At 39.5% G+C, this 57671-nt stretch carries 41 protein-coding genes, 1 tRNA gene and 1 CRISPR repeat array (1 of these 43 running past the window's edge); of the genes, 22 read left to right on the plus strand and 20 right to left on the minus strand.

The features are described from left to right. Nucleotides 1–91 precede the first annotated feature (91 nt). Nucleotides 92–1969, minus strand: a complete 1878-nt coding sequence (locus tag BQ7314_RS04170; RefSeq protein WP_174482454.1) for a diguanylate cyclase domain-containing protein — start codon at nt 1967–1969, stop codon at nt 92–94. After that, on the minus strand, nt 1966–2304 hold the full coding sequence (locus tag BQ7314_RS04175; RefSeq protein ID WP_174482455.1) for a hypothetical protein: 339 nt from the start codon (nt 2302–2304) through the stop codon (nt 1966–1968). Before BQ7314_RS04175 ends, BQ7314_RS04170 begins: the two co-directional genes overlap by 4 nt. A gap of 554 nt (nt 2305–2858) precedes the next feature. On the opposite strand from BQ7314_RS04175, the gene clpB reads away from it, so the two are divergent. The 3 genes from clpB to BQ7314_RS04190 all read left to right on the plus strand — a co-directional run bounded on the left by clpB (nt 2859) and on the right by BQ7314_RS04190 (nt 7147). After that, on the plus strand, nt 2859–5435 hold the full coding sequence (gene clpB / locus BQ7314_RS04180; protein ID WP_174482456.1) for an ATP-dependent chaperone ClpB: 2577 nt from the start codon (nt 2859–2861) through the stop codon (nt 5433–5435). 368 nt (nt 5436–5803) lie between these two features. After that, nucleotides 5804–6331: a phosphate-starvation-inducible PsiE family protein gene (locus BQ7314_RS04185; RefSeq protein WP_174482457.1), complete on the plus strand. Its 528-nt coding sequence runs from the start codon at nt 5804–5806 to the stop codon at nt 6329–6331. Nucleotides 6332–6397: 66 nt separating this feature from the next. Then, nucleotides 6398–7147 carry a Crp/Fnr family transcriptional regulator gene (locus tag BQ7314_RS04190; protein WP_174482458.1) on the plus strand — a complete coding sequence of 250 codons (750 nt, stop codon included), beginning with the start codon at nt 6398–6400 and terminating at the stop codon, nt 7145–7147. 173 nt (nt 7148–7320) lie between these two features. Here the strand turns inward: BQ7314_RS04190 and BQ7314_RS04195 are convergent, their stop codons facing one another. The 10 genes from BQ7314_RS04195 to BQ7314_RS04240 all read right to left on the minus strand — a co-directional run bounded on the left by BQ7314_RS04195 (nt 7321) and on the right by BQ7314_RS04240 (nt 18114). Continuing rightward, nucleotides 7321–7641, minus strand: coding sequence for a chaperone modulator CbpM (locus tag BQ7314_RS04195; RefSeq protein ID WP_174482459.1), 321 nt, complete (start codon nt 7639–7641; stop codon nt 7321–7323). A 2-nt stretch (nt 7642–7643) separates the two neighbouring features. Then, nucleotides 7644–8609, minus strand: a complete 966-nt coding sequence (locus BQ7314_RS04200) for a DnaJ C-terminal domain-containing protein (protein WP_174482460.1) — start codon at nt 8607–8609, stop codon at nt 7644–7646. A gap of 245 nt (nt 8610–8854) precedes the next feature. Further along, nucleotides 8855–9340, minus strand: a complete 486-nt coding sequence (locus BQ7314_RS04205) for an Hsp20/alpha crystallin family protein (protein WP_217423827.1) — start codon at nt 9338–9340, stop codon at nt 8855–8857. 16 nt (nt 9341–9356) lie between these two features. After that, the gene (locus tag BQ7314_RS04210) at nt 9357–9737 is read right to left on the minus strand and encodes an Hsp20/alpha crystallin family protein (protein ID WP_174482462.1); all 381 of its coding nucleotides are present in this window, start codon (nt 9735–9737) and stop codon (nt 9357–9359) included. 14 nt (nt 9738–9751) lie between these two features. Further along, nucleotides 9752–10186, minus strand: a complete 435-nt coding sequence (locus BQ7314_RS04215; RefSeq protein WP_174482463.1) for an Hsp20/alpha crystallin family protein — start codon at nt 10184–10186, stop codon at nt 9752–9754. A 226-nt stretch (nt 10187–10412) separates the two neighbouring features. After that, on the minus strand, nt 10413–11705 hold the full coding sequence (locus BQ7314_RS04220) for an HD-GYP domain-containing protein (protein ID WP_174482464.1): 1293 nt from the start codon (nt 11703–11705) through the stop codon (nt 10413–10415). Beyond that, a complete protein-coding gene (locus BQ7314_RS04225) occupies nt 11695–12144 on the minus strand; it encodes an ion channel (RefSeq protein WP_174482465.1) in 450 nt (149 codons plus the stop codon). The genes BQ7314_RS04220 and BQ7314_RS04225 overlap by 11 nt, the downstream gene beginning before the upstream one ends. Nucleotides 12145–12163: 19 nt before the next feature. Then, complete coding sequence (locus BQ7314_RS04230; protein WP_174482466.1) at nt 12164–14455, minus strand: copper-transporting P-type ATPase; 2292 nt, start codon at nt 14453–14455, stop codon at nt 12164–12166. Nucleotides 14456–14816: 361 nt separating this feature from the next. Next, complete coding sequence (locus BQ7314_RS04235; protein ID WP_174482467.1) at nt 14817–16697, minus strand: multicopper oxidase family protein; 1881 nt, start codon at nt 16695–16697, stop codon at nt 14817–14819. Between the two features lie 418 nt (nt 16698–17115). Beyond that, nucleotides 17116–18114 carry an IS630 family transposase gene (locus BQ7314_RS04240; protein ID WP_174482468.1) on the minus strand — a complete coding sequence of 333 codons (999 nt, stop codon included), beginning with the start codon at nt 18112–18114 and terminating at the stop codon, nt 17116–17118. Nucleotides 18115–18178: 64 nt separating this feature from the next. Here BQ7314_RS04240 and BQ7314_RS04245 point away from each other — a divergent pair, with 64 nt between their 5' ends. The 5 genes from BQ7314_RS04245 to BQ7314_RS04265 all read left to right on the plus strand — a co-directional run bounded on the left by BQ7314_RS04245 (nt 18179) and on the right by BQ7314_RS04265 (nt 30262). Further along, nucleotides 18179–18517 carry a hypothetical protein gene (locus BQ7314_RS04245; RefSeq protein WP_174482469.1) on the plus strand — a complete coding sequence of 113 codons (339 nt, stop codon included), beginning with the start codon at nt 18179–18181 and terminating at the stop codon, nt 18515–18517. 184 nt (nt 18518–18701) lie between these two features. Further along, nucleotides 18702–20272: a CRISPR direct-repeat array (repeat unit 36 nt; unit sequence GTTAGAAAGTAGCCCTGTTTATGAAGGGATTAAGAC). Nucleotides 20273–20407: 135 nt separating this feature from the next. Then, nucleotides 20408–23875: a hypothetical protein gene (locus tag BQ7314_RS04250; RefSeq protein ID WP_174482470.1), complete on the plus strand. Its 3468-nt coding sequence runs from the start codon at nt 20408–20410 to the stop codon at nt 23873–23875. A 12-nt stretch (nt 23876–23887) separates the two neighbouring features. Further along, nucleotides 23888–29713: a DEAD/DEAH box helicase gene (locus tag BQ7314_RS04255; RefSeq protein ID WP_174482471.1), complete on the plus strand. Its 5826-nt coding sequence runs from the start codon at nt 23888–23890 to the stop codon at nt 29711–29713. A 143-nt stretch (nt 29714–29856) separates the two neighbouring features. Next, complete coding sequence (locus BQ7314_RS04260) at nt 29857–30072, plus strand: hypothetical protein (protein ID WP_174482472.1); 216 nt, start codon at nt 29857–29859, stop codon at nt 30070–30072. Between the two features lie 25 nt (nt 30073–30097). Next, complete coding sequence (locus BQ7314_RS04265; RefSeq protein ID WP_174482473.1) at nt 30098–30262, plus strand: hypothetical protein; 165 nt, start codon at nt 30098–30100, stop codon at nt 30260–30262. A 256-nt stretch (nt 30263–30518) separates the two neighbouring features. On the opposite strand, the gene BQ7314_RS15660 is transcribed toward BQ7314_RS04265, so the two are convergent. From BQ7314_RS15660 to BQ7314_RS04285, 5 genes are all read right to left on the minus strand, one after another. After that, nucleotides 30519–30692, minus strand: a complete 174-nt coding sequence (locus BQ7314_RS15660; protein ID WP_217423828.1) for a hypothetical protein — start codon at nt 30690–30692, stop codon at nt 30519–30521. Nucleotides 30693–31273: 581 nt separating this feature from the next. Next, a complete protein-coding gene (locus tag BQ7314_RS04270; protein WP_174482474.1) occupies nt 31274–32377 on the minus strand; it encodes a tyrosine-type recombinase/integrase in 1104 nt (367 codons plus the stop codon). A gap of 314 nt (nt 32378–32691) precedes the next feature. Then, a tRNA-Leu gene (locus BQ7314_RS04275) sits at nt 32692–32777 on the minus strand. Nucleotides 32778–32857: 80 nt separating this feature from the next. After that, entirely contained in the window at nt 32858–33727 is an 870-nt protein-coding gene (locus BQ7314_RS04280) for a PHP domain-containing protein (protein WP_174482475.1), read from the minus strand. Beyond that, complete coding sequence (locus BQ7314_RS04285) at nt 33727–35385, minus strand: ABC transporter ATP-binding protein (protein WP_245394916.1); 1659 nt, start codon at nt 35383–35385, stop codon at nt 33727–33729. The genes BQ7314_RS04280 and BQ7314_RS04285 overlap by 1 nt, the downstream gene beginning before the upstream one ends. Before the next feature lie 301 nt (nt 35386–35686). On the opposite strand from BQ7314_RS04285, the gene BQ7314_RS04290 reads away from it, so the two are divergent. From BQ7314_RS04290 to fusA, 11 genes are all read left to right on the plus strand, one after another. Continuing rightward, complete coding sequence (locus BQ7314_RS04290) at nt 35687–37630, plus strand: transglycosylase SLT domain-containing protein (RefSeq protein WP_174482477.1); 1944 nt, start codon at nt 35687–35689, stop codon at nt 37628–37630. 137 nt (nt 37631–37767) lie between these two features. Continuing rightward, the gene (fabA, locus tag BQ7314_RS04295; protein ID WP_174482478.1) at nt 37768–38283 is read left to right on the plus strand and encodes a 3-hydroxyacyl-[acyl-carrier-protein] dehydratase FabA; all 516 of its coding nucleotides are present in this window, start codon (nt 37768–37770) and stop codon (nt 38281–38283) included. 11 nt (nt 38284–38294) lie between these two features. Next, nucleotides 38295–39515, plus strand: coding sequence for a beta-ketoacyl-ACP synthase I (gene fabB / locus BQ7314_RS04300; protein WP_174482479.1), 1221 nt, complete (start codon nt 38295–38297; stop codon nt 39513–39515). Between the two features lie 105 nt (nt 39516–39620). Then, the gene (gene ttcA / locus BQ7314_RS04305) at nt 39621–40487 is read left to right on the plus strand and encodes a tRNA 2-thiocytidine(32) synthetase TtcA (RefSeq protein WP_174482480.1); all 867 of its coding nucleotides are present in this window, start codon (nt 39621–39623) and stop codon (nt 40485–40487) included. A gap of 114 nt (nt 40488–40601) precedes the next feature. Next, on the plus strand, nt 40602–41531 hold the full coding sequence (locus tag BQ7314_RS04310; protein WP_174482481.1) for a GGDEF domain-containing response regulator: 930 nt from the start codon (nt 40602–40604) through the stop codon (nt 41529–41531). Next, a complete protein-coding gene (locus BQ7314_RS04315) occupies nt 41531–42469 on the plus strand; it encodes a nucleotidyltransferase domain-containing protein (protein WP_174482482.1) in 939 nt (312 codons plus the stop codon). Before BQ7314_RS04310 ends, BQ7314_RS04315 begins: the two co-directional genes overlap by 1 nt. Continuing rightward, a complete protein-coding gene (locus BQ7314_RS04320) occupies nt 42469–43137 on the plus strand; it encodes an HAD family hydrolase (protein ID WP_174482483.1) in 669 nt (222 codons plus the stop codon). Before BQ7314_RS04315 ends, BQ7314_RS04320 begins: the two co-directional genes overlap by 1 nt. 82 nt (nt 43138–43219) lie before the next feature. Beyond that, on the plus strand, nt 43220–44149 hold the full coding sequence (locus tag BQ7314_RS04325) for a beta-ribofuranosylaminobenzene 5'-phosphate synthase family protein (protein ID WP_174482484.1): 930 nt from the start codon (nt 43220–43222) through the stop codon (nt 44147–44149). Then, a complete protein-coding gene (locus BQ7314_RS04330; RefSeq protein ID WP_174482485.1) occupies nt 44142–45206 on the plus strand; it encodes an ATP-grasp domain-containing protein in 1065 nt (354 codons plus the stop codon). The genes BQ7314_RS04325 and BQ7314_RS04330 overlap by 8 nt, the downstream gene beginning before the upstream one ends. Before the next feature lie 6 nt (nt 45207–45212). Further along, a complete protein-coding gene (gene mch / locus BQ7314_RS04335; protein WP_174482486.1) occupies nt 45213–46196 on the plus strand; it encodes a methenyltetrahydromethanopterin cyclohydrolase in 984 nt (327 codons plus the stop codon). A gap of 192 nt (nt 46197–46388) precedes the next feature. Continuing rightward, nucleotides 46389–48482 carry an elongation factor G gene (gene fusA, locus BQ7314_RS04340; protein ID WP_174482487.1) on the plus strand — a complete coding sequence of 698 codons (2094 nt, stop codon included), beginning with the start codon at nt 46389–46391 and terminating at the stop codon, nt 48480–48482. A gap of 420 nt (nt 48483–48902) precedes the next feature. Here the strand turns inward: fusA and BQ7314_RS04345 are convergent, their stop codons facing one another. After that, the gene (locus BQ7314_RS04345; RefSeq protein ID WP_174482488.1) at nt 48903–50138 is read right to left on the minus strand and encodes a YihY/virulence factor BrkB family protein; all 1236 of its coding nucleotides are present in this window, start codon (nt 50136–50138) and stop codon (nt 48903–48905) included. Nucleotides 50139–50386: 248 nt separating this feature from the next. Between BQ7314_RS04345 and BQ7314_RS04350 the strand changes: the two genes are divergently transcribed. Beyond that, a complete protein-coding gene (locus BQ7314_RS04350; protein WP_174482489.1) occupies nt 50387–51127 on the plus strand; it encodes a DUF5020 family protein in 741 nt (246 codons plus the stop codon). Between the two features lie 61 nt (nt 51128–51188). Here the strand turns inward: BQ7314_RS04350 and BQ7314_RS04355 are convergent, their stop codons facing one another. Further along, the gene (locus BQ7314_RS04355; protein WP_174482490.1) at nt 51189–51404 is read right to left on the minus strand and encodes a YgaP family membrane protein; all 216 of its coding nucleotides are present in this window, start codon (nt 51402–51404) and stop codon (nt 51189–51191) included. Nucleotides 51405–51718: 314 nt separating this feature from the next. On the opposite strand from BQ7314_RS04355, the gene uvrD reads away from it, so the two are divergent. Together uvrD and sbcB are read left to right on the plus strand one after the other, a co-directional pair. After that, the gene (uvrD, locus tag BQ7314_RS04360) at nt 51719–53884 is read left to right on the plus strand and encodes a DNA helicase II (protein WP_174482491.1); all 2166 of its coding nucleotides are present in this window, start codon (nt 51719–51721) and stop codon (nt 53882–53884) included. A 45-nt stretch (nt 53885–53929) separates the two neighbouring features. Next, complete coding sequence (gene sbcB / locus BQ7314_RS04365) at nt 53930–55381, plus strand: exodeoxyribonuclease I (RefSeq protein WP_174482492.1); 1452 nt, start codon at nt 53930–53932, stop codon at nt 55379–55381. Between the two features lie 157 nt (nt 55382–55538). Here sbcB and BQ7314_RS04370 read toward each other — a convergent pair whose 3' ends face one another. Beyond that, a protein-coding gene (locus BQ7314_RS04370) for an EAL domain-containing response regulator (RefSeq protein ID WP_174482493.1) crosses the window boundary here: on the minus strand, nt 55539–57671 show its 3' portion. Its footprint extends 285 nt past the window's final position; only the last 2133 of its 2418 coding nucleotides appear in the window; its start codon lies off the right edge, out of view — the gene reads right to left on this strand; its stop codon occupies nt 55539–55541.

Raw genomic sequence — 57671 nt, forward strand, 5'->3', positions numbered from 1 at the left:
AATTTCTTTTGAGTAAGGTTTTATCTTGGGTCGATTTTAAATAAAGTTTATGAGTTGCATCATTATAATTCTTAAATTGAACTTGCCTAAATTAATTTGTGCTCATTCCTAAGGGCAGTTGCTTCAGGTACTGCAAAGAAGAATAACCTGTACCAAAATCATCCAATTCAAAATGAATGCCAATAGCTTGTAATGCTCTCATTTTAATAATGATAATGTTAACATTATTAACCAACATGCTCTCAGTTAGCTCTAATTTAAGAAGTCCAGGGTTAATAGCATATTTTTGTATGGCGACTTGTACTTGACCGACAAAATCTGCTTGGTTGAACTGCTTGGCACTGACATTGATGGAAAGTGTAAGGTTCTGAGTTAGCCTATTTTGTTCCCATGCCTTGAGTTGTGCACAAGCTGTTTCTAACACCCATTGTCCAAGGAATAAAATCAGGTTAGTTTCCTCGGCCAAGGGAATAAATTGCAAAGGTGAAACAATACCGCGTTTGGGGTGTATCCAGCGAATTAATGCTTCTGCTCCCAGTGGCTGATGGGTGCTATCTACTTGCACTTGGTAGTAGAGTTGGAACTCTTCGTTCTTAAGAGCTGTGCGAATATCACGCTCCATGTCTGCACGCGTGTTAAGCTGTTCTTGCATAATTGGATTGAAAAAGCACACATTGTTTCGACCCTTATTTTTAGCTTGATACATAGCAATATCAGCCTGTTTAAGAAGGTCTTCAATTGGGCTCTTGCCTGCGCTGAATAAATTGATACCGATACTGGCACCACCATGATACTCAAGACTTTCAAGATAGTAGGCTTTGTTGAGAAGGGTTAAAATTTTATTAGCGACCACCTCTGCCTGGGTAGCGGCTTTTGTTATTTCGCTAGATAGTCCTTGTAATATAACCACAAATTCATCGCCACCTAGCCTTGCTACAGTGTCACCCTTACGTACGCAGAGCAACAGGCGCTGCGAGACTTCATATAAAAGTAAATCACCAATGTTATGCCCTTTAGTATCATTTAAGATTTTAAAGTTATCCAGATCAATGAATAATAAACCACCATAATGATGGTCACGTTCATTAGACGTTATCGCCTGTTGCAGACGATCATACAGTAGCCGTCGATTTGGCAGATTAGTAAGCGGGTCGAAATAGGCGAGCTGGTGTAGATCCTGTTGCAGTTTTTTATTAGGCCCCATATCTGAAAATACACCGACATAATTCACTACCTCATTATCTGAATTGTATATTGCATTAATATGTAGCCACTCTGGATAAATATCAGCATTCTTGCGGCGGTTCCATAACTCGCCTTCCCAGCTCCCTGTTTCTATCAAAGTTTTCCACATTAATTGATAAAAGCCGGCCTTTTGATACCCTGATTGCAGGATAGCGGGCGTTTTATCGAGGACATCCTCAAGCTCATAGCCAGTGGTCTTGGTGAAGCCATGATTAACATGAATGATATGTGCTTTGGCATCAGTGATCATTATGCCTTCAGAGGTATTTTCAAATACCAGTGTCGCCAATTTACGGTAGTTGAGTTCAACCTCCAATTTTTCTATCAATGCAGTGCGTTCATGCTGTAATGCTCTTTCCTGTGCAATCAGGGCAGTAACTAGACTTAAGTTAGAAATAACACCAATAAATTGACCATTATCAATCACGGTGAGAAATTCACATTTTTCCGCAGCAAAACGTGCTTGTACTTTATCCAGAGGCGTGTCTGATGATATTGGCTTTACTGCCTTGCGCACTATTAAATCAGAAAATACTCGTCCGGGAAAAAGTGCTGCTTGCCGTGCTTCTACAATATCTAAGAAGCGACCTTCTTCATCAAATACCGCAAAGACATTTGGCTTAATATCATCTTTGGTTACGATATCGTGGTATTTTTGTAATTCATCGACCTTGGCTATGCGCGGGCAAAGGCAATCCTTAACTTGCAAATGACTACGGGTCATGACTGTTTTATTTCCAATAGCACTTCAACTTTAAGGTCAAGGTGAATGATTTCTTCTGGACCCATTAAGGGTTTTATTTCCTGGAGCACAAAATTGATAAGTTGCTCTTTGGATGTTTTGCGTAAAACAGCAGTACGTATTAAAACATCACTAATCACGTCATCATCAAGCTGAAGATGTTCAAAAGCTGTTGTTGTAAGCAGACTTAATGCCTTGCCAACTGCCACGTGACCAATAGGGGAGCTATGACCTAGCACCAAGCCATCAGCAATAGGTGGCAAAGAAAACTCAGATAACTGAGCGTGAATGATATTGCTTCTTTTTTTGTTATGCATGACTCATTTTCAATATTTTAATACAAAGTTTTGTAGCGATGTAAAAGCACAGCCTCATCAAAGATGACCCTGTTGCATATCAGCATGAAGCACAAAAAATAGTAGCGCACGTTCAAATATGTTTAGCTAACTAACCCTACTTACACTCTGGTTATAAAGAACAAAGAGAGTACCATAATCTCTCTTGCTTTCCCATAGTTTCCTGCTATTTTAAAGGCCAATTAGTTCCCCCGAATTGTCTTTACAAAAATATATTGTCGATTAATTTTTTTAACCATTTTTTGATACAAAGTATGCCTAAGCAAGAAGATATGCAAAAATGACAATATACAGCCGCTCATCCACTAAGAGCAAGCTTGGTTAAACCCGTAACAACTACCTGAGCTGGAAATCTAGCCAGTTGTAGGAACTGCTTTAGTCATGACCTTTTTTGTGAAATAAATTATGACTAAAATCACGCCTAAAAATAGCTTTATTTGTCATTTTGGTGACAGTTATCGAATAACTTTATGAGTAGACTTATCATCAATTATAAACGTTAGAGGAGAATCAAAATGAGAACTGATAAATTAACCAGTAAATTTCAAATGGCCTTGCAAGAAGCACAATCGCTTGCCTTAGGTAAAGACCATCAAATCATTGAACCCGTACATTTAATGATTGCTTTATTAGATCAAGAAGGTGGGTCCACACGCGGCTTGTTAACTAATGCCAATGTCAATGTTAACCAATTACGCTCATCTTTAGGAGATGCGCTAGATCGTTTACCCACTGTTTCTGGAGGCGATGCGGGTGAAGTTAGTATCTCTAGCTCTTTAGGTAAATTATTTAATGTAACCGAAAAACTGGCACAAAAACGTAATGATCAATATATATCGTCAGAATTATTTTTACTCGCGGCAGTTGATAGCAATGATGAAACAGGGCGATTATTGAAGCAGGCAGGCGCCAGTAAAGAAATCATCGAACAAGCTATTGATCAAATGCGCGGTGGAGAAAGTGTTAATGACCCTAACGCCGAAGATCAGCGTGAGGCTCTAAAAAAATACACCATTGATCTGACCGAACGTGCCGAACAAGGAAAGCTCGATCCGATTATTGGCCGTGATGATGAAATTCGTCGTATGGCGCAGATATTACAACGCCGTACCAAAAATAACCCAGTTATGATTGGTGAACCCGGTGTAGGTAAAACGGCACTGGTAGAAGGTCTAGCACAGCGCATTGTTAATGGTGAAGTGCCTGAAAGTATGAAGTCTAAACGCTTATTATCGTTAGATTTAGCGGCATTATTGGCGGGGGCTAAATACCGAGGCGATTTTGAGGAACGTCTTAAAGCTGTGCTTAATGATGTTGCTAAAGCCAGTGGTAATATCATCTTGTTTATAGATGAGTTGCACACCATGGTGGGTGCAGGTAAAACGGATGGTGCAATGGATGCGGGAAACATGTTAAAACCTGCATTAGCACGAGGCGAATTACATTGTATAGGTGCGACTACGCTGGACGAATACCGTAAGTATATTGAAAAAGATGCAGCGTTAGAGCGTCGCTTTCAAAAAGTATTAGTCGATGAGCCGACAGTTGAAGATACCATTGGTATTTTACGGGGCTTGAAAGAGCGCTATGAAGTGCATCATGGAATAGATATTACCGATCCAGCCATTATTGCCGCAGCGACTTTATCGCAGCGTTATATCACTGATAGGCAATTACCTGACAAGGCGATTGATTTAATGGATGAGGCAGCATCACGTATCCGCATGGAGATTGATTCCAAGCCTGAAGTTATGGATAAACTGGAGCGCCGCTTGATTCAGTTAAAAATTGAACGCGAAGCTTTGAAAAAAGAATCAGATGAAGCATCAATAAAACGTCTAGATGAACTAGAAGGTAAAATCAGCGAACTAGAAAAAGAGTTTGCTGACTTGGATGAAATATGGAAAGCTGAGAAAGCCGCAGTACAAGGTTCAGCGCACATTAAAGAAACATTGGAACAAGTTAAAACCGAACTTGAAACTGCACGTAGAGCAGGAGACTTACAGCGTATGTCTGAATTGCAATACGGACGTATTCCAGAGCTGGAGAAACAGCTTGAACAAGCTTCTGTTGCGGAAACGACTGAATTCCAGTTACTGCGGAATAAAGTGGGGGAAGAGGAAATTGCCGAAGTAGTGGCGCACTGGACGGGGATTCCTGTTTCAAAAATGCTGGAAGGTGAACGGGATAAATTACTCCGCATGGAATCTGAATTATCGCAGCGAGTCATCGGCCAAAGTGAAGCTGTGACGGCAGTTTCTAATGCGATTAGGCGTTCTAGGGCCGGATTATCTGACCCCAATCGTCCCAATGGCTCCTTTTTGTTTCTTGGCCCAACTGGGGTAGGTAAAACTGAGTTATGCAAAGCATTAGCTAATTTTCTGTTTGATACCGAAGAGGCAATGGTACGTATTGATATGTCTGAGTTTATGGAAAAACATTCGGTTGCCCGTTTGATTGGGGCACCTCCAGGCTATGTCGGTTATGAAGAAGGTGGCTACTTAACCGAAGCCGTTAGACGTAAACCATATTCGGTTATTTTATTGGATGAGGTAGAAAAAGCCCACGCTGACGTGTTTAATGTGTTATTGCAAGTGCTGGATGATGGGCGCTTAACAGATGGTCAAGGGCGTACCGTTGATTTTCGTAATACAGTCATCATTATGACCTCAAACTTAGGCTCACATGTGATTCAGGAAATGGCAGCTGAGGGAGATTATGACAAAATGAAAGCAGCCGTCATGGAAATTGTTGGCTCACATTTTAGACCTGAATTTATTAACCGGATTGATGATGCGGTGGTATTCAGACCTCTAGATAAGGAAGCGATACATAAAGTGGCGGGTATCCAGCTACAAAACTTGCAAAACCGTTTAGCTGACAGAGAGATAGGTTTGCACGTGTCTGATGAAGCATTAGATTTATTGAGTGCAGCAGGGTTTGATCCAGTATTTGGCGCACGCCCCTTAAAACGTGCTATTCAGGTCAATATTGAAAACCCATTGGCTCAAGAAATGTTAAGTGGTAAGTTTGTACCTGGCGACACCATTGAAGTAACCGTTGAACAGGGAAAATTTATTTTCAAAAACTAGTGTTAGTTCTATTTTCCTTTGCTGGGTATTAGCACAGTAAGATGTAACGATAGGAAGCGCATCATTTACCTGATGCGCTTTGTTCCTCAGCACATCTTACAACAGTTTTTGTACATCCTTCATAGAGTGCCAAAAGTAGTTTACACTTTTAATGCTTATTTAATTAGGTTTCGTAGGAGGGGCTTTTAGCCGCGATTTCATATAAGTCGCGACTAAAAGCCCCTCCCACAAATAACCTCATGATTAATAGCAGTGAACTAAAACTTAAAGTGTAAACTGGATGCCAGTTTTTTGTACTTGTTAAATATGAATTCACTTCTTAACTTAATGGCATAAGGCTTTTAACAAGGGGCAATATAGGAGACAAAATGCAAAGACAACAAGACCCTCAAGTCACATTAAAAATTAGCGCTCGAACCAAAAAGCCAGAAGGCATCAAGGAATGTTGGCCTCTGATGACACTCTATGAACGCTTCGAGCAAATGGTACTGGTTATTCTTAGTTTTATTATTAGTCTAGTGGTACTTGTTGCGCTTTTGCAATTATTGGTTAATATATACTCCATCTTGGTCGCAGGTGTTTTAAACCCCATGGATTATAAAATCTTCCAAGTCATTTTTGGTATGATAATGACTTTATTGATTGCCATGGAATTTAAGCATTCAATCATTAAAGTGTTAGAGCGCCAATCACACATTGTTCAGGTGAAATCTATCATTCTACTGGCGCTGTTAGCCTTGGCGCGAAAATTTATTATTATTAATTTAGAGGCGGCGGAGCCTTTTAAGCTGATCGCATTATCAATATCTGTTTTAGTTTTGGGCGTTGTATACTGGTTATTAAGCCAGCGGGAAAACGCTGAGGGTTATTTAATCGAGAATAAGCTGGAAATATAATGTGTAGGGTGTGCTGAGGTATGAAGCGTATCCTACTTATGATACATTCATCTCAGAGGGAAAAATATGTCATCATCAATTGTTCATGTTCCACGTACTGCCAGCACTGCAGTGGTAAGGCAGTCCCCCTTGTTTGCATCCCTACCCGAGGTACTTATTCAAGAAATAGCACAGCATTTTCATTTAATCAAATGGGATAAGGGCAGTTATATCAATCCTAATAACCTAATGACACAGTTCTACTTTGTGCAAACAGGACAATTAGAGATAAAACGCAATAACCCTGATACAGGGAGAGAAGTAACACTAGATGTACTCTACCCTGGGGATAGTTTTGATATTACCACATTATTGGATGGCAAGCCTCATGATGTCATTCTTGAGCCAATAAGTTCTTCCATACAGCTTGTTTCTGTCCCTATAGCCATGATGCGCAAATGGATCTGGACATACCCGGAAATAAATCAGCAGTTTTTACCTTATCTTGCCCATAAAATACGTGAGCAAGAAGACCTTGCTACTAGCTTTGTTTTACATGATATTACGACCCGTTTAAGTCGTTTAATATTAAAGCATATCAAAAAAATTCAACGCAATACGGGGGGGGAAGAAGAAGCACATAAAACCCATTTAATCAATGGGTTCTCTGATGAAACACTGGCACGTATGGTGGGTTCGGTTCGTCAGGTGGTAAATAAGCAATTACAGTATTGGCGTTCACAAGGTATTATTAATAAAAAACGCAACCAACTGATTATTAATGATTTAGATGCGATTTATAAGGAAGCTAATATTTTACAGTCTACTATGAAGTAAGGTCTTCTTTAACCACTATTTCTATACACTCCCATGATTTGAGCTTGCAAAAACATGGATGTACTAACGATAGGCAGCGCATCATTTAAATGATGCGCTGTATTTCTTATTTGTCAGCCTAACCGACACCTGCAAGAAATTGATTTTTATCTAATAATTAACTAAAGCTACGCTTAACGTTGCAAATAAACCACTTGCTGACGTAATTGTTTTATTTCATCCAGTAATTCCAAAGCCAATACTGCACCCGCTAGATTAAGCTCTAAATCTCGTTGTAAACGTAATGCCGTTTGTACGCGCAATAAACTAGTATAGGGAAATTTCCAATGCGTATAGCTCAACGATGAATCAATAGGAGCAATGACACCACGTTCGACCATTTTAATGATAGCCTCTGCAGGTAGTGAGCAGGCGCGACAAAGTTTGACTATTGAGAACGTATCGCTATCTTCTAGCAAAATACCTGTCTCTATTTTAACCATTTTATTCGGCATGATTATCCCCCTAATTTTTTTCGCGGATTAAAATCCTTGTTAGCTTGCTGCAGTTGCTGGTACAAATCCTTTTCCTGGTCGCTTAGCTTATCAGGTAAAACAATCATTATGGTCACATAAAAATCGCCAGGCTGCTTTGCTGGAATCCCTCGTCCTTTAAGGCGCATTTTTTTTCCGCTCGAAATACTTGCCGGTATTTTCAAGTCAATAATACCACTGGGGGTCGGCACTTTAATTTTACCGCCTAAAGCCGCCTCCCAAGGCGCAACTGGCACTTCCAACGAAACATCCGCGCCATCAACCTTATAGATGGAATGCGGGTTAAATTCTATTTCCAGATATAAATCTCCTGCTTGTCCACCGCCAACCCCTGGACTACCTTGACCTTTTAAGCGAATATTTTGTCCAGCTTTAACGCCTTTGGGGATTTTAACATTCAAAGTACGCGGCTGTAGCTGGGGGTGCCCATCCGGCCCCATAATGGTACTGCGTAATGTTAAACCACGTGATGCGCCTTGATAAGCATCTTCAAGGTCAATAAAAACTTTTGCATGACTGTCTTGACCGCGCATTTGATGTTGCCCAGCTCCTGCTGAATGAGACTGAAAACCACCGCCCGCACGACCAAACAGGCTTTCAAAAAAATCACTGAACCCTGCCGCACCGGCTGTCCCACCAGTAAAACTATCACCATGAAATTCAAATCCTGCATCCCAGTCTGGTGGAGGTTGAAAGCCTTGCTGGCCTGCCTTCCAATTTGCCCCAAGTTGATCATAAGCAGTACGTTTTTCAGGGTCTTTTAGTACTTCGTAGGCTTCGCCCAACTCTTTAAAACGTTCCTCTGCATCTTTCTCTTTACTGACATCAGGGTGATATTTACGCGCTAGTTTACGATAAGCACGTTTTATCTCGTTCTGAGAGGCATCTTTGGCAATGCCCATGATTTTATAATAATCTTTATATTCCATAGTACCTCTTACACGTATAACAAAAGCCAATAAGGCTTTAACCCACTACTATTAAGTTAAGGGACAAAGCATAATAAACAACATGTCATATCGTATGACCGGATCGTTTCCTTCGCTTTGCTAAAAGTCTAACCCAAACTACATTATAATTTATAGGTTATTAAACTCTTAACTTAATAGCAGTAAGGCTTTAGCCACAAGCCAATAAACTAGGTCCTCGGCTAAAGCCATCTCCTGCTAAAGTATTATTTAATTTCAATTTTTCGCCGGCGCTGATGTGGCTTTTTATCCAGTTCGATTTTTAAGACGCCTCTATCATAACTGGCTTTTGCCGTATCTGCATCAACTTCGTATTCCATAGGAATGGAGCGACTAAATCGGCCGTAGGCACATTCCAATATACGATAGTTTCCTTCCGTTTTTTCTTCTTGGAATTGCTTCTCTCCACTAATGGTTAAAACATTATCAACAATATTAATATCAAAATCATCATTAGCCAAGCCTGGCGCTTCTAGTTTAACAATGACTTTATTAGCATCATCATACATATCAACGCTCATTAATCCCCAGCGGGGGCTAGAGACAGGTACTTTATCCGCTTTTTCCTTATTATCACTAGAAACAAACTGAGTTAATGCATTGCTGGCATTATTTATTAAATCATTCCAGCCATGACTTAAGGTCTCCCAAGTACGGGATAAACCATTGGTTAAATTATTCATTTTTAACATCGTACACCTCCTGTTTTTAAGCAACTTTAATAGTAATTTTTTTAGGCTGATGCTGTTCAAGTCGCGGAATAGATAATTTTAAAACCCCGTTATCTAATTTTGCATCTATCTTGCTGCTATCTAATTCATCACCTAAAGTAAAACGCCTTTCATATATATTAGCTCTTACGTCCATATAGGTAGCTTGCATATTTTCTTGTGTTGTTAAATCAACCTTGCCTTTGATGCTTAAAATATCCTGATCAACATCAATATCTAGCGCACTCTTACTCACACCAGGCAAATCTACATAAAGCACGACACCTTCTTTAGATTCATAAATATCGGTTGCCGGTGTTAATGCGGCCACTTCCACTTTATTTTGTTGTGTTGTAAGCTCTTTGTTTTCAGTATTCATAATATTATCCTCCATTATTGAGCTGATATTTTAATTTGACGGGGCTGTGTTTCTGCACGTTTGGCAATCGTAATATGCAGCACACCATCTTTATAAACAGCCTGAGGCGATTCTGTATCAACCGTTTCGGGCAAAGTAATCACTCGTTTAAATGATCCTTCAAAACGTTCTTGACGATAACTACCTTTATCATCACCTTGAGCATCAGGAAGTTTTCGTGTACCCGATACACTCAACATATTTTTCTCTATAACGAGTTCAATATCATCCGGGTTCATTCCTGCGATAAATAAATAAACATCAACGCTTTTATCGGTGGTACTAATATTAATAGGAGGATAGGTCAATTGAGAATGACCTGCTAATGATCTATATACCTCGGGATAAAATAAACTTTCCATCTCATTGTCCAGCATGGAAAATGGGAACCGTAACATATTTGATATCATGATTATTCTCCTGTTGTTAATACATATTAAGCTGTCTTAATTACTGACGGTGATAGGATAGGTAAAAAGAGGATTTTGTTCTGTCATTTAGGTGACAGAATGAATAATTTAATGACTGATTTTTAGCAGGATCAATAGAAAAGTATAAAAGCCAGCCAATTAAAGTTACTTTCTGAGGTGGTGAACTTATTATACAAATTCAAGCATCAGCACTTCAGGTGTTCTTTCAAAAAATAAAATAGTCTTTCATCAGTAAATCAAGTTTTTTACTGAGACTATCTTCTGTTTTTATGCTCTTCAGCTGAAGATAGTGATCTTCAGCTATTTGATCAAAAACGTGAAGAAGCTCTGGATCAAAATGAGAACCAGAACCTTTTCTTAAGATATTTATTGATTCAGCATAAGAATAGGCTTTTTTATAAGGGCGCTGAGAAGTTAATGCATCAAAAACATCCACAATGGCAAAGATTCTGGCATTGAGTGGAATTTTTTTACCTGTAAGACTATTAAAATAGCCCGAACCATCAAATTTTTCATGATGAAACTTCACCACATCTGTTGCATCATTTAACCATTCACTATGTTTAATAATGTCAACACCATATATGACATGACGTTGCATTTCTTTAAATTCTTTAGCGTTAAGTTTACTTGGTTTTAATAGAATATTATCACTGATACCAATTTTGCCCACATCGTGTAAAAAAGCCCCCTTGATAAGGGATCTTATTTGATTTTCTTTCAGCTTAAGTGCCTGAGCAAGACAAATTGCATAAATAGTGACTCGATAATTATGTGCGCTAGTATCGCTATCACGTTTAGCTATAGCACCGCCCAATACTTTTAAAAGGGTGATATTTGCATGTGACAAATTATTAGTACTTCTAATTAAGTCTTTATTTAAATGGATAATAACGGGATAAAGCACCAGTGTCGTGAAGATAATGATTGCAATATATTGAGCCAATACAATAAAAGCATCATATATCATGCTCTTAATTTCACTTGAAGAAACTTTGTAGATACCTTTTAAAAAGCCATTATTTAGCTTGCTTCCATTTTCTGTAAAAGGGATTTCAACTTCCATGTACAGCTCATTGGTAAAGGCATTATGGACAAAAAAAGTTTTGTAGTTGATATTATCATCCATCTGCACCTTATGGTCTTTGCGGATAAGTTCATCTTTAATTTTACCAACATCAACAGCTCCCACTGTTAGCAATAAATTGTGCTTTTCATTATAAAATTCGAGAATTATGAAGTGACTGTTTTTAAGTTTATCTTTTATTTCTTCTTGAAATACTAGGAATGTATGCGTATTTTGATCGTATTTATATTGATTATAAAAATCAACATATTGTCTTGATTCTTCATAGGCCATGTGCACCACATTCTTCTCTATTCGTTCCAGCTCAATATAAAGTACTATTACTGAAACTACCAGAGCGATAAGAATGCTGACGATCAGTAATCTTTTGAAGACAACCTTATGAATGCTAGCTTTCAGTTTATTTTTCATCAGGATCACAGCATTTTATCTGTGGCCATAAGTTCCCCATCGCAAGAAAGGTAAAAGAAGCGGACCATGCGATCAGTAAAAGACCATTAAGCGCTTCAATTCCAGCCAGAAAGCGGATATGCCCCATTGGGTACGCATCACCTATACCCAAAGAAGTGAAGATAACACTGGAGAAATACAAATACTCCATAGGATCATTTATCGTGATCCCTACTAAAGTCCCAATCTCAAAAATTTCTATGGAGCAAGCGAACATAATGGCATAAAAACCGATTTCAATAATATGGGTGAAAAATAATACTAATATAATGAATAACACACGGTTCTGATCAGAAACAGTAAGAGCGGGGGTGTAATTCGAAAGCCACAGCAATACTTTGAAATGAAAAATAAATGTCAGAATAACCAATAATAAAGCTAAAAAAATGACTAGGACCATAATTGTTACCCTTTGTATTTTAAAGTTGTAGGGTACGTAGCCTTAAGGCGTTGCTGATAACAGAAACAGAGCTAAAACTCATCGCTGCAGCAGCAATCATCGGTGATAATAAAATCCCAAAGAAAGGGTATAACAGCCCGGCAGCGACAGGCACTCCCAGAGAATTATAGATAAAGGCAAAGAATAGATTCTGCCGAATATTTTGCATGGTTGACTGGCTCAAGCGATGCGCTTTTGAAATACCCAGCAAATCTCCTTTGACGAGAGTAACGCCAGCACTTTCCATCGCTATATCGGTCCCTGTCCCCATAGCAATACCAATATCAGCTTGAGCTAATGCCGGTGCATCATTGATTCCGTCACCTGCCATCGCAACAATGTGACCCTCTTGTTGTAGTTTTTTAACAACTTCCGCTTTTTGTTCTGGCAATACGTCAGCATAAACCTGGTCAATACCCAGATTTTGGGCGACTGCTTGTGCGGTTACCTGATTATCACCTGTTAACATCACGACTTTAATACCACTTTTATGCAATTGCTGTAATGCTTTAACGCTGTTTTTCTTGATAGGGTCAGCAACGCTAATTAAACCGGCGGCTTTATTATCAATGCTAATCAGCATAACCGTTTGCCCTTGCTGGCGTAAGGTATCGACGCGCCCTACTAATTGTTGGGTATCAACATTTAATTCTGCCATCAGGGTTGCATTGCCTAAGGCAATCTGATGGCTTTTAACACCCCCAGTCACACCTCGTCCGGTAAGTGAGTTAAAATCTTCAACCTGCATCAGCGTCAGACCTTTATCTTTCGCTCCTTTAACAATTGCGCTGGCAAGCGGATGTTCACTGACTTGCTCCAGGCTAGCAGCAAAACGTAAAATATCCTGCTCTACAAAATCATTAAGAGCATACACCGAGGTTAATTTTGGTTTACCTTCCGTCAATGTTCCTGTTTTATCAACCACCAGTGTGTCAACTTTTTCCATAATTTCCAGTGCTTCTGCATTTTTAATCAATATACCTGCACTTGCACCTCTTCCTGTGCCAACCATAATCGACATCGGCGTTGCTAAACCTAAAGCACAAGGACAAGCAATAATTAACACAGCAACTGCATTCACTATCGCATGTGCCAAACGCGGTTCTGGTCCCCATATCCACCAAACCAGCAGGGTTGCTATGGCGACTAATAATACAGCGGGGACAAAATAACCGGCAACGGTATCGACTACCTTCTGTATCGGTGCACGACTGCGCTGTGCTTCACTGACCATATGCACAATTTGAGCAAGCAGGGTTTCACTACCGACATGCTCTGCACGCATTAGCAAACTACCAGTACCATTAATTGTTGCTCCGATCAGAGGCAAATCAACAAATTTTTCAACAGGGATCGGCTCGCCCGTTACCATGGACTCATCCACAGCACTACTACCTTCAATGACTACGCCGTCAACCGGTACTTTTTCACCTGGGCGCACGCGTAAAATATCACCGGGCTTGACCTGTTCCAGAGGGATGTCTTCTTCACGGCCATCATCATAGTGTACCCGTGCCGTTTTAGGGGCCAACCCAAGTAATAACTTAATGGCATCACTAGTTTTGCTTCTTGCTCGCAATTCTAGAACCTGACCTAACAAAACTAAAGTAGTAATGACCGCAGCCGCTTCAAAATAAACAGCAACAGCCCCTCCCTCATCTTGCATAAGGGGTGGAAATAATTGTGGTAAAAAGGTTGCGATGACACTGTAGCCCCAGGCAACACCAATGCCTATGGATACCAGGGTAAACATATTCAGGCTACGGTGCATGATGGAAGCCCAGCCACGCTGGAAAAAAGGTAGTCCACACCAGAGTACTACCGGTGTTGCTAAAGCAAATTCAAACCATTGTATTTGTTGCAGGGTGATTGCATCTGGCATCAAATCAGGTGTCATGTCATGGATCATCGCAATGATGAATACAGGAAAAGATAGCAGTAAACTAACCCAGAAACGACGATTCATATTAATCAATTCAGTATTTTCAGCATCAACCTCAGTAACTCGAGGTTCTAATGCCATACCACACTTTGGGCAGGATCCTGGCTTATTACGTACCACTTCAGGGTGCATGGGACAACTGTATTCAGTTTGCATGGAAGCATTTAATGAATAGTTAGCCAGCTCTAATGCCATACCACATTTTGGACAACTCCCCGGATGATCTTGTTGTATTTCGGGATGCATAGGGCAACTAAAGAGTTGTGTACCCTCTGAGTTATCTGAAGAATGCGCATTTTTGTTTTGATGATGACAGTTGTGCGAGTTCATAAAGTTCTCCTTATTACTCCACTTAAGTACCGTGGCAAAATCACCTTCTGTTACAGTTATCTACTTTTATTATTGCATCTTACTCTGATTGATAGCGGTAAAGGGATAATAGTTTTATTTTGGCACCTTTAATATAGTACCAAAAATAGTTTACGCTTTTAGTAAGCCTTTTATCTGTCGCTGAGGGGCTTTTATCACGACTAATCATGCTCTTATCGTGGAAAATCTCCCTCCTACTCCAAGCACAAACCGAGAAACGAAAGATACTTTTATTGCTGAAAATCTATAAGCCACTGTCAAAATGAATTCTTAGCGCTGATATCCCTTTGTCGCTTTCACACTCTAAAGGAAGAATAAATAACTAAGGAATCACTACAAATTGCCCCATCATGCCTGCATCTTCGTGCTCTAAAATATGGCAATGATACATATAAGGTATATCTGCATCAGCAAAGTCTTCAAAGCGAGTGATGACTCGCACGGTTTCATTAGGCAAGACCAGTACAGTATCTTTCCAGCCAGCTTCACCCGCACTCGGTGCTTGTCCGTTACGATCCAGAATCTGAAACTGAATATCATGAATGTGAAAGGGATGCGCCATATTGGCTTCATTAGTGATAGCCCAGATTTCGGTATCGCCTAAACGCACAGTTTCATCAATGCGTAGCATATCCATGGATTTATCATTAATGGTAAACATCCCCTCCATATTACCAGTACCACCACTACCCATACCACGGTTACCCATATTACCCCCCATACCTTGCTTTAGTATAAAAGGGCGAGTCAATACCGCATCTTCTGCACGTAATGTCTCTATGGTCACGAGTTGATTGGGAATATCTAAGCCATTATTACCTGCCTCACCGACTCGAATACTCATAAGATCAAAAGTTTGCATATCCAATGGGTCACGCATATTTGCGGTCTCAATGGTCGTCGGTGTGATTTCAGCTGAATAACTCTGCAACCGTAGAAATTTACCGCTGTCTTGACGTAAATCAAGCAGAATCTCAGCACGCTCTCCAGGAGATAACCGTAAACGATTCATGGCAACAGGCGCTTGCAATAGGCCGCCGCCACTGGCAATTTGATAAAAACTACGATTATCGGCAAAGCCGAAGTTATAAATACGAGCATTAGAGCCATTTAACACACGCAGGCGTATCACTTGGGCGCGAGTTTCTAATGTTGGGGTTAATGCACCATTGATTAGCATATATTGACCACGCAAGCCCATTCTATCGATCATATTGGTGAGCGTACTATCCATATTGCCATCTGCTGCAATACGCCGGTCTTGTACAACCACCGGAATATCATCCACACCATAATTATGGGGTAAAGCTAACTGGTCGCTCTTTGCATCATCGACAATAAATAAACCAGCCAACCCTTTATAAACATGTTCTGCTGTTTTACCTTCTAAATGAGAGTGATACCAAAGTGTTGCCGCTAATTGTTTGATTTCAAAAAAGGGCTGCCAAGTGCTGCCAGGTTCTATCACTTGATGCGGGCCGCCATCCATTTTTGCAGGGATATGTAAACCATGCCAGTGAATAGTGGTTTCTTCACCAACTTGGTTATTTATTTTAAATAACGCACGCTCTCCTCTAGATAGCCGAATAGTAGGGCCTAAATAGTCGCCATTAATGCCAAAGGTATCTGTTTGTGTGTCGGGTAAAAAAGTTTTTTTACCTTTTTGTAAGGTTAAATCAAATACTTTTTGCCCCTGTTCGTTAACAACACCAGTGATTTGCGGTGGAATAGGTAAATTATTACCATTATTAATAAAATAGAAACTATCATTCACCAGCGGGCTTAACCACTTTTTACTGTTAAACACACTAGCACCGACTTCCGTTGCCAGTGCATAAACCTGGTAACGACCGCTAGGAATGTTGCGCGGTAATTTTGGTAAGAGCAAAACCGTTCCCGACTGTTTTTTTGAATGGCTTACATTACTGCTATACAAGGTCGCATCAGTAACAAACCTAGGTGTACTTGCAAACAAACTCCCCGCTGTTAGAAACAATAGTTGCTCATCAGGCAATTTTATTGCGACATAAATATCTGCATCAGGACTGTTTGTTGCCTGAATATCTAATTGTATATTCAAAGCTTCATTATATTTTTTTAAGTCATGCCCGCTGACATTCAGACTTAGCTCCCACTCAGCATGTACGCTGAGTGGGGTAAGATAAATGCTAAATAATCCTAACATTATGATTAGTATTCTCATTATTGCTCCTTAGCTATGTAATAAATTATTTAGTTATAGTGCTATACATCTGATAACCGTAGAATATTTCATTCAGCATTATAACTGGCATTCAGAACAATAAATTCTAATTAATCGACTTTTTGGTAACCCGCAATAAATAACCCCTTATTACGCAGTATTTTAGTTTACCTTTAAGGTACAGCAGTAGGTGCATAGAAGGCGACATAACTATTGCCGCAATGCAGAAAATGAGCAAATAGATCAGTCAGAAATGCACAACTTATTTGCTCCTCCATTCCTAACGCACTTAATAATGAATCATATTAGTGACTATGGCTACCGTGTCCACTGCTGCTCCTCTTCGAAGGACTCCCATTAGTACCGGTAGAAGCGCATGCAGAAAGTGTTAAGTACCCATGTAAAATTAATTTAACCTTTATGAAAAAGCCACTTTATGACTTCCGCCAATATTTTTAAGCACATTGAACAGCTCTCGCTCTAACGACTGATAAGATTCATAGGCTGAAAAAGGGAGCCATTCATACTTTATTTTACGCCAAATAATCTCAATGATATTTAACTCGGGTGAATAAGGAGGAATGGGGTATATAGTTAATCCAGCCTCTTTCCAGCGTTCAATGTTTTCCTTAAATTCATTGCTTGTATGAGTGGATGCATTATCAATAATCAGGACGGTTGGGATTTTAATTTTCTTAGCAAACTCATCAATACAAGCTACCACCACTGAGGTATTAACCGTTCCCTCAAAGACAAATGAATCAAACTCGCAGTCCCTGTTAACAAAGCCCAATACATTGAGTCGTTTACTTTTCGAGCTAGGAACTTCGATTGTTTGACCTGATAATTGCCAGGCATAAGGAACGCAGGGCTCCAGTGTAAACCCTGACTCATCAAAGTAACATAAATTGATTTCACTCTCCTTATGCTGTTGTATGAGTTCTTTTATTTTCCCTTGCGCGACCTCAAAGTCTTTTTGATTTCGCTTTGATCGCAATGATTTTCTAACCCGTTTCCAGACAAGCCCTGCTTGTTTGCAAATCAATTTTATCGTATCAAGACTGACTGTGATGCCTAATTCTGCCTCCAGATCAGCCAGCACTGATTTTAAAGAGCGAGGCGATTTTTGAACTTTTTTTACAATATTATTTTTTTGATTCTCCGTTAAAATACTGGGGCGGCCTCGCCCTGGCTTATCAATTAGCCCGCAGATTCCAAATTCTTCCCACTTAGAAAACCAGGTTGAAACGGTCTGACGGCAGACATTATAAGTGGCGCAAATCACGGGAACTGAAACTCTCCGATGACTCAACAAGATAGCATGAGATCGCCGCCTGCTTAAATAACGCGGGTGGTTTTTATGCATCTCATTTAATGTAGTAACTTCCTCTGCCGTGAGCTCTTCTATGTAAATCATCAAAAACCATGGGGATTAAAATAATGGGATTCTTATTATACACTTTTAGTTAAATTAATTTTTCATGAGTACTTATATTATTCAAGGGGATAAGTTATCCTTTACCTTAAGCCATCGCTTTAATCGTTTTAGCGGAAAATTTGAGCGTAAACTAAAGGCTACTTTTTATTATCAGGCCGAACTGTATGAGAACTTTTCAGTTCGAGATACAAAAGTGAGGCGGATGTTGTCAGGACAATATCCTGATGCAGGTGCGTCAGATAAAATAGTGACGTTATTAAAAGGCGATCATTACTTTCTTTGTGTCGGTTTGGGAGCTAGCTTTGGTGTGCAAAAAAATCATTATAAATCCGTGCTTACAGTGTTCGATTTTGATGGTTATTTACAAAACAATTATGCTTAAGTATTTTATGGAACTATGTATAATGAACTTGTCGAGTCAATGAGTCTTCATGCCTCGATAAATGTAAAAAAGTAAGAATAGTGAAGATTTTGTGTGAAAAAGAGAGTCTAAAAAATGCTTTTTAAGTGCACTTGTGAACCCCCTTTGCAGTCTATTGATAATAAAGGGTTATTAGCGGCGAGCAGTTAGAAAGTAGCCCTGTTTATGAAGGGATTAAGACATCTTCCCAAGATTCAAATGTTGTTTCTTCTTTAGTTAGAAAGTAGCCCTGTTTATGAAGGGATTAAGACCAATATATACCGTCCTAATCACTGTAGCCCCTGGTTAGAAAGTAGCCCTGTTTATGAAGGGATTAAGACGGCGTGAATGCGTGGCCTGTAAAGAGCGCTTTACGTTAGAAAGTAGCCCTGTTTATGAAGGGATTAAGACTCGAATCCATCGAGAGCCGGATTGGTTTAAATATGTTAGAAAGTAGCCCTGTTTATGAAGGGATTAAGACTACGCTCATACTCCCTAATCAAAATTACATCGTCGTTAGAAAGTAGCCCTGTTTATGAAGGGATTAAGACGACTGGCACTGGATGCCGCTTTTGCTTTGTTGAGGTTAGAAAGTAGCCCTGTTTATGAAGGGATTAAGACTTGATAAGTGAATTTAGCATGGTTTAATTCATCTGTTAGAAAGTAGCCCTGTTTATGAAGGGATTAAGACGTCATTAAACCAACCTGACCAGTCCTGGGGTTTCTGTTAGAAAGTAGCCCTGTTTATGAAGGGATTAAGACTTCTGTATGGGTATCCTCAGATACACTTATGTCGTTAGAAAGTAGCCCTGTTTATGAAGGGATTAAGACGAGGCCGCGATGTTATCAGGCGCGGGAGCCTTATGTTAGAAAGTAGCCCTGTTTATGAAGGGATTAAGACACGTTATCTTCAGTAACATCGTCTTCAGCTAAGGTTAGAAAGTAGCCCTGTTTATGAAGGGATTAAGACTTACCAGCAATGTCAGACTCAACAAGAGTATACGTTAGAAAGTAGCCCTGTTTATGAAGGGATTAAGACTTGCAACGCATGTAGCCTGGTGATGTTATTGTCCCGTTAGAAAGTAGCCCTGTTTATGAAGGGATTAAGACCAATGGAGAAATCCATTGAAGAGTTCACAGGGAGGTTAGAAAGTAGCCCTGTTTATGAAGGGATTAAGACGAACACTGGTTTACATGCATTACACCTACTCTTTTGTTAGAAAGTAGCCCTGTTTATGAAGGGATTAAGACTTCAAGCTCATTTCTAACGCTACGCTTGTCTCTGTTAGAAAGTAGCCCTGTTTATGAAGGGATTAAGACTTATTTTTCCCCGAATAGTTTGCAGTCGCGTTTGTTAGAAAGTAGCCCTGTTTATGAAGGGATTAAGACGCAAAATTGCCGCTGGATTCCCAAAATTGCACCGTTAGAAAGTAGCCCTGTTTATGAAGGGATTAAGACACTCCACTTTATGCCAGCCTGACTCGTAGGTTAAGTTAGAAAGTAGCCCTGTTTATGAAGGGATTAAGACAACTGTTTCGCTAGTACTTCATGTGAATTTTTCGTTAGAAAGTAGCCCTGTTTATGAAGGGATTAAGACACTAAGTATTTCAGCTTGTACCTCTATTCGTTCTGGTTAGAAAGTAGCCCTGTTTATGAAGGGATTAAGACAATATCCCCCGCTCTAGCTAAAGAGCTTGCCTTGTTAGAAAGTAGCCCTGTTTATGAAGGGATTAAAGTAGCAAGGAAGCTCATTGTTAACAAATTTGTCAGAAAGGACGTAACGACAAATAATTGCTTTAATAGTGCGGTATCATTATTCATAAAGCCGCTACTAGCGCTCTATTACGCAATCCATTAAAAGGAATTCATGTTATGTCTTTAAGCCCGACTACCGCTATTTGGCACCAGCACACTGAGGACGCTTTGCTTAAATCTATTACGCAAGGCGAATACCCTTATCTTGGTTTATACAGTTCTGATTTTTCTAGTAAATCTCGCGAATTTTTACATAAGCAGACAAAGCTAAAAAACAAACCTGTTGATGAGTTTATTCTGGGCTTACGCAAATGGCCGGCGATTTATGCCTGTTATTTAACGTTGCATGTGGCTGAAAGCTATGGTGATGAAACAGGTCGTGAGGTTTACCCCGCTATTAGTCAGGCTGTGTTTGCTAGTCGTCAAGAATTAACGACACATGATAGAAAGGCGCTTTGGCTTGCCTATCGGCGGGCTTGTTTAAGGCTAGGATTAGCGGTTTCTTCGCGTCAATCAGGTACTAATTATATGGTTAACGAGTATCTGCAGCAGAGTGGCGTGCCTGTTAATTATGTGGAAGATTTAGTTAAACGCATGATTCGTTACGCTAAGAAAATTGGTTTACCTTCCGATGATAATCCTCAAGCGATTCAACAATGGACACGTTCTTTTGCTGATAAATTAACCTCGTCGGTCTCTGTGACGGTGCGCAATGCGATTGAAAATGATGAGCATGGTTTTTATTTGCGCTTATTTTTAAAATTAATTGATAATCCTGAATTACATGCGCCTGAGTTAGAACTTGAAGTGATTATGGCGAAAACGATTGTCGAAATTGGGGCTAGTCAGTTAACTGGGGCGCGTCATTTATCTTTGCCGCGTTTATTGTGGCTAGATAATGGTTTAGCGATTGAATTACCAGCAGGTGAAGCCTCTACTTGGCAAGTACAGTTAGATGATGAGTCTATTACTCAAGCAGGGAAGTATGAGCTTCAACTGATGCCCTTGCAGACGATTTTGTATAAAACGATTACGCTGTCTGATAGCAATTCAAAAAATAAGTATAGTTTTAATTTATGGCCAGATCATAGAGATAATCGGCTGTTAGTTTTTTCTGCGAGTGGTGAATTCTTAACCCACGCTCAATTAAGTGCTGATAACGCTAGTTTGGCGTTGGAGCCTGGTCATTATCAATTAGTCAGCCGTTTTAAACCGACAGGCTTAGAGTCGGAAGTCGAGTGTTTATCGGAAGAGCCTAACTTGTATGGTTTTTCGCTTGCTCTTATTCCTGATCAACAGATTGTGTTACAGCGTGGGCCTGCCAGCTTAACGATACAGGCAGATGCTAAGCCGTATTTATGCCTGATGGGTGATAGCTATCATGATACTAAAGGGCATGAGGTGTATGCTTCGGCGGGCTTAAAAATCGGCGTGAGTATTCCTCAAGATTATCTGCAGCAAACGGACGCGGGTTATATTGTCCGGTTAGTGCCTGGGGAACTAGGTGAGGCAATAGAAGTCACTATAAATCCTGTCGATAGTCAGATTTTAGAATTAGATGTCGCAGTATGGGCGGCTCAATGGAAGTCGGGTGTTGCGCGTTTGTTAATTGAATTAAAGCGTACCAATATTGCTCGGCCTATTGCTCGGTCATCGGTATTGTTCTGGAATGGTTTAGTGTCCGTAGAAAATGCTAATCAATTTTATTGTGATCGCATGCCTGATAATTTGTTGTTAGAGGAATCTGATAATGCGGCTAAGTATGAGCAGTATGTTGCGTATGAAAATGTCAACATACGTCATTTTCGCTTATGTTTTCAACTAAGTGAGCATAAGAAAGTTAGCCTTTCTTGGTTTGTAGCTGGCGTATTTATGAGCTTGAAGGATTATTCTGAGCATCAGTCTAGTGAGCGTATTTTACAAAAAAATACCCCATTAACGGTTAATAGCGTTTCGCGTTCTTTGCTGGAGATTTTTTCATCTACGCCTGGAGTACTGCAATTAGGTGCTTTTAGTAAGCCTATTGGCCATAAAAATAAAACACTTCGGTTGCATATTTCGAGTTTATTGGAATATTTAACACCGGATCATCATACGCTGCAATTTACAGCAATAGGGTCGATAGTAGCTGAGCCTTTATTAAATTTAGTGACTTCCAATGAGTTATTGTCCTTTAAAGTGAGTCGAGCAGGAACTAATGGATGTCTGACGGTGGCGATGTCATTAAGTCATCTTGTTCATGTTTTTAGGTTGACGGCAGTCGATCAATTAACGGGTAAGCGCATAAGTATGGAGTTAGTGCCTGATGATGTCATCGGCTTACAAAATGCGGATGCGCTCGCTTATGTTTTGACGACGGCTAATGAATCTGGTGTGACGCATTATTTACTAGAATGTCTGGTGACTAATTGGGACGCTGGGGCATGGGTTATTGGGTTGGAGGTTAAGGTTAATAATCGCTGGGGGTTTTTATGTAATGCGCGGCAAGATCATTATGCCTTTGGTTTATCAATTAATGCGAGTGGTACAAGTCTTCTGCCTGTCGATATTGAAGCTTTATTAAGTTTATTGTCAGCTAGTGAGTTATTGCCCATTTTACGGCGTGTGCATCAGGCATTATTGATTTGTTATGCGCAAGCGTCATGGGATGAAATCACTTGGTTAAAGTCGCTGTGGGTTTATCTTGTCAGTCGTTTTAGTCAGCAAGAAGGTGAATTGCTTTTAGAGTCTTTACATTTGGCAGCTCAATATCCGCCTGATACGGCTTCATCAGGGTGGGTGCCAATTCTGTCATTAGGCGCAACGATTCCGTGGATATTTTCATGTCCTGCAAGTGCTTATAAGGGCTTCGACCATCGTAAAGAAAATTTGTTATTAGCGTTTAAGCTGTTTGCTAAGCTTAATGGTGGTGTCGCTGCGTTGTGTAGTCAGGGGATTATTGATGACATTATGGTGGTTTCCTTTGCTAATGTTCAAGCTGTTATGAGGGGTGCTGAGCCTAAAGGATTTAGTATGAAGCTTTATGCTGAAGCTTTGAACTCTGAGGATATATCAAGTAGAGAGGGCGTATTTTACCAAGAAGATTGGTTGCCTGGTTCGGGGGATTTTTTAGGGGCTTTGCATTATCAATGGGCAGTGAAGAAATTTAAGAATAATTATATAAGAACCAGTTTAGGTAATGATTTTAGGCGTACAACGGCTTTAGGTCTGATTAAAAATTGTACTCGCCATGCGACGGTAGGTCTGTGTACTGAGGCTGTGCCAGATAGTTTTAAACCATTTTCATTGGGTTTACTGGATAAATTAAGTATTGATGAGATGGATTTATTGGCTGATGAAGAGGCGCAGCTACGAGAAAATTACTTGGTTATGATTCAGTTTCTGGCTGCTTTTTCACTGGTTTGTCGTCAAGATGTTCGTAACCCTGGCGTGCTTAAGTTGTTTATTAATGAGTTGGCGGGGCAAGTATCCAATGGGCTTAATGAATTACACGGGGTATTAGGTTATTTGTTGTTTATTGGTGAGGATATTTTTGCATTTTATCTTCTTCTTTGGGAAATCGGCTTTCAAGCAGACAGGGATTAAAACGGAATCATAATGACAGAAAATAACCCTTTAATTTTATACCAACATCTGCGTGATACGCTAAGACGTTACATTCCAACCACTTTACCGATAAGTCGTAATTATCCTGAGTTAAAAAAAGCTTTTCAGGCTGTTTTGAATGATGAAGAGCTGGTTAAAGGGCCTTATATTGAGGCTTTACCTGATTTCGAAAAAGGTCATGCACTGCGTTCATTGTTAAGTGAGGCGGGTGGTTTTTTGCATAATGGCTTTGCCCAGTTGCCTGAAGCATTACTTGATAGAGCTTTGCATGCGCATCAGCAGGAAGCCTTAATCGCTTCTTGCCGAGATAAGCAAAGCTTATTAGTGGCAACGGGAACGGGTAGTGGAAAAACAGAGTGTTTTCTGTATCCGATTGCTCAGCAATTATTAAGTGATCCTGAGCCAGATACGCCGGGTGTACGTTGTTTATTGATTTACCCGATGAATGCATTGGCGAATGATCAGCTTTATTATCGTATCGCACCGCTTTTTGGCTTGCAATTGGCGGAGCAGAAGATTTCATTTGGGCGTTTTACTTCGCAAATCAGAGCTAATACCAGTCGAGAAGAAGAGGAAAGTCGCCTGCGTGATAATGATAAATTAATGCAAGCGTTAGATGGAAAAATTCCGAGTCATTGGCGATTAACCAGAGAGGAGATGCTAGCTAATCCACCTAAAATTTTAATTACAAATTATGCAATGCTTGAGCATTTATTGTTACTGCCGAGAAATGCCCCCTTGTTTGCGCATAATGCTTTAAAGACGATTGTGCTGGATGAAATTCATACTTATCAAGGAGCGCAAGCCACTGAGGTTGCTTTTTTATTACGCAAATTAAAAAATCGCTTAAACATTAATCAGCCTTTACAGGTGTTTGGTACTAGTGCGAGTTTACCCAGCGGTATAGATAGCGATGAAAAAATAATCTCTTTTGCGAAAGATTTGTTTGGCGAAGAGGTGCATCGTGTTATTAGAGGCACTCGCATTCCTCATGTGCGGCTACAGCAAAAAGGCGATCTATTTTCTTTGGTGGTGAGTGATTGGTGCTGCATTGGTAAAGTTCTTAACCAAATGATTGCTGAGGATGGGCTTGATAGTCGCGAGTGGAGTTATTTGCTGGATGATGAAGGGATTAGCAACAAAATACCTGAATTAAATAAGGCATTACCTTTTGCTCATGCGCTGGAAGAGGTGTTTGCTAAAAATAGTGACATCAGAAAAGTATCTGAGATTTTGGATAATGGTAGCGCTTTAGAATTTAAGTGTCTGGCTGAGCTCATTTTTTCTGCTGATGATGAGCAAGCTTGCGCTGCTTTAAGCGCTATTATTCATATTGGTATGTTGGCGAAGGCTGATGATAATGGCTTTCCTTTGTTGCCTGGTCGTTATCATATTGCTACGAATAGTATTGAAGGTATTTCAGTTCGCCCCAGTAATGCGAAAAAGGAAGGCTGGAGTGCCATCAAAGCTTATCGGTTTTATCAAGATGCACAGGGTATTTATTACCCTATGTTGGTTTGCCGTAAGTGTGGCCAGCCTTATATGGAGGGGTTTAAGTATAACGGTAAGCTGCATAATAGAATGCCTGTTCTTGGGGCTGGTAGTGCGCAACGCATGTTGTTTTGGTTGGGCGAGCCTTTAGGTCAGGGTACAGTCGATGAAGACGATGATGATATTGATTTAGTAGAAAGTGATAATAAGCGTGTCGATATTGACCCTATTACAGGTGAATTGTCTACTGAGAGCGCAGCCAGTATCAGCTTATATCAAATAGAATCTAAGGAAAATGAGGAGACAGGGCGCAGGTATGTGCCGCGTTGTCCTGCCTGCAGTGGCTCCAGTGGGATGGCGGGGGTTGAGGTAATAACACGCATGCATCCAGGTAATGAAGCATTGGGTGCTGTTGTATTACAGCAATTGCTCGAGTCGTTACCTATTAGTCACGATAATTCAAATCCTAAACCGATGGGTGGGCGTAGTTTATTAACCTTTTCTGATAATCGTCAGGATGCGGCTTTTTTTGCGCCCTATTTTGAACGTACCAATGCCGACTTAGCTTTGCGTTCCGCTTTAATTCAAGTGATGCGTAAGAATAGTGGCGACAGGATGGATTTAGAGTGGTTGTTTGACGAAGTGTATAAGCACTGGAAAAAACAAGGTTTGCCTGTGATGATTAATCATCAAGGGCAATTAATTCAGGAAAAGTCCAGAATGCGTGATTTACTCATGGGGCGTATTGCAGCAGAGTTTTTTACGCCATCAGGACGTAGAAATTCTTTGGAAGCCTTAGGTTTAGTCCGTGTTGAGTATGATGATAAATTAGCCGGGCGCTTAAAAAGAGAGATAGCTGAAGCTATTCCTGAGTTATATCGAAACGACAGTGAGTCGCTTATTTATTTTCTACTGGAAACCATTCGGCGTGAAAAAGCGATATCGGATTTATATGATTTGGATATGCTAGACCCTTATATATGGGGGCAGCCTTATGCTAAACATCGTTCGTTTGAACTTTATAAAGCCAATGATAACATTCGCTTTGCTTGGATTACGCAGGAAGGTTCAAAGCGTCATAACCGGAGAACGTGGTATTTAATCGAGCAATTAGGCTGGAGCTGGGGTGAGGCCAGAGCATTTTTAGGTACCTTTTGGCAGTCATTAATAGATATAAAATTGTTGCGCCCTATAAGCCCTGGTTATGGTTTGAATGGACAGAAAATAAGCTTTATATCAGGTCAGCACTTCCCATTGTATGTGTGTAATGATTGTGGATTATTACAGCCGATATCGGTGACATTAAAATGTACAGCCTTCCGTTGTAAGGGAAATGTTGATGAGTTAAGTCAGGCTGAGCGCCAATCGCTTGAAGAGACAAATCACTATATTTATAACTACCTTAATGCGAGTACTACGACAGCGAGAGCCAGAGAACATACGGCTTCCTTGTCTACTGAGCTGAGAGAAGAAATTGAACGTGAGTTTGCAGATAAGCAAATCAATGTATTGAGCTGTACCACCACGATGGAAATGGGTGTTGATTTAGGTGATCTTGATGCGGTGTTGAATCTAAATATTCCCCCTAATATTTCCAATTATCAGCAAAGGACAGGTCGTGCAGGAAGAAGGGCGCAAGCAGCGCCTGTTTGTATCACCGTTGCGCGGTCGGGGCAATATGACCAAGCTGTTTTTCGAGATTTCAAAAACTTTTTAAGCAGTAGTGCGGCTATTCCTTTTATTAAAATAGATAATGCGCGCTTATTTAGGCGACATCAAAATGCAATTATCTTGTCGCATTTTTTGCGCGATAGAATTAAAGATCTCAGTACGAATGCGCCATCACTAAAGGCAGTATTTGGCGATAACTTTGATAATGCGGCACATCAAGTGTTTATAGATCAACTTAGTCAATGGCTAGAGGGTAAAGAAAGGGCGCTAGCATTGGTGGAAGCTGAGTCATTAAAGAAACATTTGCCATTAGGGGCATCAGCAATTGCTTTGGCAGGTAAAGAGTTATCAAGCGCTTTTCGTAACCAAATGATCAATTTTGCTAATGAAGTCAATGGTCGGTGGTCACTTTATGAGAGTAAAATAAAAGAAGCAAGTGCTTTGGAGGAGTATAAAAAAGCAACTCACTGGCAGAATTTGCAAAAAAGATATATTCAACAGTTTCTGGTTAATCAGCTCTCGCAACGCAGCCTTATCCCGACGTACAGCTTTCCTGTGCATTCATTAACGCTTGAGGTGACTAAGGATTACGCCAATAACAATAGTTATGGTAATCAGGGCGATGTGGCGTTGAGTCGTGATGCGAGCCAGGGGATTAGTGAATACGCACCTGGCGCTGAAGTGGTTGCGAATGGCCGCTTATGGAAAAGTACTGGTTTAGCCAGTTACCCTAAAATGTTTATGCCGACTGAGTGGTATGCACTCTGCCGCTCATGCCATCATGTTGATATTGGCATTGAAAAACAGGATGTGGCGATCGAATGTAGTCACTGTGGTAATACTGGTAAGCGTACGGTAGGTAAATATATTAAACCTTTAGGTTTTGTCACCAGTTATTCGGATCGACATGGCAGTGATCCAGGGACGATGCGCAAAAGGCAGCGCAGAGCGGATGAAGCGAAACTAATTACTAAGCCGTCTCCTGAACAGTTTGAAGAAACCGATGTATCTTTAATTGAAAAGGCGATTTTGCGAGCTCAACCGATTGATGAGCAGCAGCCTGGTAAGTTGTTTATTTTGAATAGGGGGCCTTATGGGCTTGGCTATCATATTTGTCCTTTATGTAAATATAGTGAGCCAGCTAAGGTTAAAAAATTCATTAAGGCGACGCATGTTGATCCCCTGTCAGATAGAAATTGTCAGGCGAATCAGCTGCCATCTCCTGTGGAGTTGGCACATGAATTTGATACGGATGTTTTGATTTTATCTTTTAGTAAGGCTTTACCTTTTCCTACTAAGGATAATGCGGACAGTATACAAAGTTTCCTTGATGGATTTTGTCGTACATTAAGTGAAGCATTGCGCTTTGCGGCGGCTAGTTGCTTGCAGATTCAATCAAATGAACTTCGTTCAACATTTCGTATTAATGGAAATGAAGTGGAGGCGATTTTATATGATGCGGTTTCAGGTGGGGCAGGTTATTGTACCCGTGTGTATTCTGATATTGCCTTTAAGGATATTGTAAAACAGGCTATTTCAATATTAACGTGTCCACGAAATTGTGTGAGTGCTTGTAGTTCATGTCTTTGTGATTATTCTAATCAGCATGTTTGGGATTTATTTGATAGAAAGCCGGTGATTGCATGGTTGCAGCAATTATTGAGTGGAGGTGATGCTGACCCTTATGCGGTCAATGGCGCTATTAGGTGGCATAATCCCAACTTACAAGGGTTCTCAGAAAAATTATCGGGCTGCCATCATTTGCATCTTGTAGGCAAAAGGCTGGATGTGATATCGGGAGGCTCAGATCAAGTCCGTCAGTGGATCATTGATTGGCTGAATTCTGGCAAAAAATTGAGTATTTATTTGACTGAACCTCTACAAATCTCAGGGGATAGAAATACGCCTTATATGCGTCAGACGATTCGTTATTTTTATCCTTTTATAACGGATCAGCTGTTATCGATTAGTTTTAATCAAAGTACTGTTGAATTACCGCGTATTTTTACCGAGCTAACTGTTGGTGCGTCAAGTTGGATCACACCTAAAGGATCGTCCACCCTATTAGAAAATTTATTAGCAGCGCCTCTTTATCATAAGCTGATAAATGATGAGATGCTGAATGCTTTAAATGCCTTTATTTCTAACTCAACAGTCTATCCGGATAGTAAATTTCAAGAAGGTCAGCCGATTGAACTATGGCCATTATCAGCTGGGGAGGCGAGAAATTTTAATAAAATTTTCTCAATTCTTAAAGGTGCTTATATAGAAGAGGTTGTTATTAAAGATCCTTTTTGTGGTTCACCAGAGTGGCAAAGAAGTAATTTGATTCAGTTTGTTGGTATTCTCGTGAGTCTGGCTGATAAGGTTGAGAAAATTGTTATCCATTGCCGAGAATTACATTATAAAGATGCCAATTATGAGTCCAGTTACCTTATTAATGATGGACTTGAAGCGACGTTGAAGCCCTTAATTGACAAGGTCAGCATAGAAATACATTCTTTTAGAGATAAGAAGAGTTTCCATGATAGAAGTGTTGATATAAGGATGCTTGATGCAGATGGATCTTCAGTTTTACATAAATATGATTTGTCTGGTGGTATAGATAAGTTAATGGATATTAAGTCTGAAACAAAAGTTTACCGATATGAATGAGAATGATGTGTTCAGTTTTATTTTTTTAAGAGATTAGGTAGGCAGCAGTGATCGAAAAAAATAACTGGGTTTTATAGTGTGCATTAACCTAAAAAAATCAGATAAATATAAAGTTATTACCTGGAGTAGCTGAACCACTTGAGATGAGCTATGGTATTACCCCTAAAGTTATTCATCCAGAGGGTAACAAAGAAATTGCACTGCCGAAGCGAGAAATCAGGGCACTAGCTGCTGATACATTTGATGGAAAAATTCATATTGAATGGGATCCGCAGGCTCAGGTAACCCCGCTGGGGCAACTGTCATTTTTCATTCAGTTTTTGAAAATGGGACATTTGTTTCTGCCCTGGGTAGACTAACGCCCTTTACATTACAACAGTAATAATGCTCCGACAAAAGTTGGTATTAGGCTTATTCCTGCTGTCGATTCTTTCAGCTCATACGCGCTATGCCCATATGACGAGTTTAATGACAGACGGTGTTAATGCTAAATTACTGGGCATGAGTAAAGTCGTCAGTGATGATTGTGCCCAACTGATGTTTTTTTAAGGTTTATACAAATAAAACAGTCGAAAATGCTGTTCATTTCTTAGATCACTGTAAATTGTATTTTCCTTTTTATATCAGCTATGTATTGACGGATAATGGGGCTGAATTTACCGATAGGTTTACCAACAGGAAAAACAAACCCAGTGGAAATAATTCATTTGGCTAAACCTGGCTTGAGTATCGAATCTGTTTTAAAGGGGTGTGCAAACAAGTCAAGCAAACCACCGGTAATAAACAAATGCCCTGGTACAACGCTTCAATGGAAAATGAATTTTACTTTAGGCAAAGTAATGCGGTAAGCCCCCCACAAATTATCTCCAATATCTAGGACAACAGCGAAACGGTGTTCTGGAGTTTTGTTAGTCAAAAGAAAAGCACTGAATTCTATCAAGCCTATATCAATAAATATGGCAGCAGCGGCCTTTATCATCAACTGGCTTTATTAGAATTAAACCGTCTTGCTAATGGCTCAAGCTTTGTGCCAATACCATTAAAAGTACAGTTAACGATCAAAACAAGTCCTGAGTCTCTCAGGGGGCTTTGTTGCATAAAAAATTAGCGGCGTGATTTACCCTACGCTGAAAATCAGGGAAACGGAGCGATAGCGAAGTGATGATTTTTGGTCCGTAGTAGGCGACAGGGTTGTCGCCAATCCGAGCGATAGCAGTGCGCGAGGGAGCTAGTTGTTATCCCGACAGCCCTCAAGCCATTTGAGGTAGCTTTAACGTAGCGGCTTTTGTGCGTTGTGAAGCGGACGCAGGGCGTACTGGGGCTTATCCAATTCGCTCCGTATGTGAATGAATATTTGGCGACAGGAGTCCCAAGTATTTCATGAGGTAGGATGGCGCGTCTGTTTTCGCATTTTGCGAATTTATGCGAAAAAGCAAACATCTTATATCTAAAGGGCTAAGGTAGGGAAATTCGCATTTTCGCAATGCGAATTAGTAAAAAAGTAGTTTAGCGGGTTTAGCCGGCTCTTAGTATGGCGGTTATTGAAATAAAAAAGATTTGTTATTGGTCTTTTTCTGCGTTTTTAGCTTCCTGTTGCTGATCTTCGCCAAATATTTTGTTATTCATCGACTCTACAACAGAGCTAACATGTCCATCTGATAGGTGAGCATAGCGTTTAACCATTGCTAATGTCTTATGCCCTAATACTTCGGCTATTTCAGGAAGGGAAGCACCATTCATGGCTAAGTAACTAGCAGTGCAGTGTCTTAGGTCATGCCATTTAAAATCATCTATGCCAGCTTGCTCTATTGCTCGCTCGAATGGAAGCCTTAACAAAAATGGTCGGTCTGGGTATCGCTTGCTAGGAAATAGCAATTGTGTATTAATCTGCCTTACTTTGTTATGCGCTTTTAATAAATCATAAGCATGTGAAGTAATGGGAACCCTTCTTCTTTGCCCGTTTTTTGTCTCATGTAAGATGATATACCTATCTTTTAGGTTTACATCCGGCCAAGTGAGGTTCATAAGCTCCATCTGTCGCATTCCTGTACTGATTGCTAGTACAACACATAGATAAAGGCATTCATTTGTTGAGTCTTTGCAGGCTAAAAGTAGACATTCACGTTCATTATCATCTAAAAAACGTACTCTCCCGCGTGATTCCTTAGGTTTTTTTACTTTGCGCATTGGTGAATCTTCTAGCCATTGCCATTCGTTAGTAGCAATAGTGTATGCATGAGATAAGGCGGACATATACCTAACGACTGTTGCTGGACTTCTTTGCGTGCCTCTTCTAGTGTTACTGCTTAATAGGTCATCACGACATTGTACAATTAGGGCGGTTGTGACATCCGCTAATAGATAATCACCAAGCTGCTCTTTCCACCAATTGAGTTGCATGGTTTGTTTGTTTTGTGATTTGGGTTTGGTGGGTAAGGTGTCTTTTATGTAGCGATCAACCATATCGCCAAAGGTATGCTTTTTTGCTTCAGTGGTTTTGAAGTGCCTGCCTTCTCGGATTGCTGATTCTGTATGTTGAGCCCATTTTTTTGCATCTGTGATGCGATCAAAGGAAGCTGTTTGTGTCGGGTATCCTTTTAGGCGTACCTTTACTCGGTAAGATACTTTTCCATTGTCAGTAACACGTTTTTCGATGGAAGCCATAATCATTCCTAGTGGGTAATCAGTGCTAAATGCTACGGTAAAACATAAATAAACACAACAAAGGATAGGGTTAAGGTATTGATAGTAATTATTTTACGTAGTACCAGCTTTGCTTTGGGGCGCTGGTGGGGCAGTAATGATATAAAATATGGATGAGTTTGTTACTTTTGAATAAGGATTGGGGGTATGTTTTGTTGTCTTTTGTTGTGCTGTGTTGTTTTGAAGTGTCCCATGAGTGTCCCATAGGAATTTTAGGCAAAAAAAAAGGACATCGAGTAAAAACTCTAGGTCCTTGATTTATTTCTCTAAAAGATTGGTGCCTCGGGCCAGAATCGAACTGGCACGCCCAGAAGGCGAGGGATTTTAAGTCCCTTGCGTCTACCAATTTCGCCACCGAGGCAATCTCGCTTAAGAGAAGAAACTATTATAGCAGTTTTTTTTTACTTGGCTAGATGTTTTTTGAAATATTATTTAATTTTTTTAGTTCATTGTTTTTATGATGTTTATTTTATCGGGTGTAAATAATTGCCAGACAGGGCGTATATTAGTGGGGAGTGTTGCTAATCGACCTAGTTCTACCCATTGATTTTTTGGGTTGTGGAAGTCTGATCCTATAGAGCCATATAATTCAAATTGAGTGGCAAAGTGGGCAGCACGCCGGACTTCATCAGGATTGCTTCGGCCGGTAATAATTTCCATGCCTTGTCCGCCATACTCTTTGAAAGCAGTTAAAAAACGTCGCATCCAGCTTGCGGTAAGTTTGTAACGTAATGGATGAGCGACAACGGCACAGCCTCCGGCTTTGATTATCCAATTGATTGCGTTATCTAATTCTGCCCACTGAGTATTGACAAAAGCGGATTTGCTTTGACCTAGATAATGATCAAAAGCACCCTGCATAGTGCTAACGTAGTTATTTTTTAGTAAAAAATCGGCAAAATGAGAGCGAGTAATCATGCCGGATCCTGCGGCTTCTAATACTGCATCGAGAGCGCCGGGAACCTTGTTTTTTTCTAGCTTATGGGCGATTTTATGAGCGCGTTCGAGGCGCGTGTCTTGTAGTGTTTGTATTCCTTTTAAAAGCTCAGCATTATTTGGATCGATATCTAAACCTAAAATATGGAATGTTCTTTTATTCCAGGTGCAGGACAGTTCAATACCAGAAATTAATTTTAAATTATTTTCATTAGCTGTTTGGCGTGCTTGAGCAAGCCCTGCAATCGTGTCATGATCAGTTAATGCGAGTGTTGTTACTCCGTGTTCTTTAGCGCGCAAGACTACTTCATGGGGAGTAAGTGCGCCATCTGATGCACTGGAGTGGCAATGGAGGTCATATTTTATTTCATTCATTATTGATATTCTCCATAGAGTTTTGCATAAAGTCCATTTTGATTGATAAGTTTATTATGCTCGCCTTGCTCACAAATTTTCCCTTCGTCAAAGACATAGACATGATCGGCTTGCTTGATAGCACTAAGGCGGTGCGCAATAATGACCGTGGTGCGGCCTTTTAAGAAGTCGTTTAGTGCTTGGTGTAATTTGTGTTCGGTTTCTGTATCTAAGGCTGACGTTGCTTCGTCGAGTACTACAATACTGGGTCTGGCAATAATCATGCGTGCAATGGCGATACGTTGGCGTTGACCACCTGACAGGCGCATGCCTTGACGACCAACAATAGTATCTAAACCTTTTTCTAGGCTAAGGATAGTTTCTTTTAATTGAGCAATTTCGAGTGCTTGCCATAATTCAGCATCAGTCGCTGCTTTACCTAGCGTTAGGTTTTCACGGATGCTGTCATTAAATAGTGTTGGGTGTTGTAAAACGGTGACTACATGCTCTCTAATAACATCTAAGCCAATTTTATTCATGGGTATATTATCATAATAAATAGTGCCGCTAGTAACTGGATATAGGCCATTCAAGGTCTGAATTAAGGTTGATTTACCTCCGCCACTTGCGCCGACAAGGGCGATTTTTTCACCTGCCTTAACGCTTAAATTAATGCCGCTGAGGATTTCATCTTTTTCTATGTTATAGCGGAAATGTAAATTTTCAATACGTAAACTAACGGTTTTCTTATTGAGGAAAGGGTTGATGAGCGCAGGGTAAATAGGTTCTTGTTGTAGAGTCTGCATGCGGTTAATGCGTTCTAAGGCGGCTTTTGCCCCATAAAATGAGTATTGAATGCCGAGGACTTCTTGTACGGGAGCCATCATAAACCAGAGATAACCAAAGACCGCAAGCATTTGCCCTATACTTAAATCAGAGTAAAGCACCATTAACATGGCAGCAGCGCGAAATATATCGAAACCAAAAAGGAATATTAAAAAACTAAAGCGAGTAGCGGCATCACTTTTCCAAGCGAAAGCAATGGAATGTTCTTTAACTTGGATGGCTGAGTCGATAAGTTTCTGATAGTAATGGGTCTCGCGATTACTGACGCGTATTTGTTGGATCGCTTCTAATGTTTCAGTGAGTGCTTGTTGAAAAATTCCGTAAGCGGAGTTTTCATTGGCTTTAAGTGTCTTCACTTTTTTGCCTAGGCTGCGAGCGAAGAAGATAACAATTGGATTCAATAGTAGAATAAATAACCCTAATTGCCAGTTCATCCACAATAGAATAATAGCTGTACCTAAAATCGTTAAGGCGGCGACGAGTAATTTGCTGGTTGTGCTGCCAATAAAGGTGTCTAAAGTATCTAAGTCGGTGACTAGATGAGTAATGACCGTACCACTTCCAAGACTTTCATATTCAGCCATGGAGATATGTTTTAGGTGATTGATTTGTTTTTTTCGGATATGAAAGATAATATCTTTAGATATTCGAGAAAATTGACGTAACTGAATAATATTAAAGATAATACCTATAACTCTTAGGCATAAGCTCACTAATAGAATTGCACTGATATAAAGTATGGGGGTGTGCCAGTTAGCGGGGGTGAATTGATTGATAGTTGCAACCATTATGCCAGGGTTATTGAGTAAAATTTCATCTACTAATAAAGGCATAAGCAAAGGAACAGGCACGGTCGCAATGGTTGCTAAAATGGCTAATAAGTGGGCGGAGATAAGTTCTTTTTTATGTTGTTTTACTAGGTCTATGATATAGGCCCAGGTATAGTGAGTAGTGAGGCTTGATTGTTGGTTTTGCACGTTGATTCTTAGCTTTTATGTAGACAAGATTTAAGATAAATTATAGCTGGAATTCAGTTGTTTGGTGTGGTTAAAAATGTAACTTTTGTTTTGCTGTGGCTATTTGTTAAATAATTGCGCTGTTATGTGTTGTTGACTTAAAAGGAAATTTAAAAATATGGGGTTTAGTTTAAGAGCAGTTGTTTTTTCTGTTGCTATTTTTGTGTGGACGCTAGATTGTGCGGCAGTGATAGGTGAGCAGCAACGCTTGAAGTTTATGCAAGCGGAGGAATTGATTAAATCTGGAGATAATCAAGGTTTTTCAATTTTAAGCTTGGAGTTGGTGGATTACCCTTTATATTTTTATTTGAATTATCAGTGGCTTAGTGATAATTTAGATCAAGATAAGAAAATCCAGAAATTTTTGCAGGATAATGATTCGCCACTTTATGCGCGTATGTTGCACCGGCAATGGCTGGATTATTTATATAAAAATAAACAATGGGGCGCTTATGTGGAAAATTATCGGAACTCTAAAAGTAAGCAGGGGCAATGTCGTTATCAGTGGGCTAGATATCAGTTAAATTATAAAACGAAGGCGCTAACGGCAGCGAAGAAAATTTGGTTAACTGGGTCTTCGTTGCCAAGGGATTGTGACCAATTATTAGCTAAATTTACACAATCTTCTTTTTTAACGCAAAAACTCATTTGGCAGAGATTTAGGCTTGCAGTTAATGCACGGCAATATAGTTTAGCTCGTTATCTGAAGAATAAAATGACCAGTAAAGTTGCTAAACGAGATGCTAAGCAATGGCTTTTATTATTAAAACATCCTGACTTAATTGCTAAACCAGGTGTGTTACAAGGTGTATCGAAAAAGCAAAAAGCCGATATGTTTACCTATGCTGTAAGGCGAGTTATAGGGTTCGATGTTAATAAGGCTTTGCAGATATGGAATACACAAAAGTCAAGTTTTAAACTAACAAAAAAGCAGCTATATAAGATTGATCGTTCCATAGCGTTACAGTTGACTTTTAACAAGTCTGATAAAGCTTATGCACATTTTTCTCGGTTAACACGGCCGGATAAAACAGCACGTACTTGGGCGGTGCGAGCTGCTTTAATTAAAAATGATTGGACTGCCGTGCAACAGGCGCTAAACAAGCTGTCCGTTGAAGAGAAGCAATCGGAAAGGTGGCGCTATTGGCAAGGTAAGACATTTGTGCAAACTAGGCAGTTAAAAAAAGCGCGAGAAATATTTATTCGCTTGGCAAAAGAGCGTAGTTATTATGGTTTTTTAGCGGCTGATTATTTGCAGCAGGATTATTGGTTGGCAGATAACCCCATTAAAGCAGATAAGCAGGAGATAAATACGCTTTTAGCTGAAAAAGATTTTGTTATTGTTAATGAGTTCAGGGCTTTGCAAAGAACCAAACAGGCAAAACAATATTGGTGGCAAGCTATTCGTGGTCTTAAAGGTACGAATTTGTTAGTGGCTGCTAAGATCGCAGAGCAATGGCAGTGGCACAAACAGGCAATTATGACGGTTGCGCAAGCGAAATATTGGGATGATGTGAATTTACGCTTTCCATTGGATTTTACTGATAAAATCCAAGAAAATTCTCGTTTACAAGGTTTGGATGAAACTATTATATATGGCTTAGTGCGCCGAGAAAGCATGTTTGATGAGGCTGCGAGCTCGCCTGTTGGAGCATTGGGGTTAATGCAAGTGATGCCAAATACCGGTAAGCAAATTGCTAAAGAAATAAATTTTCCTTGGAAATCCAGTGTGGACTTATTAGAGGCATCGGTTAACATTAAATTTGGCGCTTATTATTATAAGCAAATGCTAGACAAGTTCTCGGGTAATTTTGCCCTGGCAGCGGCGGCTTATAATGCTGGTCCTGATAGTGTGAATCGGTGGTTAAATATTGCTAATGTTTATGCAGCTGATGTATGGATAGAGACGATACCTTATAAAGAAACAAGAACGTATGTTGCTGCAGTGTTAACTTATGCTTTGATTTATCAGCGACGCTTAGGTGGTAAGCAAGGCTTGATGTCTGATTTTATGATCGACATACAGCCTAAAAACACCAGTAAGTCTTCTAAGAAGATATAAAATGACTTTGTAGTGCCGCTTTAAGCATGCTATTTATGTGGCGAAATATGCATGATAAATTCTCTATCTTTGATGGATACAAGGTATAATAATGTGATAGACAAAAATATAATTATAAAAAATAAACAGGATTGGGAATGCAAAAACAGCATAGTTATGATCGAGAAGAGTTATTAAAATCTGGCCGTGGTGAGCTTTTTGGCCCAGAAAATGCGCAGTTACCTCTGCCAAATATGTTAATGATGGATCGCATTACGCATATTTCTGATACGGGGGGAGAGTTTGATAAGGGCGAAGTTATTGCTGAACTGGATATTACGCCAGACTTATGGTTTTTTGACTGCCATTTTCAAGGTGACCCTGTTATGCCAGGTTGCTTAGGGCTTGATGCTATGTGGCAGTTAGTAGGGTTTTATTTGGGCTGGAAAGGTGGGCCGGGTAAAGGTCGTGCACTAGGGGTTGGTGAGGTTAAATTTACCGGTCAAGTATTGCCTGATGCAAAAAAAGTAACGTATAAAGTTACTTTAAAACGCGTTATTATGCGCAAGTTAGTTATGGGTATTGCTGATGCAACAATGGAAGTTGATGGTAAAGTGATTTACGTTGCAAAAGACCTGCGCGTTGGATTATTTACAAATACAAAAGATTTCTAAAGGGGCAGAACATGAAAAGAATAGTTATAACAGGACTAGGTATTGTTTCTAGTATTGGAAATAACAGTGAAGAGGTTCTTGCATCTCTACAAGAGGGGCGCTCAGGTATTACTTTTGCGGAGGACTATCAAGAGTTAGGTTTTCGTAGCCATGTGCGTGGCGCTATTAATATTGACCTTGATGACTTTATTGATCGTAAAGTAAAGCGTTTTATGGGTGATGGTGCAGCATTTAACTATATTGCTATGCAGCAAGCCATTACTGATTCTGGTTTAGAAGAAAGTGATGTCTCGAATGTGCGCACAGGTTTGATTATGGGCTCAGGTGGGCCGTCTACTTCAAACTTAGTTGCTGCCGCTGATATTTTGCGTGAAAAAGGAATTAAAAGGGTTGGGCCTTATATGGTTACACGTGCTATGTCGAGTACGAACACTGCTTGCTTAGCGACACCGTTTAAAATTAAAGGTATTAATTATTCAATTACGTCTGCTTGTGCTACAAGTGCGCACTGTATTGGTAATGCCATGGAGCAAATTCAGCTAGGTAAACAAGATATTGTTTTTGCTGGTGGTGGCGAAGAAGTACACTGGACTATGTCAGTATTATTTGACGGTATGGGGGCTATGTCGTCTAAATATAATGATACGCCAGAAAGTGCCTCACGTCCGTATGATGAGGCACGTGATGGTTTTGTTATTTCTGGTGGTGGCGGTGTTTTAGTGTTGGAAGAACTGGAGCATGCTAAAGCGCGCGGTGCTAAAATTTATGCTGAGTTGACTGGTTACGGTGCGACTTCAGATGGCTATGATATGGTTCAACCATCAGGAGAAGGCGCTATTCGTTGCATGCAGCAAGCTATGGCAACGGTTGATGCTAAAGTTGATTATATTAATGCGCATGGTACAAGCACCCCCGTAGGCGATACGCGTGAATTAGAAGCTTTGCGTCAAGTGTTTGATGCAGAGGCAATGCCTTATATTACATCTACTAAGTCATTGACTGGCCATGCATTAGGTGCTGCGGGTGTAAATGAGGCGATTTACTCACTATTAATGATGAAAAATAATTTTATTAGCGCATCGGCTAATATTACATCAATGGATCCTGGAGCAGAAGGTATGCCTATTGTTGCAACACGTAAAGATGATGTGACTTTAAATACTATTATGTCGAATAGTTTCGGCTTTGGTGGAACGAATGCTTCATTGATTTTTCAGCGCTATAACAGCTAGACTTTATAGCTTTTAGCCTGTTTAAGGTGAAAAGGTGCTCTTGAGTAAGAGTGCTTTTTCGCCTTTTTTTGTTTTAAGGATTTTATCCCCTGAGTTTTACTAGATATGTCAAGCACTAAAAAAGAACAAACTGAATTTAATAAATTGCACAAACGTTTACGTAAAAATGTGGGTAGTGCTATTGCTGACTTCAATATGATTGAAGACGGCGACAAAGTGATGGTATGTTTGTCGGGGGGTAAAGATTCTTATACATTGTTGGATATTTTGATGTATTTTCAGAAAATTGCTCCGATTCATTTTGATATTATCGCGGTAAACTTGGATCAGAAGCAACCAGGTTTTCCTGAGCACATTCTGCCTAAATATTTACAAAAAATAAGTGTCCCTTTTCATATTATTGAACAGGATACCTATAGTATTGTTAAGCGAGTTATTCCTGAAGGCCAAACGACGTGTAGTTTGTGCTCTCGTTTACGTCGTGGTTCTTTATATGGTTATGCAAAGGCAGAGGGTATAACTAAAATTGCTTTAGGGCATCATCGCGATGATATTTTAGAGACATTTTTTTTAAATATTTTCTATGCGGGAAAATTAAAAGCTATGCCACCCAAGTTATTAAGCGATGATAGTCAAAATATTATTATTAGGCCGCTTGCCTATTGTAAGGAAAAAGATATAGAAACTTATGCAGAATTAAAGCAGTTTCCTATTATTCCTTGTAATTTATGTGGCTCTCAAGAGAACTTACAGCGGCAAATGATGAAAAAAATGCTGGAAAACTGGGATAAAGCTTTTCCAGGTCGCTTAGAGACTATTTTCTCAAGCTTGCAAAGTGTTGCCCCTTCGCAATTAGCAGATACACAGTTATTTGATTTTATCGGGTTAAATTTAGATCAACGCGCTGATGTTAGTGTTAATTCTGCAATGATAGAGGCGGATAGTTCTGGGTTAGATATTTTACAGAGATAGGAATGGGGGCATGTAATCATTTGATTAACTTGTTTTTATTGTAGTTATTTTGCAGGTATAGTATTGTTATATATTATATTTAACTCGGATATTTTTAGTGTATATAGGGTGCTAATGAGAGTTTTGATTGTTGATGATAGTAAATCTATTCGTATGTTGGTTGCTGAATGCATCTCTTCATTGGGTCATGAGGCTGTACATATGGAGTCTGGAAATGATGCTGTCGAATATATCAAAGAAAATTCGGTCGACCTTATTATGATGGATGTTGAGATGCCAGGGATGAATGGTTTTGAAGCAACTCAAAAAATACGTGAAATCAAAAGGGATGACTGGTTTCCTATTATTTTCTTAACGACTAAAGTAGATGATGATTCCTATACGCAAGGCATTTTAGCAGGAGGCGATGCTTATATGGAAAAGCCGATTAGTCCTTTACGCTTACAATTGCAAATTACTGCAATGGAGCGTATTTATAGGATGCGGCAGAAGCTTGAGCAAGCGCAGGATAGTTTGCTTGAGGCAAATAAAACGCTTTTACATTTGTCGATGTTTGATCAATTAACGGGGTTGGCGAATCGACGTAATTTTGATGACACTTTAGACAGAGAATTTAAATTGGCTAAGCGCGAGAAAAAGCCATTGTCGGTGGTGCTGTGTGATATTGATTTTTTTAAGCTTTACAATGATAAATATGGACATCAGAAAGGCGATCAGTGTTTAGCAGATGTTTCATTGGCTTTAGCTAAGGCCTGCGCAAGACCAACAGATTTGGCGTGTCGTTATGGTGGTGAAGAATTTACCTTTATTTTACCTAGTACTGATTTACAAGGGGCGACAATTTTTGCGGAAAAGGTTCGAGAAGCAATCGTTAAGCTGGGTATTGCCCATGCAGGGTCGAAAGTGGCAGATCATGTGACTTTGAGTTTAGGTGTAGCAACTTACCAAGGGCAGTTTAAAAGTGGTGAGGAAGTTACAAAGGCAGCGGATGATGCTTTGTATCGCGCTAAGGAAAAAGGGAGAAACCGGGTTGAAAAAGCTTAGTGAATGATTGTTATTTCCCTAAAGACTTTATTCAAACAGCAGAAGGGTTAGTGTTTGCTGTTGTAGAGCAAGGCTTAGAGCAAGGTAAGGTGCTTTGTTTTTTGCGTTATGTGCAACAAGGTACTATATGGCGAAAGCTAGATACGCAAGAGGCTAATCACTTTTTAACAGAGCACTATCCTCAGTATTTATTTTTTTCGCTAGTAAAGTCTGCTGCTTTACATGCCGTCAATGTTCAATCTATCGTTATTCACCATCAGCCTAGACAACGCTTACAAGACTTATTGCTTAAAAAAAATCTTGATATGATTGAACAAGATTGTACTGCTTTATGTCAGATGCTTTTAGTTAAAGGTGTGGATCTTCAGCGTGTCGGTGTGACGGGTTCGTTATTGATTGGTGCGCAAAATATCAATTCAGATATTGATCTAGTGGTCTATGGCCGTAAAAAATTTTATCAACTGAGAGGGTTAATTAAACAATTCATAGAACAAGGTCGATTGCAGCAACTTTCTGAGCAGGATTGGCTGGAGTCCTATCAACGTAGGCAATGTGATTTAAGTTACGTAGATTATGTTTGGCATGAGCAGCGTAAATACAATAAAGCGTTAATTAATCAGCGTAAATTTGATTTGAATTTATTGGTGTTAAGGGCTGAAGATGAAGGGGTTAACTATCAAAAAAAAGGTGCAACATTGATTCAAGCAACCGTGCTTAATGCGCAATATGGCTTTGATTATCCTGCAAGGTTTTTAATCGAACATGAGCAAGTTTCTGAGATCGTATGTTATACCGCAACCTATACAGGGCAAGCGGTGCAAGGAGAGCGCATCGAAGTGTCTGGACAATTAGAAGTATCAAGCACAGGTCAGGCGCGAATTTTGGTGGGATCAAGCCGTGAAGCAGTGGGCGAGTATATTAAGGTAATAGAGATTTAATGGGCATTTTACCTGATTTTAATGCACTCATTTTTGATATGGATGGTTTGATCTTGGATACCGAGGTCACTTATTTTCAGGCTTGGCAGCAAGCGGCAGACGCTTTAGGCTATCAGTTAAGTGATGCGTTTTATAGGCAGGTGTCGGGCTTATCTTTCGCGCTGATAGAGCTAAAATTAACGCAAACTTTGGGTGATAATTTTCCCTTAGAAAAATTTTATTCACTGAGTTCTAAATTTTGGCGGGCTACAGTCATTCGTGAGGGTATTGCTGTAAAAAAAGGCGTTCATGACTTGCTGTCCGTATTAAAAAGCAAACAAATTCCTTATTGCTTAGCGACTAATAGCCCCGAAAAAAATGCCCGTGAATGTTTGCGTTATGCAGGTATAGAAAATTTGTTTGAATTATTAGTTTGTTGTGATCATGTGCAAGCACCTAAACCTGCGCCCGATATATTTTTGCAAGCAGCTGATAGCTTAGAGCAGGATATTCAATCCTGTTTAGTGGTAGAAGATTCTTTAATTGGTTTATTGGCAGCTAAAAATGCCAATATTTTTTCGGTACTGGTGCCTTCTATATCGGTAAATGAGTGCATGCAAAAATCAGCAGGCATTATTTTGAATGATTTATCTGAATTATCTATACTGGTGCAGGCAGCACAAAAATAGCGAACTATCCTGTATAATTCCAGCTTTTATCCGTTTCTAGTGTGTATTACTTTTGAAAACCTCGCATCCAAAAATTACAGTTATGGCGCCCGCACGTTTGCATATGGGCTTTATCGATTTAAGTGGCTCACTAGGTCGACACTTTGGTAGTATCGGGGTGGCTCTGAATGAAATTAACACGACTTTATCGCTTGGTTATGCCGATACATTGACTGTAAGTAGTCATGCGCCCAAGCGGGCATTATCGTGTATTAAAGAGCTTTGTGCTAACTTGAATGTTGCTGATAAGTTACAGCTTGATCTACATTCTAATATTCCTGAGCACATTGGTTTAGGTTCTGGCACGCAAATGGCTATTGCTATTGGTATGGCGCTAAATGCTTTTTATGATTTAGGATTAAGTGTCCGTGATATTGCTGCTTTAACCGATCGAGGAGCTAGATCGGGAATTGGTATTGCCATTTTTGAACAAGGTGGATTGATTGTTGATGGTGGGCGTGGTGAGCAGACAATTACGCCGCCGGTTATTGCGCGGATGAATATTCCTGACGATTGGCGTTTTATTTTGGTCTTTGATAAGCGCGGCAAAGGTTTACATGGCGCGGATGAAATACAAGCCTTTAAGGAATTGCCACCATTTCCACCGCAAGAAGCAGCACGTTTATGTTATTTATTGATGATGCAGGGTTTGCCGGCTTTAGCGGAAAATAATATCAATTTATTTGGTGATGTCATTACTCAGGTGCAGTCTTCAGTTGGCGAGCATTTTTCTGGCGCGCAGGGAGGGGTGTTCGCTAGTCAGGATGTTGCTACAGCCATGGGTTATTTACAAGAGCAGGGCGCGGTCGCTATTGGCCAGACTTCATGGGGGCCAACAGGATTTTGTGCGGTGCAGGGTGCTAATGTTGCAGAAAAATTAAAACAACAGGTAGAACAGCAGTTTTCAGGTTGTGAGAATCTTGAAATATTAGTAGTGAGTGCTCGCAACAGTGGCGGAGAAGTGTTTGCCTGACTATCTGTTGATTATTGCAAACTCAGGAAGAATGCTTGCGGAGCTGGCGTATAAAGCTGATTATAAAGTTATCGTGATTGATCTATTTGCAGATCAAGATACTCTGGCAATAGCGGAGCAGGTTTGTCGGGTAGAGAGTTTGGCGTTACCCGAAGTGCGGAGTGCAATAGAGTTGTTGCAGTTGTATTTTAAAATACAGTTAGTGGTCTATGGTAGCGGTCTAGAAGGGCAGCAAAGTACTTTAATTTGGCTGGCTAAAAATTTTCAACTCATCGGTAATAAACCTAGGGCCTTTGAGCGGTTCCGAGATAAAAAAGATTTTTTTAAGCAACTTAATGAATTCAGTATTCAGTTCCCAGAAAGTCGTTTCTTACCACCGAATGATACCTCACGTTGGTTAATAAAGCCTATTGATCATGTTGGTGGTATCGGTATCAGAGAGTCTCGATTGGGCGCGAATACTAATGAGTATTACCAACGCTTTTGTCAGGGGCAAGTTGGTTCTGTCTTATTTTGTGCTGATGGTCAGCGGGTTAGCACGGTAGGCTTTCATAGGCAATGGCCTGTTAATCAAGATGATTTTGCTTTTGCTGGCGTAATTCGCGATCAGATCTTACTGGAAACTGAGCAAAATAGAGTCACGGGTTGGTTGGAAAAATTAGTGGGCCATTATTGCTTACAAGGTCTAGGCAGCTTGGATTTTATTTGGGATGGTCGGCAATGTTATTTTTTGGAGATCAATTTACGTCCCCCAGTGAGTCTTATGTTGTACCCCGAATTAGACTTGATGGGTGCGCATATTTCGGGGCAACTTCCTACTCAACTTAAAGATAAATCAATACGTGCTATGCAGGTTATTTATGCAATGCAGCTTAGTGTCGTTAAATCTTGGGTGGAATGGCCCGAGTGGAGTTTTGACCGACCAAAAAATAATTCATGTATTCAGGCGGGGCAGCCAATTTGTAGTATTATGGCGCAGGGAAAAACGGTTCAGCAGACTTTAATACAGTTATCGGATCGACAAAAAATAATAGAAAATACAATATTAAATAGGTAAAGCAATATGGAATATACGGCAAGCGTTAATAAACTAACTCAACCTTTGGTGCAGGAGTTACTTGATAATGCAGATAAGTTAAGACTGAAAGTACAAAAGTTAGACAATGGCTGCACCATTATTGATGCAGGAATTAAAGTGCCTGGTGGGCTTGAGGCTGGACGCATTATTACTGAAATTTGTTTAGGCGGCATGGGCACTGTTTCCTTGTCTCATTCTGCTTATACTGAAAACTGGCCTTTAACAGTCAATGTTCATACAAGTAACCCTGTACTGGCATGTTTAGGGAGTCAGTATGCAGGCTGGAGTTTATCTCATGAAAAATATTTTGCGTTAGGTTCTGGTCCTGCAAGAGCGATGGCAACAAAAGAAAAAGACGGTCAAATAGTGCCTGTTGAAGAGCTTTATAAAGAGCTGGACTATAATGATAAAGCAGAAACAGCAACTTTAGTGATTGAGAATGACGCCATTCCACCAATAGAAATTGTGCAAAAAATCGCTAAAGCTTGTAATGTTGATTTGGAAAAATTAACAATTATTGTCACGCCTACCAGTAGTTTGGCGGGGGGAGTTCAGGTTGTTGGTCGTGTTTTAGAGGTAGCGATGCACAAGGCGCATGAGTTACATTTTCCTTTAGAAAATATTATTGATGGGATGGGCAGTGCGCCATTATGCCCTCCACATCCTGATTTTGTACAGGCTATGGGGCGTACGAATGATGCGATCTTATTTGCTGGTTTAGTACATATTTTTGTTAAAGGGAGCGATGCAGAGGCAGAAAAGTTAGCAATGGCATTACCTAGCTCAACCTCTAAAGACTACGGCAAGCCTTTTGCACAAGTTTTTAAGGATGCAAAATATGATTTCTTTAAAATTGATGGCATGCTATTTAGCCCTGCAAGCGTGATTGTTACCGCTGTAGAGACTGGTAATAGTTTTCGTGCAGGCAAATTAGACAATGCATTATTAAATCAATCTTTTGGTGCGTAAGGTGCATTAAAAAGAAAATTTAAATTAGCCTGTTTCTTTACCTATAAAGTAGGGTAAAATAACAGGTTTTTTAATGCCTAGAAAAGTAACGAATAAGCCTTTATAGCAAATCATTACTGAACATTGGCGCCAGTAATTGAATTACATCAATTACTAGAACGGCTTTTATACCCAACCTTTTAGAGTACAACAATGACAGATTTATCCCTTTATAGAAATATTGGTATTTTCGCGCACGTTGATGCGGGAAAAACAACAACAACGGAACGAATTCTAAAGCTAACGGGTAAAATCCACAAGCTAGGCGAAGTACATGATGGTGCTGCAACAACAGATTTCATGGAACAAGAGCAAGAGCGTGGGATTACTATTCAGTCAGCTGCTACTTCATGTTTTTGGAATAAGCACCGCTTTAATATTATTGATACACCAGGGCACGTTGATTTTACTATCGAGGTTTACCGTTCTTTAAAAGTACTTGATGGTGGTATTGGTGTATTCTGTGGTTCAGGTGGTGTAGAACCACAATCAGAAACTAACTGGCGTTATGCTAATGATTCAGAAGTTGCTCGTATTATCTTAGTGAATAAGCTGGATCGTTTGGGTGCTGATTTCTACCGTGTTGTTAAACAAGTTGAAGATGTACTCGGAGCTAATCCATTAGTGATGGTATTACCTATTGGTACAGAAGATGATTTCGTTGGTGTGGTAGACCTATTAACTGAAAAAGCATGGGTTTGGGATAATTCAGGCGATCCAACAAACTACGAAATTCAAGATATTCCAGCAGATATGGTGGATGATGTTGCTGAATATCGTGAAAAACTGATTGAAATGGCATTGGAGCAAGATGACGAAGCAATGGAAGCCTATTTAGAAGGTGAGATGCCAAGCTTAGAAACGATTAAAGCTTGCATTCGTAAAGGAACTATCAATCTTGATTTCTTCCCTACTTATTGTGGCTCAGCGTTTAAAAATAAAGGTATTCAATTAGTATTGGATGCGGTTATTGATTATCTGCCTTGCCCTACTGAAGTTAAACCACAGCCAGAAGTAGATGAAGAAGGAGAGGAGACGGGCGAGTTCGCGATTGTTGATGTTAATAAGCCATTCCGTGCTTTAGCTTTCAAAATTATGGATGATCGCTATGGAGCTTTAACATTTGTGCGTATTTATTCAGGTAAATTGAATAAAGGCGACACTATTCTTAATAGTTTCACTGGTAAAACAGAGCGTGTTGGACGTATGGTAGAAATGCATGCAGACGAGCGTATTGAAATTGATAGTGCGCAAGCGGGTGATATTATCGCTATTGTTGGCATGAAAAATGTACAGACAGGGCATACGCTATGTGATCCTAAATCTCCTGCAACATTAGAACCTATGGTCTTCCCTGATCCTGTTATCTCAATTGCCGTATCACCAAAAGATAAAGCAGGTTCTGAGAAAATGGGGATCGCCATTGGTAAAATGGTTGCTGAGGATCCGTCTTTCCGTGTTGAAACGGATGATGACTCGGGTGAAACGATTCTACGTGGAATGGGTGAGTTACATTTAGATATTAAAGTTGATATCCTAAAACGTACCCATGGCATTGATGTAGAAGTAGGTAAGCCACAAGTAGCGTACCGTGAAACAATTACGAAAACAATTGAAGATAGCTATACACACAAAAAGCAATCAGGTGGTTCAGGTCAGTTTGGTAAAATTGATTACAGAATTGAACCAGGTGAGCCAGGATCGGGCTTTGTTTTTGAATCAAAAGTAACCGGTGGTAATGTGCCTAGAGAGTTCTGGCCAGCGGTAGAAAAAGGTTTCAAAAGCATGATTGATACCGGTGTATTGGCAGGGTTCCCATGTTTAGACTTTAAAGTAACTCTTTTGGATGGAGGCTTCCATGCCGTCGATTCATCAGCCGTTGCCTTTGAAATCGCAGCAAAATCAGCATTCCGTCAATCAATTCCAAAAGCGGGCCCTCAATTAATTGAGCCGATTATGCATGTTGATGTCTTTACACCTGAAGATCATGTCGGTGATGTAATCGGTGATTTAAACCGTCGTCGCGGTATGATTAAATCACAAGAAGCAGGGGTAACAGGCGTACGGATTAAAGCAGATGTACCTTTAAGTGAGATGTTTGGTTATATCGGTGATTTACGTACAATGACATCAGGTCGTGGTCAATTCTCTATGGAATTTTCACACTACCTACCTTGTCCTAAAAATATTTCTGAAGAAGTGATTAAAGAAGTTCAAGAGCGTAATAAAGCTAAAGAGAAAAAATAGCTTACAGAGTAATGAATTAGTTTTTTCTAATTCGAATTCGGTAACATAGCTTTTTAAAAAGCCATCAGCTGTAAAGCTGATGGCTTTTTTTATGCCTTAGGGATACAGTTTCACCTATAAATTTGTACAATAATCGTACAAATCTGTAAATTTCTATAGTGATAGCCTAGCCATCTTCTTACAAATTTAAATTAAAAAAATCTTGGTTAGCTTTTCATTATTGGGAAACTTCAGTGAATAAGTACTCGCACTTTAATGCTTTTAAGTTGTCCTTTTACGTATGAGGGAAATACAAATAATTTAGCTGCCACGGTTATTAGGGCTCTTCAGGACGTTCATCTATATCACCCGTCAGGGGGGGGGGCTGTTTTGTTATAAGCTTTGAACCATAACGCTTGTGATTTTTCCTCTGAATTTAAATTAGGCTTGGTTTACCGTTATTGTATAACTTTCACCGTTATTTTTTAAAGCCTTGGTAATTTCTTCATCGCTTAGTAAGCCTATACTATAGGCAGGTTGATAGTGAGGCTCAGGATTATCTTCATAATATACCTTAGATAGTAGTTTACAGTTGCTTAATTCAGTTAATAAGCTTTTAGAGATAGAAATAGGGAGTTGTAAGTGTAGGCTAATATCTTCAGCAGAATAGGGCAGTTTAGTTGTTTTGCTAAATCGCTCTATGATTGCATGCATGATATGTAGCGCAAGCTGATTTTTAGAATTGAAATTCAAGTTTTTAAATTTCTGGTTAAATTGATAAAGCGCGATATTTTGATGGAAAAAGGATAATTCTGAGCCAAATAAAACAATCATCCATGTGATTTGTAACCATACAAGGAATAACGGTAGTGCTGCGAAACTTCCATATATTGCATTATAACTACTGACTCCAATTTGTAAGGAAACATAAAGAGACTGTAGTATATAGAAAACAGTGCCAGCAAAAATGCCAGCAAAAATCCCCGAACTATAGTTCACCCGAGTATTGGGCATAAACATAAATAAGAAACTAAATAATAACCATAAAATTAGCATAGGTAAATAACTGAGGATATGCAATGCGGTAATAGTACCCGGTAAAGCAAATTCATTAATTAAGGATGTGAGTTGGGCTTGAACAAAGACACTAATACTGCTCGCGGCTATTATTAATACTGGAGCTAGTAGCATTAGCGAAAGATAATCGCTAAGCTTGCGCCCCATAGTTCGAGGTTTTTGTACATTCCAGATATGATTAAACGATTCCTCTATATTGCTAATTACTTTAATGACAGTCCAAAATAAGAGTACAACCCCAAAACCAGCAACTAACCCACCTTTAGTTGAATCAAGCATATTTCTCGCCATTTCAATTAACTGTAGGATCATTGTGTCTTGGTCAGGGACTTGTTCTAGTAATTGTTGCTCTAAAGTTTTTTCAAAGCCAAATCCTTTTGCGACACCGAAACACATGGCGATAACTGGCACGATGGATAGCAAAGTATAGAGAGTGAGTGCCGAAGCCCTTAAATTACCGTGATCTTTAATAAAGCCATTGGCTGATAAAGTGAAAATTTTCAAATAGCGCAGCGCAAATTTTTTTATATCAGAATTTTTTTCTTCCTTATGACTCTGCCATAGGCCGTCATGGAAATAATCAATTATTTTATTGTGCATGTTAACCCTTTTAAATATAAGAAATAAGCTTAGGAGTAGGGGTAAAATAACTTGTGCATTATAATACAGAATGTTTGTTTGTATTTAAGGCGCATAGTAGGCTACGCAACTGTTTTCGCAGCACTGAATATGGACAAAAACAAGTCAGGGGCATGGCTTATAACACTTCCAGTCCTTAGGTAGTTTATAATAAAAAGCACAGAGCATCCTTTTAAGCTAAACAATTATTGTAAATTAACCTACTTATAATGCTACCTAAAAAACTCATTCTTTTTTTAGTGACAATATTTTTTTCTATGCCAAGCTGGGCGCTACAGCCCTTTGATTGGACCTCAAGTAATATTCAATACCTTTATGGTGGTGATTTCATTTTTGCCGAACAGGAACGCTCTACTATCACTATTGAACACGCTCATGGCTGGAAATATGGGAAAAATTTCTTTTTTGTTGATATGTACAATAATAATGGCTTTGAAGTTTATGCTGAAGTGTATTCGTATCTGAGTTTAAATAAAATATCTGGCGCAAATCTTAGTCTAGGGCCGGTTAAGGACTTTTCTCTGGCCGGCGGTATTAACATCAGTAATCGGCCTGAAGAAAAGCGTTTTCAAGCGTATTTAGTCGGTATTAGTTTAGACTTGACCAATATGTATTTTGACTATTTACAGCTTGATATTATGGCTTATAAAGATGATGGCTCTCATTCTTGGGGCGTGCAAATAACGCCAGTTTGGAGTTTTCCCTTTAAGCTTGGGATGACTAAATTCAAATTTCGTGGGTTTGTCGATATAAAAGATGGCAATACTAATGCTCTTGGTAATGTCACGATGCTAGCGCAACCACAATTATTACTGGATGTCGGTGATTTAGTGGGCTGGAAATCTGATGTTTTCTATATAGGCACAGAATATTCATTCTGGCTAAATAAATTTGGCGTAGAAGATGCGAATGAGTCTGCGTGGCAGGGAATGATGATTGGATTTTTTTAAACTTAAAGATATTAGGTTAAGCAGAGAGTAATATGTCTATTGCTTAACCTAATAGATTTTTTTAGTTTTCTACAGTCGATTTTTCTAATCCAGAATACACAGGGCACCAGCGTGAATAACCTGTAGCAACCAATGCTAAACCGACAAGTAATAAAGGTACAGAGGCTAGAAATAGAGAGATAAATAATAAAGCAGAGCCTGCATAAAGGCGGGCTTTCTTTTCCTTTGTACCAATGTTAATTTCAAATTTAAGCATGCGTTTAAAATCAAAGCTCATAATTTTCACCTCTTCTTTTATTTATTCTAATTATAGTGAGTCGACGGGAAAGTCGTGCTAGCTTCATAAATATACAGGGCTAAAAAAAATGTGCAAGTATCTGGCAAAAACAATATGTGATTAAGTAACCGTTCAGTACCTACTTATTTTAATTCCTTTACCCTAACCCTCTTTCGATGGGGAGAGGATTTAATAAGAGGAGCCTTAACGGTGAGGTGATTAAAGCATAAACTTATTTTATTAGATTAGCTAAGTAGCGCGCTGCATCAGGTATAATGCTCGGTTTTCTTTAAGCTATTCAAATGGGTTGAGTAATGGATGTAACAGCAATTATTGATTCTCTAAACGATGCTCAACGCCAAGCTGTATCGGCTCCCTCTCGCTCTATGCTGGTTTTAGCTGGCGCAGGCAGCGGCAAAACTCGCGTGCTAGTGCATCGTATTGCTTGGCTTATTCAAGTAGAGCATATTTCCCCACATAACATACTCGCTGTTACTTTTACCAATAAAGCAGCTAAAGAAATGCGTGGCCGCGTAGAGGAGCTATTAAATATCTCAGCACGCGCTATGTGGATCGGTACTTTTCATGGTTTAGCGCATCGTTTTTTAAGACAGCATAGTGAAGAAGCAAAGTTGCCCAGTACTTTTCAAGTCATTGATTCTGATGATCAATTACGTTTGATTAAGCGCTTAATGAAGGCCATGAATATTGATGATACCCGCTGGCCGCCTAAGCAAATGGTTTGGTTTATTAATGCGCAAAAAGATGAAGGCATCCGTGCGAGTCATATTCAAGAGACAGGGGATCTTTATCAGCAAAAAAAATTAGAAATTTATCGGGCTTATGAGGATTTATGTAAGCGTTCGGGTTTAATCGATTTTGCAGAGTTATTATTAAGAGCACATGAAACTTTACGTGATAATACCGAGTTATTAGCCTTTTATCGTGATCGCTTTCAGCATGTGCATGTCGATGAGTTTCAAGATACGAATACGATTCAATATGCCTGGCTACGCTTGCTGACCGAGGGTAAAGATAATTTATTTGTCGTGGGTGATGATGATCAGTCTATTTATGGCTGGCGTGGCGCGAAAATTGAAAATATGTTTAATTTTCAAAAACAATATCCCAACCATCTATTAGTTCGCTTAGAACAAAACTATCGCTCTACAGGGAATATCCTTAAAGCCTCGAATGCTCTGATTGCTTGTAATGAGGGGCGTATGGGTAAAGCATTACATACGGATGATGGTGATGGCGATTTAATTTCTTTGTACTCCGCGTTTAATGAGCAAGATGAAGCGTATTTCGTTGTCGAGCGCATTAGAAAATGGGTAGCTGAAGGTAATTCGCGTGCTGATGCTGCAATTTTGTACCGGTCTAATGCACAATCACGGTTATTTGAAGAAAAATTGATGGCGATGGGGATGCCATACCGTGTTTACGGTGGTTTACGCTTTTTTGACCGAATGGAAATTAAAAATGCCTTAGCCTACTTACATTTAAGTGCACACAAAGGTAATGACGCTGCTTTTGAACGCATTATTAATACGCCTACACGCGGCATAGGCACAAAAACGATTGATAATATCCGCCACTTAGCCAGAGAGCAGCAAATGACGTTGTGGCAGGCAATGATCAGCTTGCTGAAAGCTGGACATTTTACACCACGCGCAGAAAATGCACTGAAAGGCTTTGTGCTGATAATTAATAGCTTAACTGAGCAATCAGAAGGTGCAGAACTTTATCAGCAAGTTAAAAATGCGATTGAAAAAAGTAATCTTATAGAATTCTATAAAAAAGAAAAAGGTGATAAAGGTGAGGCGCGCGTAGAAAATTTAGAAGAATTAGTTAATGCTGCACGCCAATTTGATTATGATGCAAGTAATGAAGAGAATCAAAGTGAGCTGGATATATTTTTAGCTCATGCCGCTTTAGAATCGGGAGATGCACAAGGTGATGCTTTTGATGATTGTGTGCAACTGATGACCTTGCACAGTGCAAAAGGCTTAGAGTTTCCGTTAGTCTTTATGGTAGGGTTAGAAGAAGGGTTATTTCCTTCTCAACAATCAGTGGATGACTTTGCTCGTTTAGAAGAAGAGCGGCGCTTGTGTTATGTGGGTATGACGCGAGCAATGAAGTATCTGTATATGACTTATGCTGAGTCTCGACGTTTATATGGTAAAGAAAATTATCCTCGACCCTCGCGTTTTTTAAAAGAAATTCCGGCCGAGCAATTACAGGAAATTCGTTTACGTGCTAATGTTAGTAAGCCTGTTACGCCAGTGAAATCATCAAAATCTACCCTAGGAACGAGTGGGCGCTATCAGTTAGGGCAGCGTGTTAAGCATGAAAAATTTGGTGAAGGTGTCGTTTTACAAGTTGACGGTGATGGCGCACAAGAAAGAGTACAAGTAAACTTTGCAGATGCAGGTATGAAGTGGCTGATGCTTTCATATGCTAAGTTAGAGCTTTTGTAATTTGTTCAATTTTAAATCCATATCATATAAAAATAACCAGAAAATATGACACAAAATAGTTTTTATTGGCATGATTATGAAACTTTTGGGGTAGACCCTCAGCGCGATAGAGCCGTGCAATTTGCTGGCATTAGGACAGATTTTGATTTTAATATTATCGGCGAACCGCTAGTGATTTATTGCCAGCCAGCTGATGATACTTTGCCGCAACCTGAAGCGTGTTGCGTAACGGGTATTACGCCGCAATTAGCTGCTGAAAAAGGTGTGCCCGAAGCTGAATTTATTGCCTTAATTCATGAGCAGATGGCACAAGCAGATACTTGCACTGTAGGATACAATAATTTACGTTTTGATGATGAAGTAACCCGTAATCTTTTGTATCGTAACTTTTATGACCCTTATGCGCGTGAATGGCAAAATGGAAATTCACGCTGGGATTTGATCGATTTAGTGAGAACGATGCATGCTTTACGCCCTGAAGGTATGCGCTGGCCTGTAGACGCAGAAGGTCGCATTAGTTTTCGTTTGGAAAAGTTAACGGCAGAAAATGGAATTACCCATAAAGATGCGCATGATGCTTTGTCTGATGTCTATGCTACCATCGAGATTGCGAGATTAATTAAACAAGCCCAACCTAAGTTATTTCAATTCTTCTTAGATAATCGAGGTAAGCATCAAGTAAAACAATTATTGCAGTTGGGAAGTTTCACGCCAGTTGTTCATGTTTCTGGTATGTATGGTGCGGATAAACAATATTTAGCACTGGTTTTACCGATATGCCAAGATCCTAGTAATAGTAATGGGGTCATTGTTTATGATTTATCGATTGACCCAAGTGTTATGCTTGACTTGCCTATCGACGAGATACAAAAACGTATTTTTACGGCCAAAGCTGACTTGCCTGAGGGGATTGAACGTATCCCGTTAAAAACTATTCATATTAATAAATGCCCTATTGTGGCACCAGAAAAAGTTTTGCGCCCGAGTGATGCCGAACGTTTGCAAATTGATAGGGAAGAATGTTACTTGCACCGAGATTTGATTCAACAGGCGCAAGATATAACTGCCAAGCTTACTCAAGTTTTTAGTGCTAAAAAATTTACAGCTGATAGTCATCCTGATCCTGATTTAATGATTTATAGTGGTGGCTTTTTTTCTGCTGCTGATAAGCAGGTTATGAATACTATTCGTGCATTAAAGCCTGAAGAATTAGCCGATTATACTATTCCAGCGAGTGATTTACGATTGGAGACTATGCTGTTTAGGTATCGTGGCCGGAATTTTCCCGAAACTTTGAATAAAGAGGAGCAAGCCCAATGGAAAGCATTTTGTCGAGAGCGCTTAAGCGATAAGCACAAAAATGGCTTCCTTGATTTTGCGACTTATAGCGAATCTATAAATAAACTAAAACAACAGGGTAACGTGGATAATCAATTACTTAATGCTTTGGAAGCGTATGCTGTGGCTTTGCAAGAAAAGATAGCTGACAGTGATTAGGGTTATTTTGGTGCCACTTATTGATGTGCCTAGTACAGCAGTCTTGAAGTAGACTATAAAACCATGCGGCTAAACACTTTAAAAAATCAGTTATGCTATTTTTTTATATTCCAAGTTTCAGAGCTAGTTATGTGGCTTTTTAGTTGTTTTGTTAAGCCTAATACTTGTTTGGGTGTTGCGTTTCGATATATTTCTTAAATTCATTAAAAGGTAAAGGCCTACTAAAATAATACCCTTGAGCATACCGACATTCTTGGCTTAATAAAACTAATTGTTCTTCGTTTTCAACGCCTGTTGCTATCACTTTAATGCCTAGCTTATTGGCTAGGATAATAATCGTTTCAACCAGAATTGCATTAGTTGGGTTATCCACCATCGAGTGTATATAAGTACGATCTATCTTTAATGCATCTATTGGGTACTTTTTTAAATAATTTAAAGAAGAATATCCCGTACCAAAACCATCTAGGGAAACCTTTATACCACTTTGTTTGAGTTTTTTGATGCTTTCTAAGTGATTGTTTTTTCGTTCAAAAAATAGGTTTTCAGTCACTTCAAAAGTGATGCTTCCAGCGGGTATTTGCTTGTTTTTTAAAATATTCAGCCATTCAATATGGCAACTAGATAAGCTATATTGCGCAATGGATTGATTTAAAGAAATATGCAAGGCTGGCAAGCCTAAATCAGTCCAACGCTGTATATTGTCAGCAACTTCATTGATAACCCAATTACCAACCTCACGAATTAGGCCACTTTCTTCTGCGATTGGAATAAAATCATTTAAAGGTATGTATCCGTTTTGGCCATGGTTCCACCGTAACAAAGCTTCAGCGCCTATGGCTTTATTTGTCAACAAATCAATGATAGGTTGATAGTGTAAGCTAAATTCCTGATTCAGCATTGCTGAGCGCATACTGTTAATGAGTTTTAGTCGATTTTCAGTTTCACGTTGTAAAGCCTGGGTATAGTAATAGTAACTATTTGGGCCGTTTTTTTTAGCTATATACATAGCACTATCAGCATTCTTCTGTAGTGAATCTATATCATCTCCATCATCTGGAAAAATAGTAATGCCAATGCTGCCCGAGATAAAAATTTCTTGCTGGTCAATTAATATGGCTTGTTTGAATGCAGCAAAAATTTTACTAATAATTAATTCAGCATCCGTATTTTTTTCAAGGTCGGGGATAATAATTGAAAACTCATCGCCACCCAATCTAGCCACGGTATCTGAATTTCTGACAGCAGCTTGCAATTTTTTCGCTGTTTCTTGCAAGAGTATATCGCCTGCATGATGGCCTAAGGTGTCATTGATCCACTTGAATTTATTTAGGTCTAACAAGATTAATGCCAGTTTAGTATTGTTGCGTTTAGTGAGTTTAAGCGCACTTCTCAGTCGGTCTAAAAACAAGATGCGATTAGGCAGTTCAGTTAAAAGATCATGGTTTGCTTGAAATTGAATGGATTCTTGTTGGGCTTTTTGCTGACTAATATCCCTTAATACAGAAATAGATTGTGCCATATTTCCCGAGGTATCTTTTAAAATGTAGCTAGATTGCCAAGTAGGCACTATATGCCCGTCACGGTGACGAATTAAAACTTCACCCTGCCAAAAATCATTATGCTTTAATTTTTCCCTAAAGAAATCACTATCAAAATGTGCGGCGTTAAGCACAGCAGTGTTTTGTTTGATAATTTCCTGCTCTGTATAACCGCTAATAGTGGTAAATGCTTTGTTGATTGAAATAATCTGATTATGAGTGTTTGTGATAAACAGACCATTAGCCGTATTATCCAAAAAAGACAATTTCAAATGTAGGTTTTTATCGCTATGCTGTTCTGTAGATAGCTGCTGTATGTGCCCATATAGACGATTTACCCTCCCAATATTATCAATTTCAGCTTGTATTCGAATTTGATAGGTAATGATTTTCTTATCATTAAATAAGTAACGGAAAGTATATTCAACCGGTCGATGTGAAAATAAGCAAATATTATTTTGTGTTTTAACATGCGCTAAATCTTCTAAGTGAATCTTTGCCGTGAATTCATCATAAGAGACAGTGAGTTTTTCTCTCTCTTGATATGGAAGCCACTGTACCTGCTCTTGCAGTGGAAAATACTCCCAAGTCAGCATATTAGTTGCAGCGTACTGATTTGTAATATTTTTTGTTTGATGTGCTTGTTGTGCTACACGTTGTTGCTCACGTACTTGAAAAATACTTAAGCTAAGTTGCTCAAAAAATTTTTGAAATAAGGGAGTCTTTAGCACATAGTTGATGCATCCATA

The organism is methanotrophic endosymbiont of Bathymodiolus puteoserpentis (Logatchev) (genome assembly GCF_900128525.1).
Lineage (GTDB): Bacteria > Pseudomonadota > Gammaproteobacteria > Methylococcales > Methylomonadaceae > Methyloprofundus.

What these genes read in the sequence shown, in the direction of transcription:
- BQ7314_RS04325 (WP_174482484.1), top strand. Translation starts at nt 43,220, where the DNA reads ATGGCGCCCGCACGTTTGCATATGGGCTTTATCGATTTAAGTGGCTCA.
- BQ7314_RS04260 (WP_174482472.1), top strand. Translation starts at nt 29,857, where the DNA reads ATGAGCTATGGTATTACCCCTAAAGTTATTCATCCAGAGGGTAACAAA.
- BQ7314_RS04200 (WP_174482460.1), bottom strand. Translation starts at nt 8,609, where the DNA reads ATGGAATATAAAGATTATTATAAAATCATGGGCATTGCCAAAGATGCC.
- BQ7314_RS15660 (WP_217423828.1), bottom strand. Translation starts at nt 30,692, where the DNA reads ATGATAAAGGCCGCTGCTGCCATATTTATTGATATAGGCTTGATAGAA.
- ttcA (WP_174482480.1), top strand. Translation starts at nt 39,621, where the DNA reads ATGTCAAGCACTAAAAAAGAACAAACTGAATTTAATAAATTGCACAAA.
- sbcB (WP_174482492.1), top strand. Translation starts at nt 53,930, where the DNA reads ATGACACAAAATAGTTTTTATTGGCATGATTATGAAACTTTTGGGGTA.
- BQ7314_RS04290 (WP_174482477.1), top strand. Translation starts at nt 35,687, where the DNA reads ATGGGGTTTAGTTTAAGAGCAGTTGTTTTTTCTGTTGCTATTTTTGTG.
- uvrD (WP_174482491.1), top strand. Translation starts at nt 51,719, where the DNA reads ATGGATGTAACAGCAATTATTGATTCTCTAAACGATGCTCAACGCCAA.
- BQ7314_RS04240 (WP_174482468.1), bottom strand. Translation starts at nt 18,114, where the DNA reads ATGATTTACATAGAAGAGCTCACGGCAGAGGAAGTTACTACATTAAAT.
- clpB (WP_174482456.1), top strand. Translation starts at nt 2,859, where the DNA reads ATGAGAACTGATAAATTAACCAGTAAATTTCAAATGGCCTTGCAAGAA.
- BQ7314_RS04250 (WP_174482470.1), top strand. Translation starts at nt 20,408, where the DNA reads ATGTCTTTAAGCCCGACTACCGCTATTTGGCACCAGCACACTGAGGAC.
- BQ7314_RS04185 (WP_174482457.1), top strand. Translation starts at nt 5,804, where the DNA reads ATGCAAAGACAACAAGACCCTCAAGTCACATTAAAAATTAGCGCTCGA.
- BQ7314_RS04215 (WP_174482463.1), bottom strand. Translation starts at nt 10,186, where the DNA reads ATGATATCAAATATGTTACGGTTCCCATTTTCCATGCTGGACAATGAG.
- BQ7314_RS04280 (WP_174482475.1), bottom strand. Translation starts at nt 33,727, where the DNA reads ATGAATGAAATAAAATATGACCTCCATTGCCACTCCAGTGCATCAGAT.
- BQ7314_RS04255 (WP_174482471.1), top strand. Translation starts at nt 23,888, where the DNA reads ATGACAGAAAATAACCCTTTAATTTTATACCAACATCTGCGTGATACG.
- BQ7314_RS04220 (WP_174482464.1), bottom strand. Translation starts at nt 11,705, where the DNA reads ATGAAAAATAAACTGAAAGCTAGCATTCATAAGGTTGTCTTCAAAAGA.
- BQ7314_RS04175 (WP_174482455.1), bottom strand. Translation starts at nt 2,304, where the DNA reads ATGCATAACAAAAAAAGAAGCAATATCATTCACGCTCAGTTATCTGAG.
- BQ7314_RS04270 (WP_174482474.1), bottom strand. Translation starts at nt 32,377, where the DNA reads ATGGCTTCCATCGAAAAACGTGTTACTGACAATGGAAAAGTATCTTAC.
- BQ7314_RS04205 (WP_217423827.1), bottom strand. Translation starts at nt 9,340, where the DNA reads ATGTTAAAAATGAATAATTTAACCAATGGTTTATCCCGTACTTGGGAG.
- BQ7314_RS04355 (WP_174482490.1), bottom strand. Translation starts at nt 51,404, where the DNA reads ATGAGCTTTGATTTTAAACGCATGCTTAAATTTGAAATTAACATTGGT.
- fusA (WP_174482487.1), top strand. Translation starts at nt 46,389, where the DNA reads ATGACAGATTTATCCCTTTATAGAAATATTGGTATTTTCGCGCACGTT.
- BQ7314_RS04170 (WP_174482454.1), bottom strand. Translation starts at nt 1,969, where the DNA reads ATGACCCGTAGTCATTTGCAAGTTAAGGATTGCCTTTGCCCGCGCATA.
- fabB (WP_174482479.1), top strand. Translation starts at nt 38,295, where the DNA reads ATGAAAAGAATAGTTATAACAGGACTAGGTATTGTTTCTAGTATTGGA.
- BQ7314_RS04210 (WP_174482462.1), bottom strand. Translation starts at nt 9,737, where the DNA reads ATGAATACTGAAAACAAAGAGCTTACAACACAACAAAATAAAGTGGAA.
- BQ7314_RS04265 (WP_174482473.1), top strand. Translation starts at nt 30,098, where the DNA reads ATGCTCCGACAAAAGTTGGTATTAGGCTTATTCCTGCTGTCGATTCTT.
- BQ7314_RS04320 (WP_174482483.1), top strand. Translation starts at nt 42,469, where the DNA reads ATGGGCATTTTACCTGATTTTAATGCACTCATTTTTGATATGGATGGT.
- mch (WP_174482486.1), top strand. Translation starts at nt 45,213, where the DNA reads ATGGAATATACGGCAAGCGTTAATAAACTAACTCAACCTTTGGTGCAG.
- BQ7314_RS04225 (WP_174482465.1), bottom strand. Translation starts at nt 12,144, where the DNA reads ATGGTCCTAGTCATTTTTTTAGCTTTATTATTGGTTATTCTGACATTT.
- BQ7314_RS04350 (WP_174482489.1), top strand. Translation starts at nt 50,387, where the DNA reads ATGCTACCTAAAAAACTCATTCTTTTTTTAGTGACAATATTTTTTTCT.
- BQ7314_RS04190 (WP_174482458.1), top strand. Translation starts at nt 6,398, where the DNA reads ATGTCATCATCAATTGTTCATGTTCCACGTACTGCCAGCACTGCAGTG.
- BQ7314_RS04310 (WP_174482481.1), top strand. Translation starts at nt 40,602, where the DNA reads ATGAGAGTTTTGATTGTTGATGATAGTAAATCTATTCGTATGTTGGTT.
- BQ7314_RS04285 (WP_245394916.1), bottom strand. Translation starts at nt 35,385, where the DNA reads ATGCCTTTATTAGTAGATGAAATTTTACTCAATAACCCTGGCATAATG.
- BQ7314_RS04235 (WP_174482467.1), bottom strand. Translation starts at nt 16,697, where the DNA reads ATGAGAATACTAATCATAATGTTAGGATTATTTAGCATTTATCTTACC.
- BQ7314_RS04195 (WP_174482459.1), bottom strand. Translation starts at nt 7,641, where the DNA reads ATGCCGAATAAAATGGTTAAAATAGAGACAGGTATTTTGCTAGAAGAT.
- BQ7314_RS04230 (WP_174482466.1), bottom strand. Translation starts at nt 14,455, where the DNA reads ATGAACTCGCACAACTGTCATCATCAAAACAAAAATGCGCATTCTTCA.
- fabA (WP_174482478.1), top strand. Translation starts at nt 37,768, where the DNA reads ATGCAAAAACAGCATAGTTATGATCGAGAAGAGTTATTAAAATCTGGC.
- BQ7314_RS04345 (WP_174482488.1), bottom strand. Translation starts at nt 50,138, where the DNA reads ATGCACAATAAAATAATTGATTATTTCCATGACGGCCTATGGCAGAGT.
- BQ7314_RS04245 (WP_174482469.1), top strand. Translation starts at nt 18,179, where the DNA reads ATGAGTACTTATATTATTCAAGGGGATAAGTTATCCTTTACCTTAAGC.